Genomic DNA, 57,671 nt, shown 5'->3' on the forward strand with positions numbered 1-57,671 from the left:
AAAAATACACACGAGTTAAGCCCAATATTACAGGTGAAAAAGGTCAGTATAATTTAAACGGAACTGTAACTGATCCAGGTATGCATAATCATGTTAAATATTTAGATTATCAAATTTGGCTATATTTAGAAAAACTGAAAAAATTGCAGATTCAAAACGATACTATTTTGATTATTGCAGCCGATAATGGCACAAGCGGTTATGGTAAACACAGCCATGTTAAGCAACAAGGTACACATGTTCCGTTTATTGTTTATGCGCCAGGTCAGCAAATGACAAAAAAAGGTAAGCAGCCAATTATTGCGTCAATGGCTGATATTTTGCCGACGTTAGCCGATATTATGGGAAGCGAAATTCCCCAAGGCTATGAAATTAACGGTAAAAGCCTGTGGCCTTTTTTAACCACAGACGCAAAAACACATCGTGAATGGATTTATGCGTACAAAAAAGACAAAACTTTGATCCGCGGCAATTATGTAATGAAAGATGGAAATGATAATTGGTGGAATGTCACTACAACGCCAGATGATTTAGACAGCTTTGAAAAAATAAATGATTGGAGCAAAGTATCTGAACAAGCTAAAAAAGAGCGTGATAAATTAAATGCTGTAATCCCTCAATTTGATGTTTACGAGACAGCGCACGATCCTGATTCAATTTGAAATTAAGTCTTTATTCAGCAAAGCGTAAACGAACGTAAATTCGTTTACGCTTTTTATCTTGAGTAAAATTAAAGTCGTTTAACCCATTTATCTAATTTATAAAAATCGTTATTGTTAAGAGTTTCGCTGGTTGTTGCGCGGCCGTCTTCGGTTCGAGTAATAGTGACGTTATTAGCTCGCTCAACATTAATCGGACGGACAGACGCGGTAATCGTTTTATTTTTAAGTTAATGTTTTTATTTAGCTTATTTTGATTACCTATGTTGCTTTAAATGATTTGAGTTTGTCGATTTTAAACTAGGACAAATGTGTGATTTTAATTGTTATTTCTTCTGACGTTAATTTAAATATAATGTATATTGTTTACAATTATGTGGGATTTGAATTAATATTAAACCCAAAAATCCATGCCAGCTTAAATGAGAAAATGAATGTTCAAAACATGTATTAAAACGGCAGTTTACTTAGCGGTAGCTTTGCAGCTTGGTTGCTTAAATCACAAGAGTACTCACACGGTAGACATAGTTGATGAAGCCACCTCGTCAAACGATTCATCCTCCGTCAGTTCTAAAACAGGTCATACGGCGGCTTATCATCAAAATGATCACCAACCAACTAACATCACAGGTTTATCTCCTCAAGAGTCGTTGGCTACTATGGTGGTTCAAGATGGTTTTAAAATGGAATTGGTCGCACATGAGCCTATGGTCGAGGAACCTGTAACGATCTCGTTTGATGGAAACGGCCGTATGTACGTTGCTGAAATGTTAACTTACATGCAAGATTTAGATGGCACAGGCCAAATGGAAGCAAGCAGTCGGATCAAACGTTTAGAAGATACCGATAATGATGGCGTAATGGATAAATCTACTGTTTTTGCTGAAAACTTATTACTGCCAAGGATGATATTACCGTTAGAAGACGGCAAGGTTGTTGTTCGCGAAACCAATACATTTGATTTTCTATTATTAGAAGACACAGACGGTGATGGTGTTGCTGATAAGCGCAGCACTATTTATGAAGGGGGTCCTAGAGGCGGTAATTTAGAACATCAGCCTAGTGGTTTGATTTGGGGCTTAGATAATTGGCTTTATGTGACCTACACCAATAAAAGATACAAAATTAAAAATGGAAAAATTATTTCACAAAATACCCGGTTTGGTGGTGGACAATGGGGTATAGGACAAGATGAAGCTGGCCGTTTATATTATTCTGCTGCGGGTGCTGAAGAGCCAGTATTTGGATTTAACTACCCAAGTGTTTACGGCATGGTTCCGGTTGACGGTGAAACTGAAGCTGGCTTTAACGAGGTATTTCCAATTGAGCAGATTCCAGATGTTCAAAGTGGCAAGCCTAGATTGAGAGACGACAATACGCTTAATCACTTTACAGGTATTGCTGGCCAAAGTATTTATTTGGGTGACAAATTTCCAGAAATTTACGGTAACTATATTGCGCCTGAGCCTGTCGGAAATTTAGTTCGTCGTGCTGATATCACCAGAGATGATGGTTACTCTGTTATTAGCCATCCTTATCAAGCTCAGCAAAAAGAATTTATTGCATCAACAGATACTGCATTTAGACCGGTATGGAGTGAAACCGGCCCAGATGGCACCATTTATTTAGTCGATATGTATCGTGGCATTATTCAAGAAGGTAACTGGACGAAAAAGGGCAGTTTTTTACGTGCCGTTATCGAAAAATTTAATTTAGATAAAATTATTGGTGGCGGGCGAATTTATCGTATTACAAAACCAGGAATAGATTTGGGCAAACAGCCTAAGATGTACGATGAAACCGCTGCTGAGTTAGTGAAATATTTATCACATCCTAACCAATGGTGGCGGATTAATGCCCAAAAATATATCGTATTGTCTGAAGACAAGTCTGTCGCGCCAGCGTTAAAAGCGATGGCTCAATCTAATAAAAACCCACTAGCTCGTTTACATGCGCTATGGACTTTAGAAGGCTTGGGTATCTTAGATAAAGAGTTATTGATTACCAAATTTGCTGACACTAATGTAAATGTGCGTACTGCTGCGCTTAGAATTTCTGAGCAGCTAGTGACAAAAGAGAATCAAAGTATGGTTAAGCTTTGGAAAACTCAAATAAAAAATGCGGACATTGAAATGGCGCAACAAATTTTGTTGTCTACTTTTTATGTTGATACCAGTGATGAAAACCGTAATGCTATTCGTGATTTAGTACTAGCCAAGTATCCACATAAAAAAGGCTTACTCGCGATTGATAAAGCCCTGCAATATCAAATTAAAGAAAAACAAGCACAAGCTGAACTTGCCAAAAATAACAAGGTGCTTGCTGAATCGATTATCCGCGGGAAACAACATTTTGATTCATTATGCTCTACCTGTCACGGTAAAGATGGCCAAGGAGCTCAAGCCGGAGATAAACTCATGGCACCTAGTTTTGCTAATAGTCGTCATGTAAACGGTGATGTGTCAGTTTTAGGCCGTATTGTATTAAACGGATTGACCGGGCCAATAGATGGTAAAACTTACCTAGCTGGGATAATGGCACCGATAGCCGATAGTGACGATCTTTATATTGCCGATGTACTTACTTATATTCGTAATAGCTTTGGTAACAAAGCCACTATGGTTACGCCTGAACAAATTGCTTCAATTCGTAAAATTGAACATCGCTCAACCCCATGGACCAGTGATGAACTAGACGAACTCTATAACCAAAAATTAACGAATAAAAAGCTGTGGAAATTTAGTGCCAGCCATAATTCAACAAAATTTGATGCATTAATTGATGGGAAAGCTGATTGGAATAAATGGGATAGCGAACATTTACAAGAAATTGGCATGTGGCTGCAGGTAGAACTACCACAAATTTATCAGATTAGTCGAGTTGATATGGATTGTCGAAAATGGAATTGGCGTTGTGCAACCGCATTTGATTTAGCGTTTTCTGTAGATGGTGTAAATTGGCAGGTGGTCGACTCTAATATTGAAAATAGCGCGCAAAGAGTGAGTCAGACATTAGGTCATAAAGCCAAATATATACGCTATGTCTTAAAAAATGGTAGTCCAAAACAAACTTGGTCTGTCACTGAAATCGATATTTTTGGTAGCCCGGTTAAGTAAACCTAAACCTGTCTTTTAAGTCAGTATAAACTGTCAGATTTGTATAATATTAATCAATTAAATCTGACAGTTATATAAAGCAATAATCACGCAAATTTATTCTAATCTCTTTATTTTATTCATTCGGTTTTCGGGTTGAATTAAGTGAGTGACAAACAAACTATCATCAGTTTGTTTTGAATGCGTATAGCAATATTTCAGCTGTGGTTAATAAATTGACTTTATTTGCTTTTATTGATCCGCTTTGTATTTATATCTATTAAATCTAGGGTCTGTTGACGTTTGGAGTACAAATTTTGTTCTAACTAAACGCTTTTTGATCGCGACGCGAGATATGTAGCATAGTTCTTCTATGTCAATATCGAGCACAGCTACCGCATCCTGCTCACGCTAAGTACCTGCATCCATGCAGGCAACAAAGAGCAAAAAACGTTTAGGACGAACCCGAAGGGCAGCGTTTGTTTAGCATTTCTACTGTGTTATAGCTCATTTATGTAGCCCACTACACGTCAATCGCTATGCCTTGTATAAATACCAAACAAACTGCTGCAAAATTGTACCCAAAAGATCAACAGACCCTAGGCATTTGTTAAAAACCAATAGCGCAACTTTTTCTCTGTTTTTTCTAAGCCCAACAGATAGTTTTTGAATTGTATCAATTTATGCCCGTATATTTACACTAATTTAAATTTAAGTGTACAAAAAGCAATGTTTTGTTACTAAACCGCTTGCATTTTTGGCTATATTTAAATAAATTATGAGTATACATGACTGGTTTTGATTTTTTTGTGCTTTCTATTATCAATTACAAAACAAATCATAAATTGATTAATGCCGGTTAGATTTTTGCGGGTGGTTTTATGGTGCAAATTGCGCTGTTATTATTCAATTACCCCTTAATTAAATAGTTTATCTGTCATTATTTAAGGGTTAAACATGATGCTAGAACAAAAAATAAGCCGCAGAGTGTTTATTGGAGCGACTGCTTTTATGGTATCAGCGCCGCTTTTTTCAACGGTGTTAAATGATAAAAACAATTTACTGGTTGTTGAAAATCATGGTCAATTTTTTAATGCTCAAGAGCTAACTTTATTAACTGATATTGCTGAGCTGATGATCCCAAAAACACAAACCCCAGGCGCCACAGATGCTCATGTGATCCCAGTTTTAGATGGCTTAATGCTGACGTGGGCCGGAAATGAAACAAAACAGCAATACCGCAGCATTATTCGCCAAATCGAGCAAATCGCCAAAAATACTTATGCTGAAAATTATATTCAGCTTGCACACCAACAAAGATACAAGCTGTTAGAGCAGCTTGATATAACCGCTTTTGAAAACCAACAAACTGAGTTATCCAAAAGTTATCGGCATTTAAAAGAAATGGTTTTTCATGTTTATTATACCTCTGAAGAAGCGAATCCGGACTATGTATTAATACCGGGCACTTATAAGGGCGATATATCGAAACAAACACTTGAAAAAATCCTTGCTGGAGGAACAATATGAACCCGTCTAATCATGAAACTGAGTATGATGTTATTATTGTTGGCTCTGGCATTACCGGTGGATGGGCTGCTAAAGAATTTAGTGAAAAGGGCTTTAATACGTTAGTGCTTGAGCGGGGGCCTAATCTTGAGCATCCGAGCCCAAAATATACAGATATGCAAGCACCTTGGGATCGCGAAAACCGAGGACTGGCTTCAGAAGTGTACGACGATCAAGGTCGTTATCAAATGATGAAGCAAGTTAAGCCCAACTTAACTAACGACTTTGTTAATTTTTTTGTTGATGATAAAGAGCACCCTTATTCTTATCCAAAAGAAAGACCTTTTATGTGGATAAGAGGATATCAGTTAGGTGGGCGCTCACTTACTTGGGGGCGCCAAGTATTAAGGTGGGGCAAAAAAGATTTTGAGGCTAACGCGAAAGATGGACATGGTGTGCCTTGGCCAATTGGATATGATGATGTAGCCCCTTGGTATGATTATGTTGAATCTTTTATAGGGGTGTCTGCCAACAAAGATGGGCTAGATGTTTTACCTGACGGCGTATTTCAAAAGCCGTGGGAAATGAGTGCTGCTGAAAAACATATTTCTAAAAAATTAGCTGAAAATTATAATGATCGCCATTTAATTGTCGGTCGTGCCGCTAATTTAACTGAACCGACAGCAGAACAACAAAAATTAGGACGGGGGACTTGTCAGGCCAGGTTTTATTGCAGACGAGGTTGTACTTTTGGTGCGTATTTTAGTTCTAATTCAGCGACCTTACCGGCCGCTAAAAAAACGGGTAATTTAAGCATAGTAACAGATGCGATTGTTTCGACCGTTGACTATAACAAAGCAACTGGCAAAGCCTCTGGTGTGACTGTGATTGATGCCAACAGCAAACAAAAGCGCAGCTATAAATCTAGAGTCGTTTTTTTATGCGCTTCAGCACTCGACTCAGTGAAAATTTTACTCAATTCTAAATCTGAAGATTTTCCAAATGGTATTGCCAATTCAAGCGGTGCGGTTGGGCATTATATAATGGATCATTTTGTTGGTGCCACTGGTATGGCAGAAGTACCGGGTTTAGAAGACAGATATAGTTACGGCCGCCGACCTATTGCCACTTATATACCAAACTATCGGCATGATAAAACAGATGATGTTAATTTTGTGCGAGGCTACGGCTATCAAACTACAGCCAGAGATAGACCTAATTCCGGCAACAGTGGAAAAAGCGTGGGCATAGGCGCAGCTGTTAAGGATCAGGCTTATCAGGATAAACCTTGGTATTTTAGAGCGTACATGTATGGCGAAATGTTGCCCTATTACGATAATTTCGCCACTTTACACCCCACTAAACAAGATAAATGGGGCGTGCCTCAGCTACATATTGATGCTCAAATTAGAGACAACGAACGAAAAATGACTCACCAAGCGGCTAAAGATATTCAAGAAATGCTTGAAGTTGCGGGTTGTAAAAATATCAAAGTCACGAAAAAATCAGCCAATGAACATATTATGATAGGCGATCGTATCCATGAAATGGGCGGCGCTTGTATGGGCGATGATCCAAAAGTGTCGGTGTTAAATAAATGGAATCAAACGCATGATGTACCAAATTTGTTTATTACCGATGGCGCGTGCATGTCGTCTTGTGCAACGCAAAACCCATCTTTAACTTATATGGCGTTAACAGCGCGGGCTGCTGATTATGCAGCTAAATTGATGACGAAAGGCACACTATAATGGATCGTCGACAATTTATTAGCCGCACGGCAGCCGCAGGGGTAACAGGTGCTGGTTTAGCCAGCCTTGCAGCTTGTTCTTCAACAGAGCTAAAAACAGCTTTAGAAAATGAAAATAATCAACATCAAGCCGCAGGTATTCTCTCGCTGGCGCAAAGGCAACAAGGGCTTGCTTCATTTGCTTGTAATATTGAGCAATGGTTTCGTGGTGAAATTCCTTTTTTAGACCGTATGGCAGCGGCAAAGTCTATCGGTTTTAGTGCGGTAGAAATTTGGAATCCGTTTGATAAAGATAGAGGCAGAACACCTGAAATAATTGCTCAACGCGCTGCTGATGTCGGCGTAAAAATTACCAGTTATTCTCCTCATCCCCCTAATTTTGCCGATCCTAAAAACGAAAAGCCTTTTTTAGAATGGTTAGATTTAACCATTTCAGCGGGCAAAACATTAAACATACCTAATTTTAATTTAACCGGACATAAACTGATTAAAGGTTTAACGGTTGAGCAAATGATTGAAAACTATACCCGAGTATTAAAGCGAGTGGCTCCGCGATTAGAAGCTGAAAATATGATTGCGACGATTGAGCCTTACAACCCCTTTAATCATAAAGGCCACTTTATGTATGGTCACGAACCTGCATTATCCATTTGTCGTGAGGTAAATTCACCCAGTGTAAAAATCAACTGGGATTTTTTTCACATGCAGCGCACCAATGGTAATTTAATCACGCATCTAGAGAACGGATTTGATCAAGTTGCCTATATTCAACTGGCTGATTCACCTGATAGAAACCAACCCGGTACAGGCGAAGTTGCGTATGGCAAAGTGCTCACTCGATTGAGAGAACTAGGCTACCCAGGTTACATAGGGGCTGAGTTTTTCCCACAAAATAAAAATGCAGTTCAAGCTGCATCAGACTTGGCTCAACTGGCATTGAACATTGAGCTGAAAGCGCCAAGTATTTAACCCATTAATATTGATTTATATATGTTGTAAAAAGGTCTAACTATGAGCTTAAAATTAAATAAAACCCTGCTTTCTTTATCTATTATTGCTTCTTTAACTGCTTGCGGTACAACTCAAAACGCAGATACTCAAACGGCTTCTGTTTCTTGGCCTGCTGATAATGTTGCGTTTTGTCACGCTGCTTTAGACAACGCAACCGAACAGTTAGATGATTTTCGTAAAGCCTATACTAACCCTAAAAAAATACCGACTTCGTTTAGCGAAGGCAAGGTGCATTATACGACACCTATGGGCTGGACGAGCGGCTTTGTGGCGGGTAACTTTTGGTATATTTATGAGCATACTAAAGATCAAAGTTGGTTAGAAACCGCCAAAAAATGGACTCACGCGTTAGAAGAGCAACAGTTTAACCGCAAAACGCATGACATTGGTTTTATTATGAATAGCACCTTTGGAAATGGATTAAGGCTAACTGGCAATCAAAGCTATGAGCCTATTTTAGAAAATTCAGCGCGAACATTAATGGAAAGATATAACCCCGATATTGGTGCGACTTTTTCGTGGAGTTGGGGCACTTGGGAATTTCCCGTTATTATCGACAATATGATGAATTTAGAGTTGTTATTTAATGCGTCAATTGAAAGCGGAGACCAAAGATATTACGATGCAGCAGTGAGCCACGCCAGTGTTACGATGGAGCATCATTTTAGAGATGATCATAGTTCTTATCATTTAGTCAATTACAGCCGTGAAACAGGTCTACCAAAGTCTAAACAAACGTTTCAGGGCATCGCCGACGATTCATCTTGGGCAAGAGGCCAATCATGGGGCGCTTATGGCTACACTATGGTTTACCGATACACACAAGACGAAAAATTCTTAAATCATGCAAAAAATATTGTTGAATATTTGCTGAACCACAAAAATATGCCTGAAGATTTAATCCCGTATTTTGATTATGACGCACCGGATGATGCCAATATTACTGATTATCGCGACTCATCTGCGGCATCTTTGTTAGCCAGTGCATTATTAGAATTAGCTGATTATGTTGATGATAATGAAGCTAAGAAATATCGTCAGGTTGCGATGAGAATATTACGAAGTTTAGCGTCGTCTGATTATTTAGCAGCTAAAGGCGAAAACGGACACTTTTTGTTGAAGCAGGCAACGGGTAATTACCCTAAAGATTTAGACTTAAATGCATCGCTTAACTATGGTGATTATTATTATTTAGAAGCGCTAAATCGTTGTAAATCTCTTTAATTTTCTGTGTTAAGATAATTTCAAGTATGTTAAAACGCTTGAAGGTATTTGTTTTAGCAGGCAAGATTAAAACAGGCTTATCCTGGATAATTGATTTTGAAACGGACCCATCCGTTTTTCAAAGTCAATGTCTAGGGGCTTTTGATCTTGTATTGAAATAAAATATTTTTAAATAAGTCGCTATAAATTAAATTGGCAGAATTGATGAAAAAACTATTATTACCTATGTTGATAGCTGCAGCACCCTATTGTTGGGCTGATGGGCATCAGCATAACAGCATAGTATTAGATGCAATTGACGATTTTTCGGTCTCGGATAGTGCTAATGTGCCTTATTATAAAGATGCAGGAAATGACTCGTTAGCAATTGATGCACGGATAAGTGATTATCGAACTTTATTTGCTCAAGCCACAACAAAGTTTACCGGTGAAACGGGTCAATACGACATAACCATAACCGTGCTGACTGAAGAAGACGGTGAACCTATTTACCGATTATTGGTAAATGAAAAAATAGTTGCTACTTATCGCAGCAGTTACATTGGTGAAGATTCACCACAAGATCTTAAACCAGAAAAACACACTTGGGCTAACATTAGCCTAAACCAAGGTGATAAGTTAAGTATTGAATCAATCGCAGATACCAATGGTGAAATTCCTGAGCATGGTGGTACTGCGTGGGCAAGAGGCCGCTGGCAGCAATTAGAGATGACCCAAGCTGGCAAATTATCGCTCGAGCGCCCGCATTTTAATCACGACAGTGATTTATTGATTGCCCAGTTTGATTTATTACCAGATGCCGACGATGTTCATGCTATCGCCGCGTTGGGATCTATGCTGCAGCATGATGATCTTAAAAAAGTTAATTTAATTTCCGTCGCTGGCACAACCGGTACTCAAACGGGCAGTTATTTAAATGCGAATGCTTTATTTAATATGGCATTTGGTCAAGAAAATTTAAATTGGACAGATGCGCGCGCTGATTGGCAAAAATCAGTGCTCATGATAAGAGACAGAGTAAAAGCCAGATTAGCAAATGGCGGTAAAGTTTGGGTACAAGAGGCAGGTCAATCTGACTTTACTCGAGATTGGATTGACGCTTTGCTAACGGCAGGTATAAACCCATCTGTGATTAAAAATAACGTTATTGTAGTACAGCATAGCAATTGGAATGAGAAAAAGACAACGCCCGAAGATTTAGCCTATGTGAAAAAAATGACAGATTATCGTGCAATTAATGATGGCAATAAGGCGCTGAAAAAATTTGTACGCAAAAATAGACGAGGTGAGTTTACACCTAAGTATGTTGATGAAAATCCTAAGTGGATTAAACATGCGGTATCGGCCAAAAATTCAAATCAAAAAGCCAGACAACTTTGGACTGAAGCAGACAAAATAGTGAAAGATTCTGGGTTTTCAGCTGACTATTCAGTGATGCCTGAAGGCGGCGTTGATTTTTCAGATATAGTTGAAGCTTGGTGGATATTAGAGCTGGGGCAGCCGGCTATTTCTGTTCATGCTTTTTGGGAACGTTACGTGACAGATGTGGAGCTTGATAGCATTAATCCACCTAAAGGACGCTTGGCTGTTGTGATTGATGGTAACTCACCTGATCCAGATGATATAGGTGCAACACCTGTTATGCTTGGGTTATTACAAAAGGCAGATTTAAATGACAGGCTAGTTCATTTGTCGCATTCATGTGATTTAGATCCAACCAAAAACAAAGGCTATCAAATTGGCAAAGCTGACGAATTAAGACGCCAGAAAATATTACATCAATTAAGTGGTAAAGGGATTGAATTGTTTGGACCTTTTAATCATTTAGCTGATTATTATAACTGCCGAGTTGATCAAGCTGGCGCCACTGCCGATTTAGTCAAAGCCATTAATGCGTCAACAAAAACTGACCCATTATGGATTATTGAAGCTGGTGAACCTGATTTAATTGGCTATGCGCTTGAGAACTCAAACCCTAAGGCCCATAAAAATGTGCATGTGGTATCACATCACCCAGCTAATGACGATAGTGGCGACTATTTTACATGGCAGAAAATTCTTGATTTTGGGGTAACTGAACACCAAATAGGTGATCAAAACTTAGGTTTGCAAACGCCAATGGCACCTTGGGATTGGGCTAAAGATCATCAAGATCCTGGGATGCGATTTATTTGGGAAATGTTGGCTTACGCTGAGCAAGATGGGGTTGTACCTTTTCAAACCAATAAATTTGATTGCTCAGATGCAGGCATGATTTACTGGTGGATAACAGGCGCAAATAAAGGCGGCAATAAAGATTCAACCGCCGATGATATCATTGATATGTTATTGCAAAGATAAACGTTTACTTTATTAACGGTTACTTTATTAACCGGTGTATATAAAGCAAGCGCATCATTGTGCTAATCCCGATCATCTCATTATGATCAATAGAAAGGGCTATAGTTTAGAGTAAAATGTTTTTTCAGGACGAAAAAACCAAGCTGGGCAAAAGCATTAACACCCGAGCAACGGCGCATAGAAGCATTAGAGGCTCAACTAAAACGCGCACAAAGGGATAATGATATATTAAAAAAAGCTGCAGCTTTCTTCATACTGGACAATCCAAACCACAAATCGTGAAACAAATGAAGAAAGCGCACTCTGATTATAACGTCACTGAATTATGCAATGCGCTTGGTGTTTGCAGCAGTCGTTTTTATTACAATGCCAAAACACCATCAGCAAAAGAAGATGCATTAAATGTGTTGATTAAACTGATTTTTAACGAATCAGGCTACACTTATGGTAAACGACGAATACAAGCTGAGTTACGCGGTATTGGGTGTCATGTTGGCTTATACAAAATATCAAAAATCATGAGAAATCAAAGATTAAAAGCCATAAGACCGAAAACACAACACCATTATCCAACCTCTGGTACAGAGCATAAATATGCACCGACTTTAATTAAACGCAAGTTCGTGCCTGAAACTTACAACACGCATTATGTCGGTGATATTACCCACATAAGGCATCATGAAGGCTGGCGTTACTTGGCTTGTGTGCTTGATTTAGCCACCAAGGAAATTGTTGGTTATGCATTATCGACTAGCCCTGATGCCCAGTTAGCAAAAGCTGCATTAAATGATGCAGTTCAACGCCAAGAACCCGATACAACAAAATTGATATTTCACTCGGAGCAAGGGGTGCAATATTATACTGGCGCGTTCAGAAAAAGGCTTAAGACGTTAAAGATAACTCAGAGCATGAGCAGACGTGGAAATTATTTAGACAATGCTGTCATGGAAAGATTATGATCTGATCACATCGAACAGGTACATTTAAACCCGACAAAAAATGAAGATGAGAAGGCAGCATAAAATTTAACTTTAGGCGACAACTATCTTGCAAAACACCGACTACTAGATAAAGGAAGATAAGTAAAGCCTGTTGATCTTTCGTGATAATTTTACGAGCTACATGGTGTCGTCAGTTTAGTTAAAATTGCTTCACTAAAAGTAACCAATCGGGCGACACCATTACCACACTGTTTGATCCTCTAAAATCTAGAAAAGACTAGCAAAGGGGTTATTCACTACAGCCCTTTTTGCCTGGTTGCATCTCGCTGACACGAACTTCAGCTAAATGGATCTCGAACCTTTCGGCGGTAGAAATTGAAAATGGCCAGCTGAGCGTGGACAAATTTGCTCCAGCGCCAGAGATACAATTAAGTGCTATCGGAAAAATAAACCATTTATTTGTAGGCGCTTTTTTTAATTGCTCGGCTATATTAATTTTAGCATTACAAGTCTTGCCACACTTAACTTTAAACATGACGCGATTTGGGACTTTTCGCGATATAATTTTAATGGCCATCGCAATTTCGGCGTTATGCTCGAATTTCGACAAATCAACAGTTTTACCATAAATTGTTGCGTTAACCTCGCCATTCATACTTCTGCGCCATTTTAGTTTGATTGCACTTGGAATTTCAGCATCATCAGCCGGCCCTAATGTTAATGCACCGCCTGGACTTTTGCCTCCCTCATCAGGAATTTGTTTGTTACCATTTCCATCACCTCTAAGTGTCCAGCCCCATTTACCTGGGGTTTCACCGTTCAAAAAATAGAAATAGTCTGTATTAACTTTTTGTTCGGCAAATGAAGTGGTTGAAATGACAAATGCTACTATCAAAAAAAGATGTCTCATAATAAATATCCAGTTTGTATCCGAAATGTATATTTATTGTTATGGTAGCATCTAGTCAAAAGGAATAAAAGGCAAGGAGTAAAAAAAAGCAGGCTCAAGGCCTAATGCCGAACAGTTAAGAAAATATGTTACAATTTCGGTAAATGAGATCAAAATCCGATGATCAGTGATCATCGGATTTTTTTATGCGTCTTGAACAAGCCTTTTGTAAAACCATTACCACTAATCAACCTGTTTATACCTTCGAAAAGCTTAACCAATTTTTAGACCCTGACTTTGTCCAACAAGGGTTTGAGAAAGCGGGAGTCGCTACTGTCAGAAAGAGGCGCCTGCCGCTTGAAGCTGTTATGTGGTCGGTGATTGGTATGAGCCTATACAGACAACAATCTGTTTGGGATTTGGTCACACAGATGGATTTGATGTTACTTGGACAAAATAAACTTGTCGCACCTAGTGTAGTCGTTCAAGCAAGGCTGCGGTTAGGGGCCGAAAGCGTTAAACAAGTGTTTAAATTTATGGCAAAGCATGATTATCAGATCTCTAAGCTAGATTCATGGTGCGGCCTGAATCTGTTAGCTGTTGATGGTGTGGTTTGGCGGCTATAAAACAAATGAAATGATGCTAGCTCAAGAGTTAGTTGAATCTACGCCTGACTTCAGTTTAACCATGTTTGATAAAAGTTTTTATTCACTTGGTTTATTACACGATTGGCACCATGCTGGAACTGAGCGACATTGACTAATGCCGGCTAAAAAGGGGCTTCAATACGAAAGAGTAAGTCATTATGGCAAGTTGGATAAACGAATTAGGCTAAACAACGACCCCACCTATCTATAAGGATGGATGCGAGATTTATCACTAAGACTATCAAAAGTAAACATTATCAAGTGATAACATCGATGCTTAACCCAATGAAATATCCGGCAGCTGAAATTGTAGAACGTTATACACATCGTTGGGAAATCGAATTGGGTTATAGAGAAATGAAGCAAACCCTATTGAATAGCGAATATGCGTTAAGAAGTTTGAAACCCGAAATGGTAAAACAGGAACTGTGGGGGTTGTTGTTGGCTTATAACTTAATTCGAAAAGCAATGACTGAAGCGGCGAATAGAAAGGGGATACGCTCTAACCAGCTAAGCTTCTCAAGTTGCTCGACAGCAGTCATACCGAACTTCCGCACCACTTTTAGGAATAAATTTTCTGGTAATGATAACCTAAGCAATCAATGATCGTGTGATTGCGATCCTCAAGATTAGCAACGATCACAGTGTCTTGGTTGATATACATGATGGTGATCCCTTGAAAGCATTGGAACACCCAGCGAGCGGTGGGTTTCTGATGGGGTTTGTATTTCATATCAGGGAAGTACTGCTCTTGCTCTACAAGTTGTTTGCGGATCTGATGCTCCAAGGCTGCATATACCATTAAACAGACCGTCATCACCATTAATAACGCTTCTATTCGTTCTGGCTTTTTACAGAGTATTTGTTTCTTTTCCCATTCCTCCAATGACTTTTGTGCATCAACTTCGCAAGCAAATATTTTTTGGCTAAGTTGTTTAAAGCTTTTACGTGCTTGCTCTGCTTGTTTGTGCATGCGCTTACTTAGCGTATGTGTTTCGCGTTTAGCAGCTTGTTCACTGCGTACTAACAACCACTTTTGCTTTACGCCACCATATTCACATTCATGAAACACGCCTTCGTAGCCTGAAGATAAAGGCGTAAAACTTAAAGTCGGAGCCAATTTGATTAGCGTTTTAGCTTCTTTGAGTGTTTGAGGGACACGCGTGATAAATAGTTGATTGATTTGCTCAGCCTTGACGCCTTCACCAATTAAGCGCTCAAGAGGCTTATCTTTAAAATACTCACTGTACATGTGTAACGTTCGGCCAGTAAACCCCAAGCCATTTATCACCATAGCCATAACCAGTTGACCAAAGCTTAAAGTACGATCGTTCGATTCACGGAGTTTAAGGTCAATTAAGTCGACCAATTGGATCATGACAAAAACCAGCCACCAAGCCGTGATATTCAAGTCTTTTTTTAAATGATGCGATCAACTGAAGAAAAAAACACCACGATTAATTAAAAACTAGGTGCGGAATGACGGGTCATAGCTTACCTAGCAACACTACCGCTTTCTAGCCCAGGAAATTTGCCAAAGCACTATGATTTATTAATAGAGCAGTTGGTGTTTTATCAGTTACCAATACGGCGAGAAGAGCGGAGCTACCCTAGAGTGGTAAAACCCAAACCCTCAAAATATCCAATCAAAAAACAAAATGCCAGTCAGTTTAACTGACTGGCATTAGGCTCAAGGCCCGTCTTAATTTAAATTTTATTAAAGCTTAAACCTCTTTAAGCTTCTTCTGAACTTCAAACAGCTTAGTTTCTGTAAGATTGTACTTTGTCATGATAAAAGCAGCTACAAACAATAGCGCTGCAGGAACAGCCGCAAATCCCATAAGAATACCAAATAGCGCTTCAGAAGATTGTGCCTGGTTTGGTACATATTCGTATGCACTTAGCATCCAACCTGCAGTCGCACCACCGATAGCAAATCCGAACTTAATAGCGAGCAAATGCCCCGAAAAAGTCATCGCCATTGAGCGCTTGCCAGTTTTTAAATGTCCATAGTCAACTGTATCCGCTATCATGGAGAACATTAACGGAGTCACTATCATATGAACAAAGTTTGCGATAAAGAAAGCAACGAATATTAAACTGACTTGAGTAGCTGGTAAAATAAACAAAATGGCGTGCGACAAAACCCCAGACACTAACCCAACCTGAAACAAGACTTTTTTTCCGAATTTTTTTGATAAAAAATGCGTACATAATGCACCGAGTACAGCTGCAACCATACCCATTGTCAAAAATGCGCTCGTAAGTGATTCGTCTCCTAAATAGTACTTAACATAATGAGGAGCGATTGCAGAGCGTAAACCTATTAAAGTTAATACAAATAGCGTAATAACCACCATAAGTACCCATTGATCATTCTTAAATAAGTTGAAAAAGTCTTGTGCCATATTTGACTTGTGTGTTTCTTTTGTCTGCTCACGTTCTTTAGTCAAGAAAAAGCAAATAAAGAAACAGATAACTGCTAATAAAGCTAAAATCCCCATTGCGTATTGGTAAGCTGCTTGTTGGCCAAACTCTTTAAAAGTATCCAACATTTGCGGAAGTGCCCAAACAACCACAACACCACCACTCATTGCCATAGCAAATCGGAATGATTGTAACGATGCACGTTCTGTTGGATCGCTGGTCATAACGCCACCCAACGCAGAATAAGGAATATTAATAGCAGTGTAGCAAGTCATAAGTAACGCATACGTGATGTAGGCATAAACTAATTTATTGTCTTGTGCTAAATCAGGCGTGGTAAACGCAGCTATAGCTAGCGCTCCATAGGGTATTGCCATGAGCAATAAATAAGGTCGATAGGTACCAAAACGTGTTTTAGTTCTGTCTGCAACCCCCCCCATAATTGGATCGGTAACACCGTCGAATAATCTAACGACTAGCATTAATGTACCAGCAGCAGCAGCGCTAATACCAAAAACGTCTGTGTAAAAAATAAGCATGAAATTTGCAACAATCTGAAATACGATGTTGCATGCTGTATCGCCTAGGCCGTAACCTAATTTTTCTTTAATAGTTAACTTTTGATTCAAAACACTAAGCCTCAGTTATAGTTATTGTCCATTAAACTATAATTATTTGGTTTAAATGTAAACCAAAAATTCTGTACATACATTTAATTTACAAGTCGACATGCTTCATTAAGCACAACTAATACTCAAAATTAAAACCAAACTCTTTTAACTTTTCATATACATTTATATCAAAACGATACAAGGTTGCAGCTCTATGTGCGACATCTTTCTGTTTCTCCTTGCAATTGATTAATAGGTTCATTTTTTGGATTTTGCGTCGGAAATTTGGTTTATCTAGCTTAATGTCTAATATTGCTTCGTAGATTTCTTGAAGTTGTAGCAGCGTGAACTTTTCTGGTAGTAAACTAAAACCAACTGGTTCATGCCGCACTTTATATTTAAGGTGCTGTAAACAAGAATCCACTATTGACCCGTGGTCAAAAACAAGTGAGGGCAGTTTTTTTATGTCAAACCAATCAACTTCTAGGGTGCTGTTAGAGTGGACAACGTTTGCCTCTTCAAAGCGCACTAAAGCAAAAAAAGCGACCGTAATAATACGACGAAGAGGGTAACGATTTACATTACCAAACGCCGCCAATTGTTCAAGGTGAAAATTCTTAACTCCAGTGGTATGGGTAACCACGCGGTTGGCTGCTGCTTCTAAATCTTCATCATTGCGTACCCAGTGGCCTATTAAACCCCACTGGTTGGCAGCTAGACCATGTTTATATTTGGCAAGTAGAACTTTTAGTTTCCCTTCTTGCATCGCTAAAATCAAATTATCAACGGTAACATTATTCATGCAGTCCGCAGGTAAAAACTCTTCCTGTAAATGTTCAAATGAAGTATTGAGTTCGGCTCCATCTTTTAGTCCAGTTGACATTTATTTTTATCTCATATTTGTAACAATATTGTAGATAATATTACAAATATTCTTCTAAGTGAATATTCTATTACTATTATCGCCTTATTACTTTATAACTATCACAACAGATCAAGTATATCTGAAAGACCCCAAATGCAACTAACTCAACTTATAGTATTAACAAAATGTAAACTGAATTATTGACTATATGCCTGCATGTGATATATTGTCAAAATTACATTAAGATGACTGTTGTTAACCTGGTATTCAGATAATCGAGCAGTATTGTTGAATCGGAGGAGTGTTTAATGTCGCAAACTAGCGATGCTGAACGAGTACAAGCTTTAGATATAGAACGTGCGGAAAATCTATTATCTAATGCAGAACCACTCGTTACACATATGTATACTGCGGATCCATCTGCACACGTCTTTAAGGGAAAAATATATATCTACCCATCTCATGACGTAGAAAATGAACATCCAACAGATGACGAAGGCTCGCATTTTGCGATGGAAGACTATCACGTATTTTCAATCGAAAAAGTTGGTAGTAAAGTTATTGATCACGGCATTGCTCTTCATGTTAAAGACATCGCCTGGGCTGAAAAACAAATGTGGGCGCCAGACGCTGCAGAGAAAGGAGGTAAGTACTATCTGTATTTTCCAGCAAGAGACTATGACGGAATCTTTCGCATAGGTGTTGCTGTATCTGATGAGCCATCGGGTCCTTTTATAGCAGAGCCTAACGCTATAAAAGGTACATATAGTATTGACCCAGCCGTATTTTGTGATGATGACGGTAAACATTACCTTTATTACGGTGGCATTTGGGGTGGGCAGTTGCAACAATGGAAAGGTAATGAATACTTAGGTAAAGATAATTATCCTCAAAATGGTCAAGCAGCTATAGCCCCTCGAATGGCTGCACTATCGAACAATATGCTTGAATTAGCGGAAGACCCTAAAGAAATACTTATTACAGATGAGCAAGGTGAACCTATTAAAGTCGAAGATACTGAACGTCGATTTTTTGAAGGCCCATGGGTGCATAAATATGAAGGTACTTATTATTTATCTTACTCTACAGGTGATACTCATAAGATTGTTTATGCTACGAGCAACACCCCTTACGGACCTTTTAAATACAAGGGGGTTGTATTAAATCCAGTGTTAGGCTGGACCACGCACCATAGCATCGTCGAGTTCCAAGGACAATGGTATTTATTTTATCACGACTGCAGTCTATCCGGCGGGTTAACTCATTTGCGTTCAATGAAAATGTCGCCACTTCAGCATAATGCAGATGGTAGTATCACGCCCATCGAACCTTACCAAGAAAAAATATAACATTCAATTTGCTTGTATAAGCGCAAGGAAGCGCTTGTCTAATAATGGAAATCCCTTCCGTCTCCTCACTTTTTTACCCTATTTTTTAGCTTTTTGCTGTGACTTATTTGCTGCTACTTGGTTACCGAAAGTTTTACTTGTTTACCCGAAACTCAGGTGAAATAGAAACGGCAATGAAAGTGTCTTAATGACATTAACAATATTGTTCCCAGTTTTTCTTGCCTGTCTATTTGCTTAATCTTATTTCCATCTGATTTTTATTGTATTTTTAATATGGTTCTTTTGTTTTTTGTAAAAAAATAGGTTTTAATGTAATTTTAATGTAATTTCAATGTATTTATCAAAATGACTATATCAGGTAAGATTGCATAGTTCTAACGTTACAAACTTAATCATTGAGGTCAATTGACAATGTTTCGCTATAAATTATTAGCCGCTTTAATCATATCTAGTTTAGTTACAGCCTGCGGGGGCAGTGGTGAAGAGGGCTCTGGCGACACAGCTACACCAATCGAAAATACCTCCGCAACGGGTAATATCACGATATCTGGTAGTGTAGAGCAAGGTAAAAGCTTGTCTGTAACCCATTCTCTAAGTGATCCCGACGGCGCGATAAATATTGTTAGTTATCAATGGTTAGCAAATGGTAGCGCAATTAATGGTGCTACCTCATCTAGCTATACGCTAACCTCCAATGAAATCGGCAAAACTATTTCAGTTGTTTTAACTTATAACGATGGTGTATTTGCAAACCAAAGTAAAACCTCCGCGACAACAGACGCTGTTGTTAATACAAATGATGCAACTACTGGAAATGTCATAATTAGTGGTTTAGCTCGCCAAGGCAGAACTTTAGCGGTTAATCACACTTTGCAAGACCCAGATGGTGCAATTCAAATTGTTGGATATCAATGGCGAGCTAATGGCATTGATTTACCGGGCGAAATCAATGCAACATTGATGTTGGACGAAACAGTTGTTGACCAAACAATTTCTGTTGTTGTGACATACAACGATGGTGAGTTCGCCAACGAAACTATGACGTCACCAGAGACAGCTACAGTAGTTGGCACAGGACCCGCGATTGATGCAAGCAATGCGATCTATGTTTCGGCTTCAGGCAGCGATACGAATGATGGTAGCGAGAATAATCCGTATCGCAGTATTGCACATGCGGCTCAGCAAGTTCAGCCGGGCGACTTAGTGTTAATTGAAGGTGGTACATATTCAGAGCGCAGTATTGTTCCGGCTCAATCGGGCACTGAAGGCAATTATATAGTATTTAGACCTGCCCCTGGTACAGGTGATGTGGTAATTAAATATCCAGCAACCAGCGAGGAAGACAATCCAGACTCAATATTCGATTTAACATATAAAAATTATATTTGGATTGAAGGGCTCCACTTTAAAGATTTTGAATATGGCCTTGCAAGTATATTTATCGCAAGAGGCGAGGGTAATGTAGTTATAAATAACCGCTTTGAGAATTTAGGTAACGAAGGTGTCGCTAAATTCAACGGCAGTCAGGTTGTTAAGGTCTACCAATCCGATCGAAATGTAGTGTGCAACAATTACTTCGATAACATCTTTGGTGATGGTATTGGGCTTGATGGGCAAGACGGCCAATACAATTTATTATGTTACAACACCTTCAAAAACTTCAAACCTAAAGCACGTAGTTGGAGCCAAAACTACAAGTTCTCTCGTGCTATGGACATTCAAGATCATGCCATGGGTTATAACTTAGTGGCGTTTAACTACGCAGAAAACGTATTACACCATGTTTGGTTAGACCGTGACGGCAGCAACAATGTGATTTTACGTAACTATGGTAAAAACGGCCATGGTAATGTATTTAACGAATCTCGATGTAAAGCCAACGTCATTCAAGAGAACATTTCAGTAGAAATGCACTCTGGTTATATGACTGCCTATTACACTGAAACAGGCTGGACAGAAGACGCCCGCTGGGTAAACAATGTTGCCTACAATAACGATGTGGGTTTTAAAGTACATAAATCTAAACGTGATCAATTTAGAAACAATATTGCATTCAACAATACCGACTACAACCTAATGTTTACCCAATCAGCGATGGACAATGGCCCCCATGCGTTTGCAAATAACTTATGGTTTTCTAGCAATGTGAACCAGTCAATATATCTAGGTGGTATCCCAAGTCCTGTGGAAGTAGGGGGTGAAAAATATGACGGTACTATGTCAACCGTTGCAGCATTTCAAACCGCGGTATCTGAAACCAATGGTCTATCTGAAGATCCTCTATTTGCTAATACAGATGATTTTACTTTGGCTGATGGCAGTCCAGCGAAAAGTGCTGGTGTTGATGGGGTCAATATCGGGGCATACGCAGTGTATTCAAATTCTGCAATAGGTTGGGATGAGCTTTCTGCTTCATCAAATTATTCAGTCTATTTCGCTGAATCATTGAGCCATGTTGTTCGTGGTGAATCTGCAACTTTAGACATATTGCTCAATAAAGCCAGTGATAAAACCATCACGTTAGATATTGAAGCGGTAGCAGGTGATGCTGTGCTTGGCGATGACTTTACCCTTTCAGCCAATTCATTAACTTTTGCACCAGGTGAAACAAAAAAATCAGTTGTATTGACCTCTGCAAACGTGGGCTCACAAGATGAATTAGTTGCACTGCGATTAACCAATGTTAATGGAGGTACTGCGGATAGCCGAGTACTACACGCAGTTAACTTAGTCCGAGAGTCTAAAATTACTAATGTATGGATGGAAGCTGAATGTGGAGTTGTAGGTGAAAACTGGGCTGTTATCGATGATGCTGCCGTGTCTGGAGGCAAGTATATTCGAGAAGCAAATGACTTCTTCGATCACAACGGCATGCCTGCAAGCGGTGGTCAAGTTACTTTCTCATTTGAAGTAAAAGCAGATTCTGAATTGGGTATTTGGGGGTTGGTTAATACACCAACACAACAAGATGACTCATTTTGGGTGAGTATAAATGGCGCTGCAGCTTCGGTTTGGGCCATTGGTGAGTCTGCCGGCTGGGAATGGAAACGCTTTGGTTCAAGTCACAGCTTATCTGAAGGGGTAAACACCTTAACCATTGGTATACGTGAAAACGGTACTATGTTGGACAAAATCTACATTGGTACAGACACGCCAAGCGGGTTAGGTGACAACGCTATCAATTGTAGTTCATTGTGAAAATTGAGGTGTGGTGCACAAAACGGTGGAAGTGGTTCTATTGAATATTGGGTTTTGCCCAGACCGCTTCTTTGTTAATGGTATCCGTTAGCAAGATGTCAGAAGCTAAGTCTGTACGATCATACCCAGACGCTTCTATTAACACTTCAAAATTACCATTTAAATCGACCACACCTTGCTTTGCCGCGGTTTCAAGCTTTTCTAAACCAGCAGTAGAGCTCATTATTTTACCGATTTGTACTATAGCTGTATCTGAAAATGCAGAGACAATTTTTATATCATTACCACTTGGCCCGCTAAAGCTGGCGAATATACCATAGTCGGTATATTCTTTCTTATAATCACCCACAATACGATAATTTTTTTCGGTCTTTTTGTAAGTGATAGAATGCTGGTGCACGATAAAATTGGAACCTTGCAGGTAATTTTTAAGCGCGCCTAGCGACTTAAACAAACCGATAAAGAGTATATTGTAGTCACGCAAATCACTAGCTGTAACATTTGACATCAACCTAAAAGAAACGGTTTTATCACTATTAAATATGGGTAAGAACTCGCGCATAGTAATAACATTACCTTTAGTTAGTATGTTCGCGCGGTTTTCTTTAACTTTTTCAGCATAACTAGGATTGTTACGCAAAAACTCATTGAACTCAGCCTGCGTATTAATGCTTGTATCCCGAATGGTTCGGTAACGGTTTAACTGCTTATCAAACTCACTGAATACAAATAAGTCACCCATTACAACTAAAATAGGCTTATCGTTGTGATTAAATCTATGCCACACAGTATGGTTGGAAACTCTAGAAACAGCGGAAGGTTCAATATCTTCAGCGGTAGGGGCCTTTAAAAACTGCCACAAGTTGGCTGAAAAGAGTATAGCAACAGCTGCCGCCAACGGATATAAGGCTATTTGAACCTTTGATGATTTATTTTCACGCGTCCCAGGCTCTAGATGTGTTGTTGTAAATTCGACTTTATAGCTTCCTTTTGGGATCTCTATTTGAAAAGGAGCGGGTGTTGATAAATTTTTATAGTAGTCGCGCAACTTTTTTCGTAAATTTGACACGTAAACTCGTACAAACGAGTCTTCACCTGGACTGTAATTTTGTTTATTGATAAATACACTAGTTGCAATTTCAAATTCTTTTGGCGTATTCAATGTTGACTCTTGGTCAATATTTTTCAACTCACATTCAACTAAATAAATTAATAATTCTTTATAGTTCTCAGACCTACCGATAGCAGGGCTAGAAACAATTCTATTTAATTCAGTTCGAATACTTTCTGCGTTAATTTTAAGGTTATTTTTAGTCATTAAAAGTTAATCTTTCTGCTTTTTACCGTTAATTTTCAGTACAATTTTAGTTTTTTACTTACCAAATATTATCTATTTTTACATCATGGTAACAACACTTAACTTAAGTAAATGAACAAGGTAGGTTTTATGTTATTACATACAGGTAAGGATAAATTTGCCTTATTAATACTAAGACTATTTCAACGTTTTGGCTATTATTCTTGCCTAATTCTGTTTTGTCTGACCGGAATAGGGTGTTCTGATTCTACAAATTCGTCGAGTCAGGTTGAACTTCCCAAATTGGTAAACTTTAATTGGCACATCAGACCCGTATTATCAGATAACTGTTTTGGTTGTCATGGCGGTGCGGATAATCCTGCCGCGGGTTTGCAGTTAGATTTATTTTCAACAGCAACGGCTGAATTAGTTGAGTCACCTGGAAAGTATGCAATTGTGCCTGGCAAGCCACAAGAAAGTGAAATAATTCGCCGAATGTCATCCACTGATGAAAATCTAGTTATGCCACCTTCAGACGCGCATTCAACCATTACTGACTATGAAATCGCTTTAGTCAGCAAATGGATAGAACAGGGGGCAGAGTACAAAAAACATTGGGCATTTGAGCCTCTGTCTACTCCAGCTATCGTTGAAGAAGCAACACCTTCAGCAACAATCGATACTTTAATTCAGACAACTTTAGCAAATAAAGGGCTAACCCAACAACCTGAAGCAGATAAAACATCATTAATCAGACGCGTTTCGTTCGACCTGACTGGGTTGCCGCCATCGCTTTCTGATGTTGATCAATTTGTAGCAGACAATAGCGATAAATCCTACGCACAATTGGTGGAACGTTTGTTAAGTTCGCCACAATATGGTGAGCGTATGGCAGCAGACTGGTTAGAGTTAGCCAGGTATGCAGATTCTGATGGGTATCTAGATGATAAACACCGCCAAGTTCACCCTTGGCGAGATTGGGTTATCGAAGCATTTAATACCAATATGTCATATAAAGATTTTGCCACTTACCAGTTAGCGGGTGACTTATTGCCAAATGCAAACAAAGATCAAGTATTAGCGACAGCATTTAATCGTTTACACAAAAAGAACTCAGAAGCGGGTATCGATTTTGAGCAGTACAGAATGGAATACGTTGCAGATCGTACCGATACTTTTGGCACTGCATTTTTAGGTATGACGGTAGGATGTGCGCGCTGCCACGACCACAAATACGATCCCATTTCACATATTGATTATTATTCAATTTCGGCGTTTTTTAATAGTACGAACGAATTAGGTACCGCGGTTTATGGGCCAGACCAAACGCCAGGTCCGAGTTTATTGTTAACAACAGATGAGCAAGACCAACAAATTGTACTATTGGAACAGTCCATTGCTAAATTAGAAAATGAAGTTGCGTCACTTTCTGAAAATCAGCAACAACAAGGATCAACGCATCAAATTGACCAACATAAAAAAGCAGATTTGACCGCATATTATAGCTTTGACACAGCTCAGGTAAACAGAGAACAAGATGCGAAAGAAGAAGCCTTAAGCCCGAACACAATAGATACTAAACAGCCAGCAAAACTGAAAGAACCTATTTGGGTGGATGGTTATAAAGGTAAAGGCTTTGAATATAGCGACTATAACTACGCTAAACTCGACCCTAAAGTCGCAGATTTTGAACGTACACAAGCATTTAGTGTTGAGTTTTGGTTAAAACCGGCAAAAAGTTATGATGACAACGCAATTTTTGTTCACGCTGAGTCACTCCGACTTGGTTTTAAAGGATATTCATTGCATTTAGTCGACGGAAACAAGCTTAAATTTATTATGGCACACTCATGGCCAACCAACGCAATTCAGCTTACAACCACAAACTCTGTGCCTGTAAATGAATGGTCACATATTGCATTTACTTACGATGGCTCATCGAAAGCAAACGGTTTAAGTTTATATGTTAATGGTCAACGCCAAAGTGTATCTAATGATATAGATAACCTCTATCGTACGATTAAATTTATTCCAGACATTCACACCTACGGCTTTGATGGGTTTGTATTAGGTCAAAAACATCAAATTAGCCCAATTAAAGGGAGTACGGTTGATGAAATTAAAATTTACCAACGCCAACTGGCTGAATTAGAAGTATTACAGAGTGCCAAACCTAAAGCATTACAAACGCTAGCACATGCTCAGCGCCAGAACTTAGAGCAACAGCATAATTTGCTTACTTCTAACAGCTACCTAGCGTTACAAGCTGAGTTGTACAAGCTTAGAGAAGAAATTAATAAAATAAAATCTACTGCGCCAGAAATTATGGTTATGGGCGATTTACCTGAGCCTAGAGACACATTCCGCCTAGATCGTGGTGCATTTAACCAACCAAAAGAACAAGTGTTTCCCAATACACCTGAGGCAATCTTAGGCTTTGATGAAAGTTTACCTAAAAATCGAATTGGTTTAGCGCAGTGGTTGTTTAATGAAGAAAATCCTCTAACTGCACGTGTATTTGTAAACCGTATTTGGCAAATGCATTTTGGTCGTGGTTTGGTTGCTACATCTAACAACTTTGGAAGCCAAGGGGATTTACCAACCTATCCGGCTGTTTTGGACTATCTGGCCAATTACTTTAGAGAGTCAGGTTGGGACATCAAGGAGTTGCACCGAGTCATTGTAAATACCCAGACTTACAAGCAGTCATCAAAAGCCCCGGTAGAGCAAATTGAAAATGATCCGCAAAATATTTGGTTAGCCAGAGGACCTGGGTCTAGGCTAACTGCTGAAATGATTCGTGATAATGCGCTCGCTATCAGCGGCTTGTTGGTTGACAAGATAGGTGGCCCAAGCGTGTACCCATATCAACCAGACGGGTTATGGGATTCTTTAACGGATAAACATTGGCGCTATAAATATCCGTCAGCACAAGAATCAGGTGAAGGTTTGTATCGACGCAGTATTTATACCTTTGTAAAACGTTCATCACCACCACCGTCTATGTCAATTTTTGATGCCGGTGGGCGTGAGCAATGCAAAGTGTCTCGCATGACAACCAGTACCCCTTTGCAAGCCTTAACCTTGCTAAACGATACTCAGTTTGTAGAAGCGGCGCGAGTATTGGCAGAAAAATCATTGACGCAGGGACAATCTATTAATCAGCAAATAGAGTTTATATTCCGCAATGCAACCAGTCGGGAACCGAGCGTGGCAGAACGTACAAGATTACGCCAGTTGTATCGGCAAGAGTTAGCGAGGTTTGAAGCAGAGCAACAATCCGCTGAAGCACTTGTTGCTGTCGGTGAACACCCAGTACAAGAAGACTTAGATACGATAAGCACCGCAGCGCTCAGTATTGTCGCAAGTGCTGTTATGAACACAGACGAAGCCTTTAGCAAACGGTAGAACCTTATGAATAAACTAAATTTTGAACAAAACGTTTTTAATCAGTTAAGTCGACGTTCTTTTTTGAAAAAAACCAGTTTAGGGCTAGGTACTATCGCCCTAAATTCGATGCTTAATCCAAGTGCACTTGCGGCAAATCCTCTAAACGGTTTACTTGGCAGTGGCCATTTTCCAGCTAAAGCAAAAAGGGTAATTTTTTTGTGCCAAGCTGGTGGTCCTTCTCAGTTGGAATCTTTCGACTATAAACCTAAGTTGGTCGATTTGCACGGCCAGGAAATTCCGCCTGAAGTGATGGGGACGCAGCAAGTCAGTGGCATGGTCGCATCACAAACAACATTCCCGCTAGTAAAATCAGCGTTTGATTTTTACCAGTATGGGGAGAGTGGCGCTTGGGTTTCAGAGTTATTTCCACATACCGCGAAAATGGTTGATGATTTATGTTTTATTAAATCTATGCAATCAGATCAAATTAACCATGAGCCAGCAGTCATGTTATTGCAAACCGGCTTTCAGCTAAACGGCCGGCCGTCTATTGGCTCTTGGGTGAATTATGGCTTAGGTAGCGATAATAATAATTTACCTGGTTTTGTCACTATGGTTTCAAAAGGAAAATCACCAAGCCAGCCGATTAGTGCTGCCGCATGGAGCAATGGTTTTTTACCATCACACCACCAAGGTGTTCAATTCCGCTCGGGTAAAGACCCAGTGTTGTATCTTAATAACCCCGAAGGTGTGGATATGCGTTCTCGGCGAAACGCACTTGATGCGATTGTGGATTTAAATAAGATGCAGCAAGAAAAATGGATGGATCCAGCTATTAGTTCGAAGATAGCGGACTATGAAATGGCTTACCGAATGCAGATGTCAGTGCCTGAAGTAGTTGATTTGTCGAAAGAGCCTGACTACATATTTGATATGTATGGTGAAGACGCTCGTACACCGGGCACATACGCAGCCAACTGTTTATTAGCTCGGCGACTCGCTGAACAGGATGTTAAGTTCATCCAACTATACCACACAGGCTGGGATCACCATGGTGACTTACCTAAACATATGAAAACGCAAGCCAAAGAAACCGATCAAGCCTCAGCCGCACTAATACAAGATTTAAAAATGCGTGGCATGTTAGACGATACTTTAGTTATTTGGGGCGGTGAGTTTGGTCGTACTTCTTTTTCGCAAGGGCAATTAACCGCAACCAGTTATGGTCGAGATCATCACATTAAAGCTTTCACTTATTGGATGGCAGGCGGTGGTGTCAAACCAGGGTTTAGCTATGGCGAAACCGATGACTACAGTTATAACGTTGTTAAAGACCCTGTGCACATATACGACTTTCAAGCAACCTTGTTGCATTTATTGGGGATAGACCACACCAAACTAACCTACAAGTTTCAAGGACGTCGATTCCGCTTAACCGAAGTCCACGGCCATGTTGTTAAGTCTATTTTGGCTTAATTGAGGAGACGTAATGTGAGCAATATTAAACGCAGAGAGTTTATTGTAGGAATTGGTGTGGTACTTGGAACGGGTTTAATTTCAGGATGTGTATCTACGACGAGAGGCGTCCTGCAGTCAAGCTTGGATAAAGACAAGCGCACGCTTGACGATTTTCATGGGCAAGTCATTGGTCACGGGCATTATAAATATCGAGTGAATACTAGATGGAGTCAAGCGGATCCAAAGGTTACTCCAGTCAAAAATTGCCATGAAATGGTAATGGATAAACAACAACGATTGATATTATTAACTGACCATAGTGCAAATAATATCATCATTTACAACTCATCAGGACAGGTAACAGAACATTGGACGCTTGACATGCCGGGCGCCCACGGATTAACCATAAATGAAGAAAATGGTGATGAATATTTATACATTTGCTGTTTTGAAACGGGTAGAGTGGTGAAAACAGACCTGAACGGCAAAATTGTTTTAGAACTAGCACATCCAAAAGACCTGGGTATTTATCCAAGTTGTGATCCTTACAAACCAACCGAAACAGCTGTCGCACCCAACGGTGATATCTACGTAGCCGATGGGTATGGTTCACAATGGATTTTACAGTACAACGCCAAAGGTGAATTTATTCGAAAGTTTGGTGGTAAAAGTGTTCGCGAAGGTTATTTTCTGCAAGTCCATGGTGTTACATTAGATACGAGAGATCCCAACAACCCACAGCTTATTTGTACCGCCCGCATTAAAAATGCCTTCAAATTTTATACCTTAGATGGGAAATATATTCGCACTTTGTATTTACCAGGCGCATTAGTTAGCCGCGCGGTTATAGACGATGGCATGATCTACACAGGTGTTTGTTTTTCAAGTGACAATACTTACGGTGTAGAACGTAATACCGGTTTTGTCATGGTCATAGATGAAAACGAAAAAGTTGTTTCAAACCCAGGCGGCACAAAACCGGATTATGTAAATGGCAAGCCTATCAGAATGGTTCAAGAATTACCTGTATTCAAACATCCTCATGATGTATGTGTTGATCAACAGAAGAACCTTTTTATACCTCAATGGAATGCAGATCAAACTTATCCAGTTAAATTAGAGAGAGTGTAGAGCAGTGCAAGAGTTTATTTATTTTTTAGGCCGTTTTCACGTATTGGCTTTGCATGTTCCTTTTGGGGTATTGTTTGCGGCGATTCTTTTCGACTGTGTTAGCCGCTATTTTAACACTGATGACAGTAAAGTAAGTTTTTATCGTGCAACGACTTTGCTGTGGGGATTTGGGTTTATCAGCGCTTTAGCAGCTATTATACTGGGTTATTTTCACTCAATGGAACCAGGATTTGGTGGACAGAGTGTTAGCTTACACATGTGGAGCGCTATTGCACTAGCCTGTGTGGTATTTGTTATATTTTTACGCCGCTTATTTAGCAAACCTTTAAGTATACTGAAGTCAGAAATAGCTGGATTTAACTTCGCCGTATTGGTGATGTTAGTCTTGACCGGCCATTATGGTGGCAACATTACCCATGGTGAAACCTATTTAACCGACTATGCACCAGCACCGTTAAAAAGTGTTTTAGGTATCAAAGACATAGATCAAGTCACTGCAGAGTTATCAATAGACCAACTAGAAACATTTAATCATGTAGTACAACCCATGTTACAGAGTAAGTGTGCCAGTTGCCATAACAACGATAAGCGTAAAGGTCAGTTATCACTTGCAAGTTACGAACAAATTGTTAAAGGTGGCAAAAATGGGTCTGGAGTTACCGCGAATGACCTTTCAAAAAGTGAGATATATCAACGAATAATATTGCCACCTGAGCATAAACTATATATGCCTAAATCAGGCAAAAAACCATTTACCGAAGATGAAATTAAAGTATTTGCTTGGTGGGTAAAGCAAGGCGCACCTCAAACAGAGAAAGTCATCGATATGAATCCAACGGATGATGTTTTAAATTTGATAAAGCAAATAACGGGTGTGGATAGCGAGCAAGCACCACAATTGCCTACCATGTCGTTTGATGAAAATAAAATTGCGGAAAACGGCTTTTACTATCGCCAAGTTGCACAAGGTAATCCTTTACTAAAACTCAGTTTTTCAACATTTAAACATGCATTTGGTCCAGAGCAGATAGCGCTCCTTTCTTCAATTGCACCCTACGTATATTCACTAGAGTTACGTAAAGCAGAGATCAACGATGATATATTGCAACAACTACCTGTGATGGAAAACCTGCAAGTTTTAAATTTAGCTGAAAACCCAATTCAAGGGACGGGTTTATACCACTTACAAAAGTTTAAAAGTTTAAAAGTGCTTAATTTATTTGCAACGCAGATAACCAAAGACAGTAGTGAAGTGTTGGCGAATATGAAGGCTTTGAAAAAAGTATACATATGGCAAACACCTATGTACGAAGCAGTAGGTGAATACGCTGTTTACGCCAATTAAACGAAGGGAGTTGCTCGTGAAGAAGTTTATTACTTAGAACAATTAAGTGACCAGTGACCAGTGACCATTTAAATCCAATTCAAACTGCGTCGTTGACTGATTTTATTATCTTTAACGGTTAATTAGCTGTACATAAGTCATTATTAACTTATTTACATTAACAACTCGTGCATAATTTTTTAAGTTTATTTTCAGCTTTTAGTTAACCACAGATGCAACTGGTAACTTTAGATTTATTAATGATGGCTAATAGGAGTAACCTATGCTCAACATGTTAGCGCGAAACGCCAATAAAGTTTTAAAAAATAACTCAGCTTGTTTATTAATAGCATTGTTGAGTTTTGGTGTAATTTCGTGCACAGATACAAAACCAACCTCTTTACCCCAAAGCACAAAAGTAGAGCACTTAGTGCAGTCTTATATAACAACGACAAATACAAATGGAACTGCATTTCCAATAGTTAGCAAAGATGGTGTTACACCACTTTGGGTGAGCTCGCAAGATTATAGCGGGGTGCTTAAAGTTGCCGAACATTTGCAGGCAGACATAAAACGCGTAACTGGTAAAAAAAGCGTAATTGTTCAAGACAAGGCGTCTGGAAAAACTGGCATTATCATAGGTACCATTGGTAAAAATCCGCTAATCGACCAGTTAATTGCTAGTGGCAAAATAGATGCGAGCCAAGTCGCTGGTAAATGGGATACCTATGCGTTACAAACGGTTGATAACCCTACCAGCGATATCGCTCAAGCTTTGGTGATTTTTGGTAGTAATAAGCGTGGCACTATTTATGGCATGTATGATTTGTCACGCAATATGGGGGTCTCGCCTTGGTATTGGTGGGCAGATGCGCCTATTCAAAAAAAACATAACGTATACGTAAAACCCGGCTTCTACACAGCTGGCGAGCCTAAAGTAAAATATCGCGGTATCTTTATAAATGATGAAAATCCATCTTTAACCAATTGGGTGGTTGAAAATTACGGAAGTTATAACCACAAATTTTACGATAAGGTTTATGAACTTATATTAAGAAATCGTGGTAATTTTTTATGGCCGGCAATGTGGCCTGGCCCACGAGAAATATCAGCTCATGCTTTTTTTGCAGATGACCCAATGAATCATAAATTGGCCGACGAATATGGAGTCGTTATTTCAACAACTCATCACGAGCCTATGATGCGTGCTGCAGATGAGTGGTATCGAGGTGATTTTGGCCCTTGGGACTACAAAACCAATAAAGATTTTTTTCAAGAGTATTGGCGCGGTGGTATCGAACGCATGGGTGACTACGAAAGTGTTGTTACAGTAGGTATGCGTGGTGACGGAGACACAGCGTTACCTGGTGGCACTCAAGTTGAACTTATGCAAAGTATTATTCGAGACCAACGTGAAATTATTGAAGATGTAACAGGAAAACCAGCAGAAAAAACGCCACAAGTTTGGGCTATTTATAAAGAGATGCAAGACTACTGGGATAAAGGCACACGGGTAGCTGAAGATATTACAATTTTGTTTTGTGATGATAACTGGGGTAATATTAAGAGTTTACCCAAAAAGTCAGACTTAGCGCGTTCGGGCGGTTTTGGTATATATTATCACTTTGATTATGTTGGGGGGCCTAAATCTTACAAATGGGCGAATGTAACGCAAATCGAAAAAGTTTGGGAGCAAATGAACCTTGCTTATGAACACGGTGCTAATGAAATTTGGGTAGTGAATGTTGGTGATATTAAACCACATGAGTTGCCGACCAGTTTCTTTTTGGATTTTGCTTGGAACCCTGAAAAAATTCGCCAGGACGATTTGCCTGATTATTATGTACAGTGGGCCACAGAGCAATTTGGTTCGGAACATGCTTCAGAAATTGCAAACATTTTAGCGCTATATACTAAGTTTAACGCTCGTCGGACACCTGAAATGATAGATGCCACAACCTATAGCGTTGAGCATTATCGTGAAGCTGAGCGCATTACCAATGAATATAATGAATTGTTAGCGCAAGCTAAAACCCTATTCAACAAACTTCCAAAAAGCCACCGCTCAAGTTTTTACCAATTGGTATTGTTTCCAGTTGAGTCCGCTGCTAATTTAAATGAAATGTATGTAGCTGCTGCAAAGAACAAATTTTACATTGACCGTGGTGCTTCTCGCTCAGCAAACGCTTACGCAGACAAAACTAAAGCTTTATTTTACAAAGATGAAGCGTTGCACGAATATTTCCACAATGAACTGGAAGATGGCAAGTGGAATCACATGATGGCACAAACGCATATAGGCCATCCTCATTGGTATTCTCCGTCAATCAATAGCATGCCAGCTGTTCAGTATGCTCACACCACGGGTAAAGCTGCTGATATTGGTTTTCACGTAGAGTATGGCACCATATATCACTTTGGTGGTGTGCGTTTTGACGGTTTAAAGTGGCATTATCACAACCGTTTACCACAATTTGATCCAGTAAATGATCAGAGCTACTTCATTGAAGTATTCAACAAAGGCGCTGAAGATTTATCCTACAAGCTTGAGCCTCAACATCCATGGGTAAAACTAACTAAGTCGCAAGGTACAATCGCCACCGATGAAAAAGTGTATGTATCAATCGATTGGAAGCAAGCACCTCAAGGACTTGAGGTTGGTGAGGTTTTATTGTCTGGTGCTGGAGTTGAATACACAATTTTAGTGCCGATTCGAAACGAAATGCCAAAAGGTAAAGGTTTTATTGAAAACAACGGTGTTGTATCGATTGAAGCTGCACATTATCAACGCGCACAAGGCAAAAATAACATTAAATGGATCACCATTCCAAACTATGGTCGTACCGATTCTGCAGTAACCGTTTCACCCAGTACAGCCGATACGCAAAGTTTGAATGCATCAACACCGCATTTGCAGTATACCTTTACCTTATTTGATAACACGGATATCAAACTAGACACTTATCTAGCACCTACTTACAACTTTAAACGTGGTGAAGGACTTAAGTTTGCAGTCTCCATTGATGATAAAAAACCACAAATTGTAAATATGCATGAGACCGAAGGCGTTTGGGGTAAAAGAGCAGGGGATCACGCTGCAATTGAAACGACAGAGCATAAAAGTCTTAAAGCAGGTGAACACACATTAAAAATATGGATGATTGATGCAGGCGTCGTATTCCAGAAATTCGTCTTAGATACAGGTGGCATTAAAACACATGAGGTCAAATCTAAAGGCGTATTTGACAGTCCGATCACAAATAAAGGCGGGCTAAAACCCAGCTATCTCGGCCCACCTATGAGTCATTATGAAAATTAGTTTTGTTTTATAATTAGAATCAATTTTAAAACCTGTTAGGTAGGCAAAAACCAATCTAACAGGTTGTTTTTGTTTCTTGAACCATCCTACATTACAAAAAAGTTGTTATTGTTATATTGACTATATTTTACGGGGGTGTTAGCATTTTGTAACAATACGAAATGGAGCACAATATGTTTGTCAAACTCAACTGGGTGGTTTTACTCTTTAGCATTTCGCTCTGCTCATATGCGAGTTCTAGCATCGAATTAGAGCTAGAATCATATTCTGATCAAGCGTTATTCCCGCCTTTTACAATTGAATTCGACAGTTCAGCCTCAAATCAAGCTTATGTAATTTGGCCAGACCAGTCGAACAGCGCTTTTGTATCACCATCTGACGACTCAGCAGGGCAAATAGCCATCCCTTTTAATTTAACTGAAACGGCTGATGTAACATTTCAATTACGGGCAGATATGGTAGGGGCAAATAATGATTCGATTTTTTATCGTTTAGATTCAGCTCCTTGGAGCACAAAAAACAACATTGCGACCTCAGGATGGCAAGATATCAATGTGCAAACATTCAGCAATGTATCTAGCGGTCATCATGTATTATACCTCTCCAGGCGTGAAGACGGTGCTAAATTAGATAGCGTTAACTTGCAAGTCAGTGCGGGTTCCATACATTCAGAAAGTAGTATAACGGTTGAGTTAGAGGCATTTAGTTGGCAAAGTAACTTTGCACCATTTGAAGCTCAGACTGATTCGAACGGTGGTGTAGAATATGTCGTTTGGCCCAATGGCAATCATGATGCTTTTTTAACGCCGACTAACAACTCTGCGGGTCAAATCGCCGTTACTTTTTCTCTATCGGCGGCTGCAGATGTCGCCTTGTCTATCAATGCAGATTTGCCGAATGCAAGTGATGATTCATTTTTTTACAAATTAAACAATGAGAATTGGCATACACAAAATAACTTGCGTACGATTGGTTGGCAGACATTCCCCTTACAAACATTTTCTAATGTATCCGCGGGCACACATACAGTGTATTTCTCAATTAGAGAAGACGGTGCAAAGCTTGATAACATTAGGTTAAATGCAACTAAAGGATTGGTAAAATTAGTTGAAACACGCGTAATTACCCGTAACCCACTGCGACGCAACTTATCGCCGACTAGCCCAATGTATCTAGTTCATGTTTCATACAATGTCGACGATGAACCTTTGGAGGTTATCGACGCCATACCTGCTGATATTCGCCCTTATGTAGTACTAAACCTCAACCCTGCTGGAACAGAAATAGGCAGCAATGAAGGATATGAGTTGATGAAGAAATGGCTTGAAGTAGCTTTACAACATGACATGTGGGCTATGGTTCAACCATCTGCGGGTATTAGAAATAGAATGGATGATATGTCTACCGTTCTATATGAAAAACTCTATCAAGATTTCCCAAATTTAATTGGTTATAACTGGTCCGAGCAAACTTGGGGATATGATGAACAAAGCTTTTATCAAAGATTAAACCTACTAGCCGATTTAATCGAAATCAGTGCTGAATATGGCGGTTTTATCTATATCAATGATGCGATGTCTATTTCGCAACCGGGATGGAACACCATAGCCAAATTTAAAAAGCATCCTAGGTTTTTAACAGCCAGTAAAAGCTACAGTAAAAATGTTATTTACGGAAATAAAACGACACACGGTTGGGGTTATTTTGACAATGAAAGCATGGCTCTTGGCGCGTTTTTAGGTGGATATGCTGACCATTACGCCATTCGATACGACCAATATTCATGGGTCTGGTCAGGTAAAGCCAAATTGTTTGGTGAAGAGGGAAGTCGTGAAGAAATGGAGCAGTTTGGTAGTTTAACTTGGTTCACTTCACCTGAAGCTTTAATGGGAACGCATATAGCCGAACATTTAATGCTAACTGGTGCAACTGTAATTGACGGACCTGAAGTTGAGTGGGCTTCTGCAATTTTTAGAGGTGAACAAACGCCTAACTTCAAAAATGTAATGGTGGATGTTTTGCGCAAAGTTATTGACGGTACAATTGTAATACCTAGTCGGCAAGACGTTGCTGCGCGAACAAAAGTTGCGTTGATTAGTGACGGTAATCAAAATAACACACCAGAAGATTTATACACTGGTTTATACCTGATGGATAACGATGGTGAACATAAGTACAATCGTCACTGGCTTAAGAAAACAGGACGTTTTCCAACCATACCGTATCTAGTGGACCCACCCACTAATAGCGAACAATATGAACGTGTGGTTAAGCAATCGGATTATCAAAATATATGGGCTTCAGAAACCGATAAAATTGCTGTGTTCGAAGCTCTGTTTCCGCAAATTTCAAGCGGTGATATGTTTATCGCCAATGTCGAAAACAACTGGTTAGCTTACAACCCAAATATAAATGAAGATCGTTCAACAAACGGTTCGTTTAACCTAGCTTACAATAGTTGTTCGTCTGTTGATTTAACATTTGCGCCGCATACTTTTGCAGTTATTCAAGAACAAACCTCTTCGTTAAATGTTTATTTAAACAATTACCGCACGGACAAGCGCCAATTATGGGATGAGTATCCTGAAGGTTTTAGTAGCTGGCGTTTGCAAAATTATGTTTTACCAGACTTTATTTTATCACCAACCGATGAGACATTGCGTCAAAGTACGATCGTCTTATATGGATGCGATAGCTTGCCTCAGGTGCACCTACTCGAGCGAGGAGAGCATCAAGCGAGTACACTAGACATCGCAGAAGACAAGGGTACTGTGACTCTGACCATTCAACATAATGGCCCTATTGATCTAATGATCAATGATGCTTTTGGTAACAATGCTAATAGAAAAACCCCACCTGCTACAGTAAAAATGCGTCGCCCTTATTCACCATCCATAGCAATGCCTCGCTCGATCTCAGGAGATCCTGACAACGATGGCGTTGATAATTTAGCAGACACTGATGACGATGGTGACGGGGTCGCCGATTCGAACGATTATCTTCCGCTCAATCCAGTAATTGGCGTATTGGGTGATTTTGATGGCGACCAAGATGTAGATGCAATGGATATCCGCATATTTAGCATATCAGTCCGAACTGAAGAATTGCATTCTGCTTATGACTTAAATCAAGACGGCGTCGTTAATCGTCGCGATAGCCGATTTTTAACCCAACTATGTACCCATAACCGATGTGAGGTTCAATAATGAAAAGTATAATGCGTGCTGTCTGTTTTTATTCAATGTTGCTGTTTTCGTTCAGTGCATCAGCGAACTTAATTACTTTGATGCCAGATAAAACCAGTTACTCGGCAGGAGAGTCAATTAACCTAGAAATTTATTTAAACAACTCAAACCCCTCAATGTCATGGTTAGAGTTTGATGTTAACTTTAACGACTTTGATATTGCATTTAGTCACTTTGAAGAAACAAATGACGTTTTACTAAATTCAAGCTACTCAGATGCTTTTGATATGTTTGGTTTTGCGCCAGTAACAGTATTGGTTGAATTTAATTCAGACTGGACGAGTAACTTAACACCTTCGTTTAAATTAGGAACTGCGACTTTCACAAGCATTAATGCAAATAATGGCAACTTTTCATTAGGTTATTTAGATGTTCAGGATGACAACTATATGTCTATCGCACATCAATCTGTTGTTGTTTCTGAGCCTACCGTATGGTTGCTGTTTCTTGTATGTGGCGTATGGACAATTGTGCAAAGGTCTGCAGTAAAAAGCCTGCATCGTTAAATGGTATAGGTTATAGCTAGACTTTTACAAAAAACACAAACTTACACACAACACAAAGGTAATGATATGATAAAAAGATATATAGTAGCCGCGCTGTTATGGGTCCCGATGACAGCGTTGGCCAGCAGCTCAATAACGGTTGAATTGGAAAAGTTACAAAGCCAGAACAATTTTGCTCCTTTAGCCGTTCAAACCGATACTAATGCAGCAAACCAACAATATGTTGTCTGGCCAAATGCTGGAAATCAAGCACTCACCACACCAAATGACTCTGCAACCGGGCAAGTTGAAGTCACTTTTAATTTATCGGATTCGTCCGATTTGATTCTTCAAATGAGAGCGAATATGTCAAATAGTAGTGATGATTCATTCTACTATAAGTTGAATAATGGCAGTTGGAGCTATCTCAACAACACAACAACTAACGGATGGGAAAATTTACAAGTTGCCAGTTTTAATAATTTGGCGAGTGGTAATCACACATTGCGTATTTTACGCCGAGAAGATGGGACACAACTTGACAATATTACGTTAACCGCAGCAACGGGAATTGTAACTAATGTCAATGCCGAAAGCCTTGTATCTAATGACTTTCGTCGCCCATTATCACCACAAAGCCCTATGTACTTAGTGCACGTATCACTGAATGTCGGAGATGAACCTCAAGAAATAATTGATGCAATACCTGTAGATATGCGTCCTTATGTTGTGCTGAATTTAAATCCTGTCGGTACGACAGAAGGAACAACCGAAGGCTACTTACTAATGCGTGAGTGGTTGCAAGAATCATTGGATAACGATATGTGGGCTATGGTGCAACCCTCTTCCGGTATTCGCAATCGAATGGATAACTCAGACACGAGCAACTATGAAAAGCTCTATCAAGATTACCCAAATTTAATTGGCTACAATTGGTCAGAACAAACTTGGGGTTACGATACGAATACGTTTGCACAACGGTTAGACCTATTGTCTGACCTACTTGAATTAAGCGACCAATATGGTGGATTTGTCTATGTGAATGATGCTATGTCAATTTCTCAACCTGGATGGAATACCATTGCAAAATTTAAATCCCATCAAAGATTCAAAAATACAGCGCAACAGTATAGTGACCATTTTATTATCGGCAATAAAACAACCCATGGTTGGGGGTATTTCGACAATGAAAGTATGGCACTTGGTGCATTTTTAGCAGGATACGCAGATCATTACGCTATTCGATATGATCAGTATTCATGGGTTTGGTCAGGGAAAGGTCAATTATTTGGAGATGAGGGAACTCGCGAGGAAATGGAAGAATTTGGCAGTATAACCTGGTTTACTTCGCCGGAAGGCTTGATGGGGACACATATCGCTGAACATTTACTCCTAACAGGTGCAACGGTAATTGACGGCCCGGAAGTAGAATGGGCTTCTGGAATTTTCGAAGGGCAAGCGACGCCTAACTTTAACAATATAATGATTGATATATTACGCAAAGTTGTCGACGGTAATATTGTTATACCAACACGCAAGCAAGTTGCAGATCGAACCAAATTCGCATTGATCAGTGATGGTAGCGAAAATAATACACCAACATACTTGTATACAGGTTTGTACCGGATGAATAATGATGGTGAACATCAATCCAACCGACGTTGGTTAAAGAAAACCGGGCGGTACCCCACGATCCCTTACATGGTGGGCACACCAGCAGAAGCAAGCTCATATAGCTTAATTTTGGATCAGTCTGATTATTCGACGCAATGGAGCAGCCAAAGTGCTAAAGTTGCAGCTTTTGACAGTATGTTTCCAGCGGAATCGACAGGAGATATGTTTGTCTCGCGTGTAGGCAATAATTGGTTAGCTTACAATCCTTATATGAATACAAACGCAAATGCGACGGGTGAATTTAACTTAAAATACAACACTTGTAGTTCAATTGAAATGGACTACACGCCACATACATTCAGTGTAATAAAAGAAGCCGAACAATCCATTCGGATTTATCTAAATAACTATCGTACCGACAAAAGTGCACTTTGGGCTGAATATCCCGAAGGCTTTAGTAGTTGGCGATTACAAAATTACGTCTTGCCAGACTTTGTTGCCAATCCAACAGATTCAATATTAAGAACAAGTGAAATAATAATAAATGGCTGCAGCTCGCAACCTGATATCAAAGTTACAGAGCGCGGCACACATGATCCAAGTAACGTAACAACCAACTTCCAAAATGGTGAGTTCACCATAACAGTTGCGCATAATGGTCCAATAGATCTATTTGTATCACAAGCAACTGGTAATAACTCACGCCCGACAACGCCTGCAGACAGAGAAATATTAAAACCCGCTTCTCCTTCTGTTGTTACGCCTCAAGCTCAAGGCGTTTGGTTAGAGGCCGAATGTGGAATTTCCGGGTCACTCTGGACGTTACCTGCTAGCTCAACAGCTGCTCAGGGACGTTATGCAACTATAACAAGTGGTAATAATAGTGTCGCTAGTGCACCAACTACAGACGGACAAATTTCCTTACCGTTTAGCCTAACGGGTAGTGGTACTTATGATGTCTGGGCAAGAGTGAGAGCACCTTCAACAAGCGATGACTCATTTTGGTTCAAGTTCAACAGTGACAATTTCACGAGTTGGAATAATTTGGCAGTGGCGAATGAATGGACTTGGAAAAAGATGACAACTACAACTTTAGGTACAGGCAACCATAATTTAACCCTAGCTTATCGTGAAGATGGTGCTGATATAGATAAAGTATTTATCGGTACAGGTGCACCATATGGATATGGTGTGACTTCATCCAATACTTGTAATTAAACATTAAGTACAAAATTTTGTACTCAAATTAGGGGGGAATCTACCCCCTTAACTTCGCATATCAGTCTGCTTTTAGTGGAGTGGTATCTTTAGGCTCTGGATTATTCCGTACATTAAATTCAGAAATCGTTAATCAATCAAATACAATCCACCCAATAAATGACCAGCGGACACAAAAATAAAAAGTAAGCCCTATAAGATCATGAAATTAAATGCTTTTAAATGTTTTTAACGGTTAATTATCCGTATATAAATTGGAATTAACTTATTTTATTTAACAACTCATGGATAATTTTTATAAGTTTGTGAATAACACATTAGCTTGTTATTACAAGTCTTTTAAGTAGCTCGATAGGTTGATTCAACAACTCATCTTGAATTTTTTAGCACTGACAATTAGGAGTTACCTATGCTCAGTAATTTAGCGCGAAATATCCATAAAGTGGTAAAAGTCGGGTCAGCGTTTGTATTGGTATCTAGCCTAGCCTTAACGGCTTGCCAATCAACCAAGCAGTCAGACAACAAGCCAGTTGCCAAAGCAGTCACTAAAATAACGATTAACAACACGGGTAGAGAATATGTTACAACCACAGACACAACTGGGGCGTCTTTCCCACTCGTGTCAGAAGGCGTAGCCGCCAAAGTGTGGGTAAGTGATCAAGACCATCCTGGCGTATTGCGTATTGCCAATAACCTACAAACGGATATTAGTAAGGTAACAGGTGTTACTCCCCAACGGGTTGACTCTGAGCAATTGTCAGGCTCAGTCGTTATCATCGGCACAATTGGTCAAAGTTCAATCGTGGACAAGTTAATTTCACAAAATAAAATTGACGCTAGCCAAGTGAGTGGCCGATGGGACACCTACGCGTTACAAACTGTGGTAAACCCACTGCCTAATGTAGACAAGGCTTTGGTTATATTCGGCAGCAACAAGCGCGGTACTATGTATGGTATGTACGAGTTGTCAGAAAACATTGGCGTATCACCTTGGTATTGGTGGGCAGATGTACCGGTTAAAACCAGCGATAATTTATTTGTAAAACCGGGTTTCCACTTTTCGAAAGAACCCGTAGTTAAGTATAGAGGCATTTTCATTAACGATGACTGGGCGCTGATGCGTTGGGCTCAAGAAAAATTTGGTGGTTATAACGCCAAAATGTATGCCCATGTATATGACCTAATGTTACGTTTACGTGCCAACTACTTGTGGCCAGGGATGTTAGGAAAATCTATCTACCGAGACGATCCAGAAAGTGCGCGTTTGGCCAACGAACTAGGCATAGTGCTAGGTACATCTCACCACGAGCCTATGACTCGTGCGCATTCAGATTGGAGTCGAGGCAAAAAGAACTATGGCAACGCTGAGTGGGATTATTCAAGTAATGAAGAAGGTTTAAAAAAATTCTGGCGAGAGGGTATAGAGCGAAATAAAGACTACGAAGTGTTAATCACCATGGGCATGCGTGGTGATGGTGACACAGGTATGGAAGGTAATGTAGAAGACAATATGGCGATTATGGAAAAAATAGTTGCTGATCAACGTCAAATTATTGCCGAAGTTAAAGGCCAGCCTGCTGAAGAAGTGCCGCAAGTTTGGGCTCTGTATAAAGAAGTACAAAATTATTATGAACAGGGAATGAAAGTACCTGACGATGTTATTTTACTTTGGTGTGATGACAACTGGGGGAACTTACGTCGCATTCCTACAGCAGAAGAGCGCAAACGTCCGGGCGGTGCGGGCATTTATTATCACTTCGATTACCACGGCGCACCACGCTCTTACGAGTGGATAAATACTAACCCATTACCTAAAATTTGGGAGCAAATGAATTTAGCCTACGAATACAACGCTAATAAAATTTGGGTTGCAAATGTAGGTGATATTAAACCAATGGAAGTGCCCACGGAATTTTTCTTAAAAATGGCTTGGGATCCAAAAGCCATGAGCAAAGACAAACTCAATCAATTTTTAGTTGAGTGGGCAGAGCGTGAGTTTGGTCAAACTTATGCGGCACAAATAGCTGATATTGTTGCAAAATATGCTAAATACAATGCATGGCGCAAACCTGAATTATTATCTCCAAACACATTTAGTTTGGTCAATTATAAAGAAGCCGAGCGCGTTCAACAGGGTTGGAAAGCGATAACAGAACAGGCTGAAGCAATTTATAAAACTTTGCCTGAACAATATCGAGATGCGTTTTACCAACTTGTTTTGTACCCAACAAAAGCCAGCGGTAATCTAACAGATATGTATATAACAGCTGGTCGCAACTACTTGTATGCAAACCAAGGTCGGGCGAGCACTAACAATTTAGCAGAAACAGTTCAACAACAGTTTGCGTTAAACGAAAGTATGATCAATGAATATCACACCATTGCGAATGGCAAATGGAATCAGATGATGAGCTACCCATTTGTTGGTTATAAAAGTTGGAACGCACCTAAAAAAAATACCATGCCTGAATTAGTTACAATCAAGTTACCAAACGACGAAGTAATGGGGGTGTCAGTTGAAGGTACCGAGTTTGCTTGGCCGGAAATGTTAGAAAAAAATACCATTACATTTGAATTAGAAAATTTTGCCAACCAAACAAAATTTCCCCCTTTCACTGTAATTGAAGATTCTTCTGCATCTGGCGGTAAAGCGGTCGTTTGGCCAGAAAATAGTGCTGAGCTAGCTATGACTACACCATTGGATAATCAAGACGGTCAATTCCAATTCCACTTTGAATTATCCAAAGCAGCAAAAGTAAAATTCCAATTACGCGTCAGTGCGGCAAATACACACGACGATTCATTATTCTTTAAGCTTGATTCAGGCAAATGGTTGGTAAAAAACAACCTTAAAGCAAGCAGTGGTTACTTGACCTTAGATATGACGACCTTTAATCGTGTGTCGGCTGGTAAACATACTATCAGCATAATGCGACGTGAAGACGGTTTGAAATTAGATCGTGCATACTTAACTGCCTATGCAGGGGAAATTACAAGTGAACAAGCTCAACCTGGCGCAGTTGCTGAATTGCCAACGTATGATGCTATTAACCAACAAACGTACTGGATAGACGTATTTAAGCGTGGTAGTAGCGAGATCAAATACGACATCAGTGCAACTGAACCTTGGGTGAAACTATCTAAACCAACAACCAATGAATCAGGCGACAAGCGATATTGGGTGAACATCGACTGGGATAAAGCACCCATTGGTTCACATACAGCTAAAGTGATTGTGAAACAAAAAGGTGGCCAAACCGTCAGTGTGTTAGTTAATACCGTACGTTCGAAGAAATATACTAAAGAAGCTGTTAAAGCTCACGGTGGCTTAACTGGCCCTATAGTGTTTGCGGCTGAGTCGTATAGCAATCATGTTGCGAACAATGGCGTCTCGTGGCAAAAAATACCTGACTATGGACGAGGTGTGTCTGGCATGTCGGTTTTCCCTGCACTGTCTGAATCGGTCACACCGGGTAAAAACGCACCATTTATGGAATACGATGTACTTATTACTCAAGCAGGTACTTATACAGTTGATGTGGTCACGGGCATTGCGCTAAATGTGCAACCAGACAGAGGTGTAAGTTTTGCTGTTTCCTTTGACCAACAGGCACCTGTAATAGTTGACGCTTTTGCAGGGCAAGAATACAAAGACCCAAATGCACGTAAAGACAAATCTTCACCTGCTATTTTAAGCTGGTATGAATGGGTAAGAAATAATGCGCGTACCATGAGTAGTGAACATAAAATTGACAAGCCAGGCATACACAAACTTAAAGTTTGGATGATTGACCCTGGGGTTGTTATAGAAAAAATCATTATCCACCAAGGTGATGTGCAAACAAGCTACTTAGGCCCTGTTGTAAAACAGTAACTGTTAGGTGAAACGAGGTAAGGTAATTCATCTGCCTCGTTAGCCACTTTCTCCCACTCATTTAAAAACGTAAAAACACAGATTGCCCAATAATCTAATATTCATATTGACTATTAACCGATGTTAATATATTGTCAATGAGAGTGTTTTAAATTTACAACCCTTTTGTATTTCACCCATAACTTGAAATACTTTGTTGAGGAAACTATGAAGTCGGTAAAAAATATTCTCTTGTTAATTTCGGGGATAAACCTAGCTGCCTGCGGTAGCTCGGTCACAGCACCTAATCAAATTAATCATAAAGTGCCCCCCTCCAATCGCATGGCCAGTAGTTTAGTGAGCGATTCACTTGCTATTGAATTAGAAAGTTTGTCTGCACAAGATGCCTTTACGCCATATTCGGTAAAAACCGATGGCTTTGCATCCGGCGGCGAGTATATTCTTAAAACGCCAGGCTTAAATGCAACTGCGGCTATTCCATTTAGTTTAGATAAAAAAACTGATCTTGAATTTCAACTCAGAATCAAGGCGCTCGACTCAGGTGAAAATACTGTTTATTACAGGCTCAATTCAGGCGATTGGAAAGAAAATAATAAAGCAACCGTCGGAGACTGGTCTAGTGTATTATTGGCTGAATTTGAGGGCCTAAATCAAGGTCAGCATACGCTTTACATTCAAAGCCGCAATACAAACACAGCGTTAGACAAAGCAATATTAAATGTTAAAGGCGGGAAAATTGCACTTGGCAAGATCCCTTCAAACACGCCTGAAATTAAGCCGCATTTAGGTTTAAAAGACACTCTAATAACAGAGAAACCATCACCTGGTGATTTTAAAGTATTTGCTAACGGTAAAGCGGCCCCTATTTGGCTGGATGACAAAGATTGGGAAGGCGTACATTTTGCAGCCGATGATCTGCAAGCCGATATAAACCGAGTTGGTTCTATCACACCTAAAATAAGTAAACAGGAATCTGCGCCAGGTAAAGCTCCAATCATTATTGGTACCATAGGCAAAAGCGCATTAATCGATTCACTGATTGCTCAAGGTAAATTGGATGTCACTAACATTGAAGGTCAATGGGAAAATTTTGTTATTGAAGCAGTCGATAACCCAGCCTCAGGTGTAGAACAAGCACTGGTAATCGCGGGAAGTGATAAACGCGGCACTATTTTTGGTATTTATGAGTTATCTGAACAGTTGGGTGTATCCCCCTGGTACTGGTGGGCTGATGTCCCCTCTAAACAACGCGAACAAGCTTATATCGTGAAGGGACGCTACGAATCAGGTTCACCCGCAGTACAATATCGAGGTATTTTTCTAAACGACGAGGCACCTGCGTTGACGGGTTGGTCAGACAAAAAGTTCGGAGGACGCAATAGCAAATTCTATGCGCACGTCTTTGAATTGATCTTGCGTATGCGCGGTAATTTTTTATGGCCTGCTATGTGGAGTGACGATTTCAATACCGATGACCCGTTAAACCCAGTGTTAGCGGATCAATACGGCATCGTTATGAGCACATCGCATCACGAGCCCATGATGCAGCAAATGCCTCATTGGTATCGCAATAGCAAAAAATTCGGTAATGGGAAGTGGAGCTATGTTGAAAACGAAGAGGGGATGAAACAATATTTCCGCGAAGGTCTTGAACGCACCAAAGACTTTGAGAATGTAATTACCCTGTCGATGCGTGGTGATGGTGATCACGGTTTAAAGGAAGCAAGCGTAGAATTACTTGAAAAAGTTGTCGGTGATCAGCGTCAAATTATCGAAGAAGTCACTGGAAAACCTGCGTCTGAACGACCGACTGTTTGGGCTTTATACAAAGAAGTTCAGTATTACTACGACGAAGGAATGAATGTCCCCGATGATGTGACACTTTTATATTGTGACGACAATTGGGGAAATATTCGTACTCTACCGGATCCTAATAGTACGCGAACGGGTGGTTCTGGTCTTTATTACCATTTTGATTATCATGGTGGTCCACGCTCTTATAAATGGCATAATACAACCCCGATAGAAAAAGTGTACGAGCAAATGTCACTTGCCGCCCGCTACAATGCCAATAAAATATGGGTTGTTAACGTAGGTGATTTAAAACCTATGGAAGTACCCATTGAGTTTTTCTTAAGAATGGCATGGGAACCAGAGCGCTGGGATCAAGACACTTTGGATGAATACCTCGTAAGTTGGACAACAAGAGAGTTTGGCGCCGATTACGCACAAGAAGCAGCTGGTTTAATCACAGAGTACACTAAATATCTGCATTGGCGTAAGCCAGAGCTAACGGATTCAACCATTTTCAGCGTTGAAAATTACCGAGAAGCGGAGCGAGTCAATAATTTATGGAAATCATTGGCTCAACGAGCAGATAAGCTGATGTCTCGTTTGCCCGAAAGTAAACGCGATGCGGCTTACCAATTATTTGTTTATCCAATTAAAGCTATGCTTGAAACAAACAATTTATATTATGCGACAGCCCGCAATAAGTTGTATGCACAGCAAAAACGCGCGTCTACAAATGAACTAGCAGAACAAGCAAAACAGCATTTCGATGCCGTCAATGCTTTGCGCATTCATTGGAATGAAGAGTTTGCTGATGGACGTTGGGTTCACATGATGGATCAAGCTCATATAGGAGCGACTTCGTGGAAGCCACCTAAGGAAAATATCATGACGGAAGTACGTAAAATTGATATTCCAAATAGCAAGAACATTGGTGTCATGTTAGAGGGATCAGACAACCCAATGCAAAATCTTACAAAAGAAAAATTGCCGGAGCTATCTGCTGAAGGGGGAGAAAAAGCCCGATATTTCGATGTTTATCGAATGGGAAGTAAAGAATCCCGATATCAAATTAAGGCTGAGTTTCCTTGGGTTTCTCTATCTCATTCAGATGGCAGTCTAGACAAAGATATACGTGTCGAAGTGAGTGTAAACGATTGGTCGAAAGTGCCAGAAGGTAATAGTAACGTATTCATTTTAGTAAAAGGACTAGATGACGGTTCACAGCGGGGTATTCTGTTACCTTTGAACAAGCCGAAGAAAGCTGATCCATCACAACCGGAAGGTTTCTTAGATGTAGATGGATACATTGCAATAGAAGCACCTAATGCAGACCGAAAAATAGCTTCTAATGGTATTTCTTGGGCAGAATTACCTAACCATGGCCGAGGTCAGGGGGCGATGCGTCCTTCTCCTGATATTTTTCCGACAATTCAACCGACTTCCGAAAGCGCACGATTAGAATACGATATGTATATTAGTCGTTTGGGTGAGATTTCGGTAGATGTTATTGTATCTCCAACGCTAAATCTGACAGATGGTAAGCCGATGCATTACGCTATTGCATTTGATAATCAAAAACCTCAACTTATTGAGTTCGCCGGTAAATCAAAAGATAGCACTTGGACTGACGCTGTACGAGATTCTGTCCGAAAAACTAAGTCATTCCACAATTTAACTAGAGCTGGTTTTCACACACTTAAAATATGGGCGGTAGATCCTGGTTTTACTATCCAAAAAATTGAGATAGATACAGGCAATTTGAAAAACTCATATTTAGGCCCTCAACAAAGCCCTCGAGGTAATCGAGTGCCTATTAAAGGCGTAGGTATAGAAACTGGCGCCACTGTGGTTGTTGAAGCCGAAAGTGGTGTTATTGGAAGCGACTTCAACGTCAGCAGAAAAGTACTGCCATATACTATTGATATAAAATCAAATAGCCCAGGTGGTTATCCAGAAGATGAATCTAGAGTTTCAACTTACACAGTAAACTTTAAAGAGCCTGGCGTTTACAATGTTTATGCTAGGATTAGAGTTGGCGGTGGCAGAGCAAATGATGACAGCCTGTTTTTAGCTAAAGGGTTTGGTGTTAAATCACCTTCGAATGGCAGTGAGTGGTCTACTGTAAATGGGCTATTTTCAAAAGGTTACACAAATATGAGTGAAACCGTTGACAGTAAAGGCAATGCAACGACGGGCGTTTGGAAATGGGTGTTACTTACGAGTAAAAAAAGCACCTATAAGGTTTCGAAAGACAACTTAACTCAAACTTTTCAAATTGGTGGCCGCGAAAATGGTTTAGAAATTGATAAGTTTGTATTTGGTTTAACGTCTAACACTTTTACAGTAGACGACCTACTACAAGGCGCAGCCGGCAAAAAATAAGCAATACGGATAGCGCACTGCACCATAAAGGCATCTCATTATGAGGTGCCTTTTTTACATACTGCTCTAAATGGGGATGCGATCTCGGTTATTGTGTTATACAGGCGTCACACACCTTACATCAGTCTGCGATTAGGCGGAGAGTCCAAAAAGAAATCACTATTTTTGCCCAGCCTAACGTTGATGTTTATCAATTAAGCATCTTTTAATTTCATGCTCAATATCGTCGGTAAAGTCGAATTTATATGTGTCTATTTGTGAATTCAGATCAATTGAAAAATTGCTGAAATTAAAACAGCGCCAAATACTGGTATTTTTTAAGTTGGCTAATTTATCAATATTGGTTGAATCTATTGTTTGGTGTTGCAAGGGCATTGCTTTGCGAGCCATGGATATATCAACCCCCTTGAAGTGATCATAAACTAATACCAGCGCCCAGGCTGCTTGCATAAAATGCCCACCCACGACGGCAGACAACTGTTTATTTTCAACATATCCGATAGCCTTCGGTGACCAGTCAATGCCACCAACCAGTATGTTGGCACGATTGATGTTTAATTGGTCACTAATGGCGATTGCAAGCTGATCAGATGCAGTCCAAATGATGTTGGCATTAGGATAACGCTTAAGCGCCTTGTTTAGTTTGTACTGAGCCTGTTCTGGCTTCCACATCGTATGTAACACTTGTAGAACTTTAGCTTGCTTCGATGCCGCTGCTGTAATTAATCCAGCTGATCTGTTACTAGAGGTTTGTGAGTAGTCGCCGTTAAAAGCAAGAATTTGAGGTTGTGCTTGACTCTTTTTTCGGTGCAAAGTAATAAGTTTATTCGCGAGCAATGCTCCAGCTTGTGCGTCATCATAAAAAACTTCGCCTATCCAAAGTGGATAAAGTGAACTTGTTTTCTTTAATAGTTCAAGTTCATCTTGAGATATTGAACGTTCCAAAGTAATAAATGGAATACCTAACTGACTCAGTACCTTAAATGATTGCACTGCATTGCCTGAATGCGGAAAAAAAACCACATAATCATAGTAACCCTCTATTTGTTCCAACAGTATTTGGTTACTAAAACGATTGCCGCCACCATATTTTACTATTAAGTTTATTCCAAGTTGATCCGCCGCTTGTTTAGCGACGTCTGTGGTTAAGTCCCAAAAAACTCGACCTTTTATGTCTGGGTTAATAAACAGAACGTTAATAGCTAAGCAGGGTGGGCTCAGCAATACCGTCAGTATTGCGGTAAAGACCAGCTTATTAAACATTGACTTACTTCACCCCCATTATCAAAAGTAAGTTTAAAGTGTAGATCAATATAATAACATTGGATGAAACATTCCCCACCCAGCATTATTCAGCATGGATGCTGTAATGGCTGATGGCAATTCATCTTCAAACGGTACAAGTACCGTGTTGCACCATGTAAATATTAAGTAAACAAATCGACATAGTGTCAAGATGAATATATCATGAGCTGATAATAAACCTAGGACTCATGTACGATGAAAAGTATAACTCAAATCTTTGCTATAACTCTAACCAGTTTGATCGTTTTGCCACTAACTATCCATGCCAATACTTATAAAGCCGCCGAATATATTGAAAGTAAAAACTTTCAGAAGGCTCGATCCGAGTACCTAAAATCTGCAAGTGTTGGTAGTGCAATGGCGTTTTATCAATTGGGCACTATGACGTTTCAAGGGATAGGCACTAAAAAAGATTTGACTGAAGCTATAGTATGGTTCTCATTGGCAGCGGAGCTAGAATACAAAGATTCTAGAAATGTCGCCACTACACTTATCCAATTACTACCAAACCAAGATATTGATAAGTTAGAATCGTTGATGATCCAATACGAAAACGTTTATGGCCAAACAAATGTGAGCAATAACTATTTTCCACAAATTAATCATGCAAGTTTGACTAACAAGATAACTTTTGATGGCAAAACCAGTCTAGATGAGTTTATCGAAACGACCGAACATGATTTAGATATGGCGGTAGATGTGGGACTTGATTCAATAACCGATTCTGCTAGCGGAGAATCTTTTGACAGTGGTGAATCAGACGATATTACCAGTTTATTGGCTTTTGTTAAACCTGCACATTTGTTGGTGGCTGATTTCGATATCGCGCCTGACGGCACAATGCGCAACGCTGTTTCAGTGCAGTCGTTAGGGTATACACGTCAAACGCTCGAAGAATTAAAAAGTAAGACATTGCCTATTCCCCAATACCTCGACCAGCCAGTCTACTTTAATCATAGAATCAGAACGGGTATTGCGACTTTTGATAGGTTTGACATGTCAGAAAAAAGCGAATATCTATACGCAAAAATTTTAAGGGAAGCAAGAGAATTGAAAAAAACCTCATCACTGGATGATAAATATGAGTACGCAGTGTTATTACTCACTTACCCTTGGTTACCGCAAAAAGAAGGTGAGGCACTGACTGTTTTACTTGATACAGCGAAAGCAGGACACCCAGGCGCGCAATTTGAATACGGATTAAAACAATATAGAGAGCAAACAGACGTTGAGTCGGCTATCAAGTGGCTTTATGCGGCCGCTCAATTTGGGGTTGCCAGAGCCCAGTATCAATTAGGCAATATTTTGCAATATAGCCCTTGGGTAAATAAAGACGAGACTAAGGCTATGCGTTGGTATCAATTCGCAGCCCAGCAGGATCATAGCGTCGCGGCACTTAAAATCGCTGAATTGAAGTTGAGTGCAGATGACAAAAACTTACATAATTTTAAAGAAGCAGTAAATATACTGGCACAAATTGAAGAGCAGCATAAGTCCAATCCAGAGTATTATTACCTATATGCAATATCAAGAACTAAAGGCGAGCATAGGGATATTAAGGTTGCATTTAGTTATTTGAGTAAAGCAATTCGTTTGGCTGAATCATATAACTGGAATGTGTCTGATTGGCACGATCTAATGGCCCGCTGGACAACTGGCAACGTTCAAATCACCAGCGAATCGTACTAGTCAGCTGCGCACGGCAGCCAACTTTATGCACGGCATAGTTTATTTTAAAATAATGTTGTTGTATTATAGACTATAAGATTTTTCAGTACATGAAGGTACCTGTCGTGCAAAACAAACAAAAACCGTTAATTTTCGATAAGGATCGGTTGTTTAAACGAGACCCCGAAGAGCTCGCAATCAGCCGTGAATTGTATAATGCAGTTGCTAATCTTCCAATTATCAGTCCACACGGGCACACTGATCCGCAATGGTTTGCTGAAAACGAAAATTTTAATAATGCAACTGAGTTGTTAATTAAACCTGATCATTATGTTTTTCGCATGCTTTATAGTCAGGGCATTAAATTAGAAGAGCTGGGTATTAATCGCACCGATGGGGGGGATGTCGAGCAAGATAGCCGGAAAATTTGGCACGTATTTGCAGAAAACTACTACTTATTCCATGGTACACCATCACGTATGTGGATGGACTATGTGTTTAAAGAGGTATTCGGTTTTGAAGTAACGTTAAACAAAGATACAGCTGATTATTATTATGACAAAATCAACCAGAAATTAGCGACAGATGAATTTAAGCCAAGAGCCCTATTAGACAAGTTTAATATCGAATTATTAGCAACAACTGAACACGCCACAGATGAGCTCAAACATCACGGAAAATTAACAGGCACGGGTTTAGAAAATAGAGTGATTACCTCGTTCAGACCCGACGATGTTATTGACCCCGACCACTGGAACTTTTCAACAAGTATTGTCACATTAGCAGAACAAACCGGTGAAGACATCCGCAATTGGCAAGGATACTTACGTGCGTTAAAAGCACGTCGCGAATATTTCATCCAGCATGGCGCGACAGCGTCTGATCATGGTCATCCAACGGCTCGCACCGCAAACTTATCTTCAACTGAATGCCAAACATTGTTGAATAAAGTTTTAGCTGGCAGTGCAACAGCAGAAGAACGCGATTTATTTAGAGCGCAAATGCTAACTGAAATGGCAGGTATGAGCCTAGAAGACGGTTTAGTGATGCAAATCCACCCGGGTGTATTTCGTAATCATAATCAAAAATTATATCAAGATTTTGGAACAGACAAAGGCTGTGATATTCCTGTACGTACGAGTTATGTTGATAACTTGCATCCGCTATTGTCTAAGTATGGAACTGAGAGCAATTTGCGTATCATTTTATTTACATTGGACGAATCTACTTACGCGCGTGAATTAGCGCCGTTAGCGGGTCATTATCCATGTCTAAAACTGGGACCTGCCTGGTGGTTCAATGATAGCCCTGAAGGCATGTTGCGTTTTCGACATAATGTTACTGAAACCGCTGGTTTTTACAATACCGTTGGTTTTAACGACGATACTCGAGCGTTTTTGTCGATCCCCTCAAGGCACGATGTTGCTCGTCGCATCGATTGTCGTTTTTTAGCTCAATTGGTTGCTGAGCGCCGATTATCCATTGATGATGCGCACACCTTGGCTTATGACTTAAGTTATCGCCTTGCCAAAGAAGCTTACCAACGTAGCAAATAACCAGACACATTTAAACGTTATTATGTTGTCGAGTGTATCTGTCTGGACAACTAAAGAGAGTTATCATGAATTTAAACAATAAAAGTCTCAGCCATTTGGCTGAGACTGGGGCTTGTAATGCCAACATTACATTACCTCACTACAACCGAGATCAAGTTAAAATTGGCATAGTGCACTTAGGTTTAGGTGCGTTTCATCGCTCACATCAAGCATATTACACAGAACAAGCAATGAATCAATATGGTGGAGATTGGGGTATATGTGGTGTAGCGATGCGAAATGAAACGTTACGCAAAAACCTCAGTGCACAGGACGGCTTGTATACCATTGCTAAATTGGCGGATAACAACCAATTTCAAGTGATTGGCGCACTCAAAGAGGTTTTAGTAGCGCAGCAGGAAATTGAAAAAGTGATCGATCGAATGGTTAATCCAGACACTAAAATTGTCTCTGTAACTGTCACTGAAAAGGGATATTGTTTAAACTCAGCTGGATTATTAGATATCAAAAACCCTGATATTCAACACGATCTCAACAATACAAACTCACCCAATTCTATTATTGGCATTATCAGTCTCGCATTATTTAAGCGTTTCAGTGAGCAAACCCCTGCGTTTAATGTAATTGCATGTGATAATTTGCCTGAAAATGGTAAAAAGCTAAAAGATGCAGTGCTCGCCTTCAGTCAATATTTGCATCCTGAACTGGTCAATTGGATTAGCCAAAATGTGTGCTTCCCTAATACAATGGTTGATAGTATTACGCCCAAAACAGAGCAAGCAACAGTTGATTTAGTCGAAGCCGAGCTGGGGATTAAAGACTTATCTCCTGTGCAGCGCGAAATGTTTACTCAATGGGTTATTGAAGATTGTTTAAGTGGTGAACAGCCAAGATGGCAAGAGGTTGGTGTTGTATTTAGCAATGACGTAGCGGGATATGAGCACACCAAACTAAGAATACTTAACGGCTTGCACTCAACGCTAGCATACTTAGGCTGCTTAACGGGATTCGATACTGTGTACCAAGCCATTTCTGAGCCTTTGGTCAAAGATTTTTTGCTTGAGCTAGTAGACCAAGAAATTTCACCCAGTATTAATCTACCAAAAGGGTTAAATTTATATAAATATTCACGTGATATTATAGCGCGTTTTGAAAACTCAAAAATTCAACACAAGTTAGCACAAATTGCATGTGACGGTTCCATTAAAATTTCCATCCGTATTTTAGAACCCATGTTGGAAAATTTACGTGCGGGTCGACCAACCAAAAATTTAGCACTCGTTGTAGCATGTTGGATCCATTTCGTAGTAAGTGAATATAAAGCGGGTAAGAGTCTAAACGACCCTATGGCAGAAAGATTGTATGCTGCAGTCGCAAACTTCACCGATGACAATGCTGCTAATGTCGCTAAATTACTAAATGTAGAAGGGCTCGTTTGTTCGGAGTTAATTCAACATCCTCAGTTTTTACCATCAATTATAAATGCATACAGCAAGTTGATGCGCACACAAGATAACCTGTTAGCAGCACTAAAATAACATACCGATTATTACTTAGGAGAACTTATGAAATAAAAATCAGACATTGGCGTCGTTGGTCTTGCCGTAATGGGCGAAAACATTGTCTTAAACATGGCCAGTAAAGGATTTACCGTTACCGCTTATAACCGCTCGTACAATAAAGTTGAAAGCTTTTTAACAGGTAGAGCTGAAGGAAACCTATCCGAGATGCGGAATCGGTAGCGAGCTTGGTTGACTCGTTAGAAAAGCCTCGCAAAATAATGTTGATGGTTAAATCAGGCCAGCCTGTTGATGATTTTATAGAACAACTTATTCCTCATTTAGATGAAGGTGACATCATTATTGATGGTGGTAATAGTCAATTTGAAGATTCAAATCGTCGTACCAAAGCTTTAGCCTAAAAAGGTTTACTGTATATCGGTTCTGGTGTTTCTGGCGGAGAAGAAGGCGCATTATTAGGTCCGTCGATTATGCCAGGTGGTGCTAAAGAAGCGTGGCCACACGTAAAACCTATATTTCAAGCAATTGCAGCTAAAGTTACTCATTCAAATGGTGAATTAAGCGTACCATGCTGCGACTGGGTCGGGAGTGACGGTTCTGGCCATTTTGTGAAAATGGTTCACAATGGTATTGAATACGGTGACATGCAGTTGATATGCGAAGCTTACACATTAATGCGTGATTTATTAGGGATGTCAGTTGATGAAATGCAAGCGGTATTTTCTGACTGGAACAAAACTGAATTAAGCAGCTATTTAATTGAAATCACTGCTGATATTCTCGGTTACAAAGAAAATGGCGAGCCTCTAGTTGATAACATCTGAGATACTGCTGGGCAAAAAGGCACTGGCAAGTGGACAGGTGTTACGGCGCTACATTTAGGTGTACCATTAACACTTATCGGAGAAGCGGTATTCGCGCGCTGTTTATCGGCCATTAAGACTGAGCGCACTGAAGCATCTAAAAGATTACAAGGGGCGAAAGTCTCTTTTGACGGTGACAGAACCGAATTTATTGAAGGTTTAAAACAAGCTTTATTGGCATCCAAAATTGTCTCTTACGCACAAGGTTTTGCTCTAATGCGTGAAGCGGCCAAAGAATATAATTGGGAGCTTGACTATGGTGCAATTGCACTTATGTGGCGCGGCGGCTGTATTATTCGTTCTCTATTCTTAGAAAATATTAAAGCAGCTTATGACAAAGACAGTGAATTAAGCAACTTATTATTGGATGAATATTTCTCAAATGTCATGCACTCAACACAAGATGTCTGGCGCCAAGTAGTAGCGGCTCGCAACGCTACAAGGCATATCCGTCCCTTGTTTATCCTCAGCGTTAAGCTATTTTGACGGCTATCGCAGCGAAAACTTACCCGCTAACTTGTTGCAAGCTCAACGAGATTATTTTGGAGCACATACCTACGAACGCAAAGATATAGCCGACATTGATCAGACCCCAAGCTCAAAATTATTAATTTTATAGTAGCGTTCAGCACATCCTGCGAGCTGCTGGATTACACTATTCCTCACGTCATTTATCCCATCCACATGCACCAACTCATAGTCATAGTGGGTATCAAGCTGCACTAGGTTTACACCTTCAAAACACTGGAATACCCAACGTAAAGTTGGATTGCTAATTGGTTTATTTATCTGATTTGGAATGGTTATTTGCGCTTTAGCCATATTCGCACGTAACCGTCTTTGACCTATGCTATAAACCAATAACGACAGCGTCATAATCATCAACAAGGCATCGATTCTGCTTGGCTTTTTTATAAAAAGTGACGAGACAAAAAATAGTGGGTCTTTTAAAAATCTAAACCCTCGCTCAACATGAGATTGCGCTTTGTAGCGCTCAAAAACGCATTCATCGCTTAACTCAGTTTCACAGGCATTTGTTGCCAATACAAAACAAGATTTTTGTTCGACGTAATTCTGTTGCGCGGCTTTATCTTCGGTCACTTGGCCGATAAGTTGCCATTGCACTGATTGAACCACCGCATCTTTTTTGGGTCGGCCTTTTCCTTCATATTGATTATGTGCGTTGCACTCAGCAATGCTTAAACTATGGTATTTTTGCTTTTTATCTAATACTGCTAAGGCGCTTTGTGCATCCGTTTCACAAGCAAATCTTTGCGCTTGCAAATGAAATAGGGCTTTATCCAATGCTTTGCGCTCTTTAGCCACTAAACCTTCGATGCTTTTCTGTGCACGTGCTTTTGCTGCGTTAGAGTAAACAACCAGCCAACGCTGCTCAATATCCATATGCTCAACTCTAAGCGGTCTGTATTGATAGTTGTCGTTGATACGTGTCCAATCATTGGCCGTTAACGCTTCTGAAATGGACTGATTTTCTAATTTTATCGTGGATGGAATGAGAGTGATAAATCGAATTTGTTGGAGAAATTCGGCATTTTCTTTGTGGTAAAATTTGCTGTCTGCTATACAAAATTTGGGGGCATCGCTTGCTTTGAATGTATCTACCAATGCGCTGGCACGCTCTCTAAATATAGTGCTGTCAGATGCATTGCCATCCCAATTTTTACTGAGCATAGGGACGCCGCCGTCTTGCGT

Annotated in this window: 31 protein-coding genes and 4 pseudogenes (2 of these 35 cut by a window edge); 27 read left to right on the forward strand and 8 right to left on the reverse strand. The window is 39.9% G+C overall.

The annotated features are described in order from the left end of the window. The 8 genes from OLW01_RS14200 to OLW01_RS14235 all read left to right on the forward strand — a co-directional run. A protein-coding gene (locus OLW01_RS14200) for a sulfatase-like hydrolase/transferase (RefSeq protein ID WP_268076598.1) crosses the window boundary here: on the forward strand, positions 1 to 662 show its final stretch. It extends 967 nt beyond the left edge of the window; 662 of the gene's 1,629 nt are visible here — the last part of the coding sequence; the start codon falls outside the window, past its left edge; the stop codon is at positions 660 to 662. A gap of 431 nt (positions 663 to 1,093) precedes the next feature. After that, a complete protein-coding gene (locus OLW01_RS14205) occupies positions 1,094 to 3,775 on the forward strand; it encodes a PVC-type heme-binding CxxCH protein (protein WP_268076599.1) in 2,682 nt (893 codons plus the stop codon). Between the two features lie 936 nt (positions 3,776 to 4,711). Next, a complete protein-coding gene (locus OLW01_RS14210) occupies positions 4,712 to 5,284 on the forward strand; it encodes a gluconate 2-dehydrogenase subunit 3 family protein (RefSeq protein ID WP_268076600.1) in 573 nt (190 codons plus the stop codon). Next, positions 5,281 to 7,014: a GMC oxidoreductase gene (locus OLW01_RS14215; RefSeq protein ID WP_268076601.1), complete on the forward strand. Its 1,734-nt coding sequence runs from the start codon at positions 5,281 to 5,283 to the stop codon at positions 7,012 to 7,014. Before OLW01_RS14210 ends, OLW01_RS14215 begins: the two co-directional genes overlap by 4 nt. Beyond that, positions 7,014 to 7,982: a TIM barrel protein gene (locus tag OLW01_RS14220; RefSeq protein ID WP_268076602.1), complete on the forward strand. Its 969-nt coding sequence runs from the start codon at positions 7,014 to 7,016 to the stop codon at positions 7,980 to 7,982. The genes OLW01_RS14215 and OLW01_RS14220 overlap by 1 nt, the downstream gene beginning before the upstream one ends. Positions 7,983 to 8,024: 42 nt before the next feature. After that, entirely contained in the window at positions 8,025 to 9,248 is a 1,224-nt protein-coding gene (locus OLW01_RS14225) for a glycoside hydrolase family 88 protein (RefSeq protein ID WP_268076603.1), read from the forward strand. 204 nt (positions 9,249 to 9,452) lie between these two features. Continuing rightward, positions 9,453 to 11,588 (forward strand): hypothetical protein, encoded by a 2,136-nt coding sequence (locus OLW01_RS14230; RefSeq protein WP_268076604.1) that lies wholly within the window; start codon positions 9,453 to 9,455, stop codon positions 11,586 to 11,588. A gap of 227 nt (positions 11,589 to 11,815) precedes the next feature. Beyond that, a complete protein-coding gene (locus OLW01_RS14235; protein WP_268076742.1) occupies positions 11,816 to 12,547 on the forward strand; it encodes an IS3 family transposase in 732 nt (243 codons plus the stop codon). Positions 12,548 to 12,818: 271 nt separating this feature from the next. Here the strand turns inward: OLW01_RS14235 and OLW01_RS14240 are convergent, their stop codons facing one another. Beyond that, positions 12,819 to 13,439, reverse strand: a complete 621-nt coding sequence (locus OLW01_RS14240; protein WP_268076605.1) for a putative glycoside hydrolase — start codon at positions 13,437 to 13,439, stop codon at positions 12,819 to 12,821. Between the two features lie 185 nt (positions 13,440 to 13,624). Between OLW01_RS14240 and OLW01_RS14245 the strand changes: the two genes are divergently transcribed. From OLW01_RS14245 to OLW01_RS14255, 3 genes and pseudogenes are all read left to right on the forward strand, one after another. After that, on the forward strand, positions 13,625 to 14,044 hold the full coding sequence (locus OLW01_RS14245; RefSeq protein WP_268076606.1) for a transposase domain-containing protein: 420 nt from the start codon (positions 13,625 to 13,627) through the stop codon (positions 14,042 to 14,044). Positions 14,045 to 14,054: 10 nt separating this feature from the next. Then, positions 14,055 to 14,177 carry a hypothetical protein gene (locus OLW01_RS14250; RefSeq protein ID WP_268076607.1) on the forward strand — a complete coding sequence of 41 codons (123 nt, stop codon included), beginning with the start codon at positions 14,055 to 14,057 and terminating at the stop codon, positions 14,175 to 14,177. A gap of 128 nt (positions 14,178 to 14,305) precedes the next feature. Continuing rightward, positions 14,306 to 14,608, forward strand: a pseudogene (locus tag OLW01_RS14255) (transposase); the annotation flags it as partial. Between the two features lie 19 nt (positions 14,609 to 14,627). Here OLW01_RS14255 and OLW01_RS18495 read toward each other — a convergent pair. The 4 genes and pseudogenes from OLW01_RS18495 to OLW01_RS14270 form a co-directional block, all read right to left on the reverse strand. After that, positions 14,628 to 14,921 (reverse strand): annotated as a pseudogene (locus OLW01_RS18495) (IS1634 family transposase); the annotation flags it as partial. 345 nt (positions 14,922 to 15,266) lie between these two features. After that, positions 15,267 to 15,443: pseudogene (locus tag OLW01_RS18500) on the reverse strand (DUF4277 domain-containing protein); the annotation flags it as partial. A gap of 346 nt (positions 15,444 to 15,789) precedes the next feature. Next, positions 15,790 to 17,121, reverse strand: a complete 1,332-nt coding sequence (locus OLW01_RS14265; RefSeq protein WP_268076610.1) for a glycoside-pentoside-hexuronide (GPH):cation symporter — start codon at positions 17,119 to 17,121, stop codon at positions 15,790 to 15,792. A gap of 118 nt (positions 17,122 to 17,239) precedes the next feature. Further along, entirely contained in the window at positions 17,240 to 17,986 is a 747-nt protein-coding gene (locus OLW01_RS14270; protein ID WP_268076611.1) for an NUDIX hydrolase, read from the reverse strand. A 290-nt stretch (positions 17,987 to 18,276) separates the two neighbouring features. On the opposite strand from OLW01_RS14270, the gene OLW01_RS14275 reads away from it, so the two are divergent. Both OLW01_RS14275 and OLW01_RS14280 read left to right on the forward strand, forming a co-directional pair. Beyond that, the gene (locus OLW01_RS14275; protein ID WP_268076612.1) at positions 18,277 to 19,317 is read left to right on the forward strand and encodes a glycoside hydrolase family 43 protein; all 1,041 of its coding nucleotides are present in this window, start codon (positions 18,277 to 18,279) and stop codon (positions 19,315 to 19,317) included. Between the two features lie 411 nt (positions 19,318 to 19,728). Further along, positions 19,729 to 22,515, forward strand: a complete 2,787-nt coding sequence (locus tag OLW01_RS14280; protein ID WP_268076613.1) for a right-handed parallel beta-helix repeat-containing protein — start codon at positions 19,729 to 19,731, stop codon at positions 22,513 to 22,515. 37 nt (positions 22,516 to 22,552) lie between these two features. Here the strand turns inward: OLW01_RS14280 and OLW01_RS14285 are convergent, their stop codons facing one another. Further along, on the reverse strand, positions 22,553 to 23,833 hold the full coding sequence (locus tag OLW01_RS14285) for a helix-turn-helix domain-containing protein (RefSeq protein WP_268076614.1): 1,281 nt from the start codon (positions 23,831 to 23,833) through the stop codon (positions 22,553 to 22,555). Positions 23,834 to 23,962: 129 nt separating this feature from the next. On the opposite strand from OLW01_RS14285, the gene OLW01_RS14290 reads away from it, so the two are divergent. The 10 genes from OLW01_RS14290 to OLW01_RS14335 all read left to right on the forward strand — a co-directional run bounded on the left by OLW01_RS14290 (position 23,963) and on the right by OLW01_RS14335 (position 49,046). Continuing rightward, complete coding sequence (locus tag OLW01_RS14290; RefSeq protein WP_268076615.1) at positions 23,963 to 27,220, forward strand: DUF1553 domain-containing protein; 3,258 nt, start codon at positions 23,963 to 23,965, stop codon at positions 27,218 to 27,220. A gap of 6 nt (positions 27,221 to 27,226) precedes the next feature. Further along, positions 27,227 to 28,678: a DUF1501 domain-containing protein gene (locus tag OLW01_RS14295; protein ID WP_268076616.1), complete on the forward strand. Its 1,452-nt coding sequence runs from the start codon at positions 27,227 to 27,229 to the stop codon at positions 28,676 to 28,678. A 123-nt stretch (positions 28,679 to 28,801) separates the two neighbouring features. After that, complete coding sequence (locus OLW01_RS14300) at positions 28,802 to 29,791, forward strand: NHL repeat-containing protein (RefSeq protein ID WP_268076617.1); 990 nt, start codon at positions 28,802 to 28,804, stop codon at positions 29,789 to 29,791. Positions 29,792 to 29,795: 4 nt separating this feature from the next. Continuing rightward, entirely contained in the window at positions 29,796 to 31,136 is a 1,341-nt protein-coding gene (locus OLW01_RS14305; RefSeq protein WP_268076618.1) for a c-type cytochrome domain-containing protein, read from the forward strand. Between the two features lie 262 nt (positions 31,137 to 31,398). After that, entirely contained in the window at positions 31,399 to 34,434 is a 3,036-nt protein-coding gene (locus tag OLW01_RS14310; RefSeq protein ID WP_268076619.1) for a glycosyl hydrolase 115 family protein, read from the forward strand. A 173-nt stretch (positions 34,435 to 34,607) separates the two neighbouring features. Continuing rightward, the gene (locus OLW01_RS14315; RefSeq protein WP_268076620.1) at positions 34,608 to 37,640 is read left to right on the forward strand and encodes a glycosyl hydrolase family 98 C-terminal domain-containing protein; all 3,033 of its coding nucleotides are present in this window, start codon (positions 34,608 to 34,610) and stop codon (positions 37,638 to 37,640) included. After that, positions 37,640 to 38,185: a hypothetical protein gene (locus OLW01_RS14320; RefSeq protein ID WP_268076621.1), complete on the forward strand. Its 546-nt coding sequence runs from the start codon at positions 37,640 to 37,642 to the stop codon at positions 38,183 to 38,185. Before OLW01_RS14315 ends, OLW01_RS14320 begins: the two co-directional genes overlap by 1 nt. Before the next feature lie 66 nt (positions 38,186 to 38,251). Continuing rightward, entirely contained in the window at positions 38,252 to 40,996 is a 2,745-nt protein-coding gene (locus OLW01_RS14325) for a glycosyl hydrolase family 98 C-terminal domain-containing protein (protein ID WP_268076622.1), read from the forward strand. A gap of 409 nt (positions 40,997 to 41,405) precedes the next feature. Then, a complete protein-coding gene (locus OLW01_RS14330; protein ID WP_268076623.1) occupies positions 41,406 to 44,870 on the forward strand; it encodes a glycosyl hydrolase 115 family protein in 3,465 nt (1,154 codons plus the stop codon). Between the two features lie 207 nt (positions 44,871 to 45,077). Beyond that, positions 45,078 to 49,046, forward strand: coding sequence for a glycosyl hydrolase 115 family protein (locus OLW01_RS14335; protein ID WP_268076624.1), 3,969 nt, complete (start codon positions 45,078 to 45,080; stop codon positions 49,044 to 49,046). A 174-nt stretch (positions 49,047 to 49,220) separates the two neighbouring features. Here the strand turns inward: OLW01_RS14335 and OLW01_RS14340 are convergent, their stop codons facing one another. Beyond that, the gene (locus tag OLW01_RS14340) at positions 49,221 to 50,309 is read right to left on the reverse strand and encodes an ABC transporter substrate-binding protein (protein WP_268076625.1); all 1,089 of its coding nucleotides are present in this window, start codon (positions 50,307 to 50,309) and stop codon (positions 49,221 to 49,223) included. A 237-nt stretch (positions 50,310 to 50,546) separates the two neighbouring features. On the opposite strand from OLW01_RS14340, the gene OLW01_RS14345 reads away from it, so the two are divergent. The 4 genes and pseudogenes from OLW01_RS14345 (at position 50,547) to gnd (ending at position 56,577) form a co-directional block, all read left to right on the forward strand. Continuing rightward, positions 50,547 to 52,040: a tetratricopeptide repeat protein gene (locus tag OLW01_RS14345; protein WP_268076626.1), complete on the forward strand. Its 1,494-nt coding sequence runs from the start codon at positions 50,547 to 50,549 to the stop codon at positions 52,038 to 52,040. Positions 52,041 to 52,129: 89 nt separating this feature from the next. Then, positions 52,130 to 53,575: a glucuronate isomerase gene (gene uxaC / locus OLW01_RS14350; RefSeq protein ID WP_268076627.1), complete on the forward strand. Its 1,446-nt coding sequence runs from the start codon at positions 52,130 to 52,132 to the stop codon at positions 53,573 to 53,575. Positions 53,576 to 53,640: 65 nt separating this feature from the next. Beyond that, the gene (locus tag OLW01_RS14355; RefSeq protein WP_268076628.1) at positions 53,641 to 55,113 is read left to right on the forward strand and encodes a mannitol dehydrogenase family protein; all 1,473 of its coding nucleotides are present in this window, start codon (positions 53,641 to 53,643) and stop codon (positions 55,111 to 55,113) included. A gap of 45 nt (positions 55,114 to 55,158) precedes the next feature. Further along, a pseudogene (gene gnd / locus OLW01_RS14360) lies at positions 55,159 to 56,577 on the forward strand (decarboxylating NADP(+)-dependent phosphogluconate dehydrogenase). On the opposite strand, the gene OLW01_RS14365 reads toward gnd, so the two are convergent. Next, on the reverse strand, positions 56,544 to 57,671 hold the 3' portion of the coding sequence (locus tag OLW01_RS14365) for an IS1634 family transposase (protein ID WP_268073610.1). 516 nt of this gene lie beyond the right edge of the window; 1,128 of the gene's 1,644 nt are visible here — the last part of the coding sequence; its start codon lies off the right edge, out of view; it ends in the stop codon at positions 56,544 to 56,546. The pseudogene gnd and the gene OLW01_RS14365 sit on opposite strands and share 34 nt — an antisense overlap.

The sequence above is a fragment of the Catenovulum adriaticum genome, assembly GCF_026725475.1.
In the GTDB taxonomy this organism is placed as follows: Bacteria; Pseudomonadota; Gammaproteobacteria; order Enterobacterales; family Alteromonadaceae; genus Catenovulum; species Catenovulum adriaticum.

Excerpts from the sequence above, each read along its gene's own strand:
- OLW01_RS14275 (WP_268076612.1), top strand. The coding sequence starts at position 18,277 with ATGTCGCAAACTAGCGATGCTGAACGAGTACAAGCTTTAGATATAGAA.
- OLW01_RS14285 (WP_268076614.1), bottom strand. The coding sequence starts at position 23,833 with ATGACTAAAAATAACCTTAAAATTAACGCAGAAAGTATTCGAACTGAA.
- OLW01_RS14340 (WP_268076625.1), bottom strand. The coding sequence starts at position 50,309 with ATGTTTAATAAGCTGGTCTTTACCGCAATACTGACGGTATTGCTGAGC.
- OLW01_RS14295 (WP_268076616.1), top strand. The coding sequence starts at position 27,227 with ATGAATAAACTAAATTTTGAACAAAACGTTTTTAATCAGTTAAGTCGA.
- OLW01_RS14220 (WP_268076602.1), top strand. The coding sequence starts at position 7,014 with ATGGATCGTCGACAATTTATTAGCCGCACGGCAGCCGCAGGGGTAACA.
- OLW01_RS14270 (WP_268076611.1), bottom strand. The coding sequence starts at position 17,986 with ATGTCAACTGGACTAAAAGATGGAGCCGAACTCAATACTTCATTTGAA.
- OLW01_RS14330 (WP_268076623.1), top strand. The coding sequence starts at position 41,406 with ATGCTCAGTAATTTAGCGCGAAATATCCATAAAGTGGTAAAAGTCGGG.
- OLW01_RS14325 (WP_268076622.1), top strand. The coding sequence starts at position 38,252 with ATGATAAAAAGATATATAGTAGCCGCGCTGTTATGGGTCCCGATGACA.
- OLW01_RS14225 (WP_268076603.1), top strand. The coding sequence starts at position 8,025 with ATGAGCTTAAAATTAAATAAAACCCTGCTTTCTTTATCTATTATTGCT.
- OLW01_RS14245 (WP_268076606.1), top strand. The coding sequence starts at position 13,625 with ATGCGTCTTGAACAAGCCTTTTGTAAAACCATTACCACTAATCAACCT.
- OLW01_RS14205 (WP_268076599.1), top strand. The coding sequence starts at position 1,094 with ATGTTCAAAACATGTATTAAAACGGCAGTTTACTTAGCGGTAGCTTTG.
- OLW01_RS14215 (WP_268076601.1), top strand. The coding sequence starts at position 5,281 with ATGAACCCGTCTAATCATGAAACTGAGTATGATGTTATTATTGTTGGC.
- OLW01_RS14250 (WP_268076607.1), top strand. The coding sequence starts at position 14,055 with ATGATGCTAGCTCAAGAGTTAGTTGAATCTACGCCTGACTTCAGTTTA.
- uxaC (WP_268076627.1), top strand. The coding sequence starts at position 52,130 with ATGAAGGTACCTGTCGTGCAAAACAAACAAAAACCGTTAATTTTCGAT.
- OLW01_RS14280 (WP_268076613.1), top strand. The coding sequence starts at position 19,729 with ATGTTTCGCTATAAATTATTAGCCGCTTTAATCATATCTAGTTTAGTT.
- OLW01_RS14310 (WP_268076619.1), top strand. The coding sequence starts at position 31,399 with ATGCTCAACATGTTAGCGCGAAACGCCAATAAAGTTTTAAAAAATAAC.
- OLW01_RS14345 (WP_268076626.1), top strand. The coding sequence starts at position 50,547 with ATGAAAAGTATAACTCAAATCTTTGCTATAACTCTAACCAGTTTGATC.
- OLW01_RS14290 (WP_268076615.1), top strand. The coding sequence starts at position 23,963 with ATGTTATTACATACAGGTAAGGATAAATTTGCCTTATTAATACTAAGA.
- OLW01_RS14240 (WP_268076605.1), bottom strand. The coding sequence starts at position 13,439 with ATGAGACATCTTTTTTTGATAGTAGCATTTGTCATTTCAACCACTTCA.
- OLW01_RS14320 (WP_268076621.1), top strand. The coding sequence starts at position 37,640 with ATGAAAAGTATAATGCGTGCTGTCTGTTTTTATTCAATGTTGCTGTTT.
- OLW01_RS14210 (WP_268076600.1), top strand. The coding sequence starts at position 4,712 with ATGATGCTAGAACAAAAAATAAGCCGCAGAGTGTTTATTGGAGCGACT.
- OLW01_RS14335 (WP_268076624.1), top strand. The coding sequence starts at position 45,078 with ATGAAGTCGGTAAAAAATATTCTCTTGTTAATTTCGGGGATAAACCTA.
- OLW01_RS14315 (WP_268076620.1), top strand. The coding sequence starts at position 34,608 with ATGTTTGTCAAACTCAACTGGGTGGTTTTACTCTTTAGCATTTCGCTC.
- OLW01_RS14355 (WP_268076628.1), top strand. The coding sequence starts at position 53,641 with ATGAATTTAAACAATAAAAGTCTCAGCCATTTGGCTGAGACTGGGGCT.
- OLW01_RS14230 (WP_268076604.1), top strand. The coding sequence starts at position 9,453 with ATGAAAAAACTATTATTACCTATGTTGATAGCTGCAGCACCCTATTGT.